Source organism: Halomonas sp. BC1, from assembly GCF_002078135.1.
In the GTDB taxonomy this organism is placed as follows: domain Bacteria; phylum Pseudomonadota; class Gammaproteobacteria; order Pseudomonadales; family Halomonadaceae; genus Vreelandella; species Vreelandella stevensii.
In genome coordinates this window covers 168,202-219,712 of sequence record NZ_LFGS01000006.1, presented here as the reverse complement: position 1 = coordinate 219,712, position 51,511 = coordinate 168,202, and the positions used below count along the sequence as shown (strand labels likewise).

The window sequence follows — 51,511 nt, the reverse complement described above, 5'->3', positions numbered from 1 at the left end:
GACCGTAAGAATGACTACTTCCTGGTGCTGCGCGATAAAGACCTGGGCACCGAGCGGGAGCGCTACCGGGTGGTGATCGATCTCGCGTTTACGGATGATTTTTTCTAAGCCCGTCATCAGCGGGGAAGCTTTTGTGTTTGTGCATTGTGCTTTTTTCGTCGTTCAGGAGTGACCGCCCACATGGATTTTGACTCATCTTCCGCCACGCACGTGACCGATGCCCTTCAGGACGCCGATCTGGATACGCTGCTCAACACGCACTTTGCGGGCCGCGTGGTGCGTAAGGATCTCACCCAGCGCGTGAAAGAGGGCGCTAACGTGCCCGTGTACGTGCTGGAGTACCTGTTGGGTATGTACTGCGCCTCAGACGATGCGGAGGTGATCGCTACGGGATTGGAAAACGTCAAAGCGATTCTGACGGATAACTACGTTCGTCCGGATGAAGCGGAGAAAGTAAAATCCATCGTGCGTGAGCGCGGCAGCTTCAAGGTGATTGATCGTGTCGCGGTGCGCCTGAATGAGAAAAAGACCGCTATGAAGCCGCGTTCAGTAACCTGGGCATTAAGGATGCCGAAATCTCTGCAGGTATTGTTAAAGAGCACGAGAAGCTGCTGGTAGGCGGTATTTGGGTGATTGCCACGCTCAGCTACTTCCATGAAGAGGGGCAAACAAGCTCGCCGTTTGGCGTTAGCCTGCTCAAGCCGATTCAGATGCCCCACATGAATATGGACGAGCTGTTTGAAGGGCGGCGTGGGTTTACCAATACTCAATGGCGTGAAGTGCTGATTCGCTCGATTGGTATGGAACCTGCCGAGCTAGACGAAAGCGTACAGTGGCACCTGCTGGCCAGGATGATTCCGTTTGTCGAGAACAACTACAACGTTTGCGAGCTAGGGCCACGGGGCACTGGCAAAAGCCATATCTACAAAGAGTGTTCACCCAACAGCATTTTGGTCTCTGGCGGGCAAACCACGGTGGCTAACCTGTTCTATAACATGAGCTCACGGCGCATTGGCTTGGTGGGCATGTGGGATTTGGTAGCGTTCGATGAAGTGGCCGGTATCTCGTTCAAGGATAAGGATGGGGTGCAGATCATGAAGGATTACATGGCCTCTGGCTCTTTTGCCCGTGGGCGCGAACAGATGGAAGCCTCAGCCTCGATGGTGTTCGTCGGCAACATCAACCAAAGCGTGGAGTCGCTGGTAAAAACCAGCCACCTGCTGACGCCATTCCCCGATGCCATGATTGATGCCGCGTTCTTTGATCGCTTCCATGCCTATATTCCCGGCTGGGAAATCCCCAAGATGCGGCCCTCATTCTTCACTCAGCGCTATGGGTTTATCGTTGACTACCTGGCCGAATTCTTCCGTGAGATGCGCAAACGCAGCTTCGCTGATGCCATTGATCGCTACTTCTCTCTGGGCGACAACCTCAACCAGCGTGACGTGATCGCGGTACGTAAAACGGTGTCGGGCTTGCTGAAGCTGATGTTTCCCCATGGCGGCGGTTCACAAGGGCTGATGAAAGACGATGTACGGGATTGCCTGGAATACGCCATGCAGGTACGCCGCCGCGTGAAGGAGCAGCTGAAAAAGATTGGTGGCATGGAGTTCTACGATGTTCATTTCAGCTACATCGACAAAGAGACCTTGGAAGAGCACTTTGTGTCGGTGAAAGAGCAGGGCGGTGGCGGACTGATTCCAGAAGGCCAGGGCAAGCCAGGCGTGGTGCATACCATTGGTCTCAGCGATAAAGGCATGCCGGGGGTTTATCGCATCGAAATGCAGGTAACTGCAGGCAGCGGCAAGCTGGCCATGTCAGGGCTCTGGAACTCCACCGCCGCCAAAGAGCAGGTCAAAATGGCGTTTGATTACTTCAAGGCCAACGCCAGCCGTATCAGTGGTGCCCGTAAAGTGTTGGAGCATGATTTCCACCTTCATGTGGTTGACCTGCAAAATAGCGGTGTCCTGCGAGATCTCTCGCTCGCCAGCCTGGTCGCGTTCTCTTCAGGTCTGGTAGGTAAACCTACTCAGAGCCAAATGGTCGTGCTGGGCGATATGAGCCTAGGGGGCAGCCTAAAACCCGTCGAAAGCCTAGCAGAATGCCTGCAGGTTGCCTTTGATGCCGGTGGCAAGCGCGTCACCCTGCCCATGAGCAGCGCCATGGATATTCCTACCATCCCCGGAGAGCTGTTCACCAAGTTCCAGACCAGCTTCTACGCCGAACCGATTGATGCAGTGGTCAAAGCGCTTGGGGTGGATTAAGACAGGCAAATTAAAAATTTATCCATTAAGGATCAGTGTTTTAGAGGCGCTGTGTCTATATTGAAAACTCCACGGAAAGCTCATGAAAACTCTACTGCGTTGGATAGCGGGCGTGGTGGTGCTGTTGGCCGGGCCCGCCTGGATGTTGGCCAGTAACCAGGTGGTTACCGATGGCCACTGGTCGAATCTGGACCGCTCATCGGCGGGGTTGGCCCCAGACCCTGACGCCCATCCCGAGGCGGTGGTGCAAGTGTACGCTGCACGGGCGTATCACTGGCGGGGCGCGTTTGGGGTGCATATCTGGGTGGCTACCAAAGCTGACAATGCCAGCGACTACCGCCTGCACCAGGTGCTCAGTTGGCGTAGGCCCACCGTGGTGTCGAGCACCGATACGCCGGATCGGGCGTGGTTTGGCCATGCGCCCGAACTGCTGGCCGATTACCGCGGCGATGAAGCGGGGCAGTTGATTACCCAGATAGAAGAGGCGATTGGCCGTTACCCTCAGGCCGATTTATACCGGGTGTGGCCCGGCCCCAACAGCAACAGTTTCATCGCATGGCTTACCCGCGAAGTGGAGGGCCTGGCGGTGGCGTTGCCGGTCACCGCCGTGGGCAAGGATTTCCTGTTCGATAGCGTAGTAGCCCCTGTGCCCAGCGGCACCGGGTATCAGTTTTCGCTGGGCGGGGTGTTGGGGTTGATGCTGGCGCTGGAAGAGGGCGTGGAGCTCAACGTGCTGGGCACGAGCCTGGGCGTCGATATTCTCAGGCCGGCCTTGAAGCTGCCTGGCGTGGGCCGGGTGGGCCTGCCTGCTCGGGTGCTGGGGAATGCTGCCGAGCAGGCAGAGCCGCAGGGGTGATCAACCTGCTGGAGCCTCGGCGCTCAACGCTGGAAAAGGAGCGTGCACGTAGCGGATGGCGTCGCTTAGCCCGTCCGTAATATCGACGCCATACCGCTCACTCAGCAGAGCCGCTCGTCCCACGAAGGCGCCGGAGCCCAGCACGATGGCATTGGCACCCTGTTCGAGCGAACTCACGATGGCGTCATGCAAGCGCTGTTCGGCCTGCGGCGTGCGGGCCGCAGTTTCCGATACCCCCATGCCAGTGGCCACGATCCGGCAGCGCACGTCCAGGCCATAGCCACGGCTCAGCGCGCGGATGGTTTCCACGGCGCCCTCGAACGTGGTGATGACGGTGAAGGGGCGGTCATGCTGGCCAGCGGCACGCATGCCTGCCTCGGCTAGGCTCACCACTGGGCGCTGTGTTGCATCGCGCAGTTCTTGAACCGCCAGATCATCGAAGCAGGCCATGATGTAGCCAACGTCGTCGGCGGACTGGCGCTGTTGGATCAGCGCCATGACCTCCCGAGTGGCGGTGGCCTTGTGCGCTGCATTTTCGATGGCGATAGGCCCCGCCAGTGGATTGGTGACCTCCATTTGAACCCCTTCAGGCGAGCACTGCCGTACCAGGCGGCGTATTTCCCGGGTGACCTGGGGATTGGTATTGGGGTTGATGACCAGAATGCGCGGGGTATCGGTTCGCGACGCTTGGCACATGCTGCCGATGGGGGCTGTATGGCTGGGTCCAGTCTTGTTCGTCATTGCCTCAACGCCCCGCCAGAAGGTCGGGTAGCCACATGACGATGTCTGGCCAAATCATGATGGCAAAGGTGAACAACACCATGATGCCCACGAAGGGAATCGACCCCATGATGACGTCGTTGAAGCTGCCGCCATCCTTGCGCACGCCCTGAACCACGAACAGGTTCATGCCCACCGGTGGTGTGATGAGGGCGATCTCGCACATCAGCACGATGAAGATCCCAAACCAGGTGGGGTCGATCCCCACCGCCATGACCATGGGCACGGTAATGGGTACGGTCAGCACCAGCATCGACATGGCGTCCATGAAGGTGCCCAGAATCACGTAAAACACGAACAGCACCAGCAGCAGCGTCACTGCCGTCAGGCCGAAGGAGGCGACCCACTGGGTAAGTGCCTGGGTAACCCCCAGCATCGAGATGGTGACGTTGAGCAGCAGGGCGCACATCAAGACGATGATCACCATGCCCGATGTTTTGGCCGCCTGCAGCGAGCAGTGAATCAACAGGTCCAGCGTCAGCTTGCCACCAACGGCGATGAAGCCAAGGGCGATGACCACGCCAATGGCGGCGGATTCGGTGGGGGTCGCCAGGCCGCCGTAGATGCTGCCCATGACCACGCCAAAGATGACCACGGGAGGAATCAGGTGCTTCGACAGCGACAGCTTGTCCTGAAGCGAGACATTGACCTCGACCAGCGATGCCTTGCCCGCCTTGCCGTGGGCGAGCCACAGGTAGAGCGAGAACAGCAGCGCCAGGGCAATGCCCGGTATCAACCCGGCAGCAAAGAGCTGGCTGACGGAGGTATTGGCCAGTTGGCCATACACCAGCAGGTTGATGCTGGGGGGAATGAGAATCCCCAGCGTGCCGCCCGCTGCCAGCGAGCCCAGCGAAGGACGAATGGGGTAGCGATACTGCTGGAGCGCCGGCAGGGCGATGGTGCCTACGGTGGCCGCGGTGGCCACCGAGGAGCCGGAGGTGGCGGAGAACAGCGTGCAGGTAGCGATATTGGTATGCAGCAAACCACCCGGCAGGCGATTGAACCACACCGCCAGCGCGGCATACATGCGGTCCGCGATGCCGCCGCGTAACAGCAGCTCCCCCAGCAGCATGAAGAGTGGAATGGCGAGCATCGACGGGCTGTTCAGGCTGCTCCAGACGACGCCGCCCATCATGTTCACCAGCGGGGCGCCGTACATCAGATAGCCGCCCGCCACGCCCACCAGCAAAATCGACACCGCCACTGGCAGGCTGAGCAGCATCAGGGCCAGCATAACCATGAACGCCCCTGCAATGACCGGAATACTCATGGCTGTGCTCCTTTTTCACGCTGCTCGAGATCGGCCAGTTCGGCTTCGAGTTCTTCACTGGCTGAAGCAGGGCCGAAGCGCTGGTTCAGTGCGGGCCAGTCTCGCCGGATCAGCAGGCGCAGGGCTTGCAGGGCCAGCAGGGCCGCGCTCGCCGCAAAGATGCCCATGGCCACCAGCCAGACCGACTGAGGGTAGATCAGCGGCGTGGCCCAAGGGGTTTGGGCGATGGAGCGGTAGTTGTGCGTGTCGAGTACGGTCTGCACGGTAAAGTACAGCAGGAAGGCCGCCAGCAGCCCCAACGAGAGGGCTGCCAGGGCATTGAGGATCGCTTTGACGGTGGTGGGCAGGCGCATGTGCAGCAGATTGATGCGAATATGCGACTGCTCGATCATGGCGACGCCGAAGGCCAGAGGCGCCGCCACCGCAATGGCGTAGCCTCCCAACTCATCGACGCCACCAAACGACAGCGAAAAGAATTTGCGAATCAGGGTCTCTATCGTGATCAGCACGGCCAGCAGTAGCATGAACGTGCCGAACAGGATCCCCATCAGGCGAGCACAAAAAGTCATACGGGTCTCCTGGTAACGTTACAGGCCAAGCTGAGCGCCGACCGTTTCGCGCCAGGTGGCTTCGCAGTCGGCGGCCACGTTATTGCACTGGGTGGCCCATAGTGGCAGGGACACTTCCTCTACTGCGGCGGTGACGGCAGCCAGATCGGCGTCGGAAACGGCGACTTCGGTCAGCGCATACTGGTTGCCGAACTCGCAGGGCGACTCACCGGCGTTACAGCGCATGGCATCTTCGTAAAGCGCTTCGGAGTAGCTCCAGATGTCGTCGCTGAGCTCGGCAATGGCCGTTTCCAGCTGAGACTGCTGGGTCTCATCCAGGCGGTTCCAGGTGTCCAGGTTGATGGCGTAGCCATTGATGGCCAGCTGCAGAGCGATGGGCAGCACGGTGGTCGTTGCCTCTGGCCAGCCGCCGGCGTTGGCCGAGGCAGGGCCGGTGATGCCGCAATCCACGACGCCCCGAGAGAGCGCTTGTTGCACGTCGCCGAAGGGCATCGAAATGCCGGTGGCGCCCAATTGGCCAATGAAGTTGGCTGCGCTCTGGTCACCCACCCGTACGCGCAGGCCTCTCAAGTCCTCCAGGCCGGAAATCTCCTTGTTGCAGAAGATGACCTAGGGTCCGGCAGGCCATACGCCCAATAACTTGGCGTTGAAGCGGGACTGCAGGCGTGAATCCACATAATCATAAAAGGCCATGACGTTGTCCCGGCCAGTCTCGAAACTGGTGTTCAGGCCGATCAGGTCCATCCCGAGCACCGAGGGCTCGTCACGGCTGACCTGGGGGCCGCGCAGCGAGACGATGTCGAAAAGACCGGAGTTGAGGATGCGTAGCCCGTCCGTATCGGGAATGCCTGCCACATCTACCGGAATGTACTGAACCGTGGCTTCCAGGCCGCTGTGCTCGGCGAAATTTTCGAAGAAGGGGCGCTCCTTGTTCTGGGCAATCAGCCCCGAACCGGCAGGTTGGCCGAGCACTTTGAGAGACAGCGTATCGGCGTTGGCGGCGCTGCCGATCACAGCGGCGGAAAGGGCGGTCATGAGAAGAGTGCGCTTGAACATGGAGGCTTCCTGTTATCTGTAGTGGGTGCGATGTGGTACGCCAGGCTGGGCGTGTTGCTCACCGCGCATCCTGCGCAGCGTTTGTTAAGTAGATCCATATTTCATGCCGCAAGAGCTATGAAATTTAAATTTCATATATAAAACAGGCGGAAACCACGCGTTGCCCGAAAAATGGGGTAACACGACATGGGGCGTGAGAGACAAAAATGCACCTTGAAAGTGCATGTTGATGGGGTGATGAACTAGAAGAGTGCTTCAGTAAAAGCAGGCGCTCGTCGAAATGGCTCGATTAAAGCTCTTCAAAGCGGTCGTTGAGGGTTTCGATGCGGCTCAAACGCTGCCGCGAGGCGTCTCCGGCCAGCTCGATGGTGCGCATGATCAGCAGATGACAGAGGGTCATGACCGCAGTGTGATTGAACAGCGGCCCGGAAGCGTGCGTATGGCAGCGAAAATGCCAGGTAGCGGAAGGGTGGGGCTCCGTGCCTTCATCGGTGATATACACCAGCGAGGCCCCGCACTCCCTGGCGCTGCTCAGCAGCTGTTCGGTCGTCGCAACTCGGCGCCGCAACCCCAGCACGATGACGCTGTCTTCCGGGCCAATGTCGGCAAGGTGCTCGCCCAGGGTTTCGCCAGGGCCGGGAGTGGCGGCGATGTCTCCGGTCACTTGCAACAGCTGCCAGCGCAGGTAGTCGGCTAGCGGGCGGCTGGCGCGATAGCCAACGACCCAGATTTTACGTGCCGCCAGCCATGCATGGGCGACGGCGTCGATATCGGTCTGGGTGATGGCGGCAAAGGTTCTGTCCAGGTTGTCCTTGCTGAAGGTCAGCCCCTGGGCAAGCCAGGATTCGGATTGGCCGAGACGCTGAGCGGGGAGAAACAGGCGCGACCCCGTCGTCTGCTCTTCGCGGGCATGCCTGCGTGCGGCTTCGTAATTGTCATAACCCAAGCGCCTGACGAAACGCGATACCGTCGCCTTGGAAACTTTTGCAAAGCGTGCCAGCTCCTGGGCATTGTAGCTGGCCAACTCGCCGGGAAAGTCGCAGACGAATTCACCCAGCCGCCGCTCTGCCGGATGCAGGGAGGGCAGTGCATGGCGAACACGGGCAAGAAAGGAGCGTTCTTTCGAAGCGGGCGGCATGACAGTATCCTGAAACCACGATTTCTTGAATGATGCGGGTTATCAGGCGTCAGGACAAGATAGCTGCGCCAGCCGTCACTGCGGCTGCTGCTCGGTGAAGCGCTTCATAATGGCCAGGGTCGTATCACTCACGTGGTGCTCCATGCCTTCGGCATCGATGCGCGCGGTGCTGTCTTCGACGCCCAGAGCGCGCAGAAAATGCAGCACGATGTCGTGCCGAGCGCGGGAGGTTTCGGCCATTTTCTGGCCTTCCTCGGTCAGAAACAGCGAGCGGTAAGGCTGGCTGGTGACGAGCCCCAGCTCGTTGAGTCGCCGAATCATCTTCGACACGGTGGCCTGGCTGACGGCCATGCGGTTGGCGATGTCTGCGGCTCGGGCCTCACCGCGGTGACGCAACAGATCACCGATCAGCTCCACGTAATCTTCGATGAGCTCGGTTTCATGAGCGTTGCGCACGGTTTCATACTGCTGAGCGTGCTGCTCCACTGGCGGTAGGGCGTCACCGCTTTTCTCACATGAGGCAGGAGCGCGCCGCGGGTCGTGATCACTCATTGGCAATATTTATCAAGGTTAGTGGCATCGTTGATTGGTGATGGTAGCGCATTTTGGCGGATAATTGTTAGCCAAGGCTAAACTATTTGCACTTGGCTTTTTCTTTGAGCTACAGTGATATCACAAGTGAGCTTACACGGGAGCAGTTGACGATGGCGAAATCTTACGGATGGATGTTGATGGGGGCTTCTTTGGCCTTTGGTGCGAGCACGTCTTCAGCGTATGCCAACGAGCTGTTGCAACCGCCTATCAACGTGGCCGTCACTTTTTCGGTGCTGGGCGATCTGGTTCAACGGGTGGCGGGTGACGATGCCGAAGTGACCGTGCTGACCCCGATCAATGCGGAAGTGCATGAATGGGAGCTGACACCGGATAATTTTGCGGCCCTCGAGAATGCCGATATGGTCTTCTACAACGGTTACCAGCTGGAGCAGTGGATGCGCCAGGTGGAAGCCACGGTATCGCAGGGCGTGCCCGTGCTAGCGGTGGCCGAGGCATCCGGCTATCCCACTCAATCGATTGCGATTGGTGAAATGGAAGGGGACATTGACCCGCATCTGTGGATGGACCCGCGGGCCGCCAGCGCCTACGTGCAGGCCATCGCCAACGCCCTGGAAGAGCGCTTGCCGCAGCAGGCCGAAGAGATTCACCAGCGTGCCAGCGCGCTGGAAGACGAGCTGCACGCACTGTATGTCGAGCTGCAGGAGACCCTGGAGGTGATTCCCGACGATCGGCGCCTGCTGCTGACTAGCGAGGCAGCGTTTCTTTACTTTGCCGATGCCTTTCACTTCAAGCACGACGGTATCTGGGGCACCAATGCCGAAACCGAAGGCTCTCCACGCCAGCTGATGCGCATTATCGATTTGATCAATGAGCGTCAGCCCGCCGCACTGTTCTGGGAAAGCACCATTTCTGACCGTCATGTGACCAGTATTGCCCGAGATACGGGGCTGCCGGTGGCAGGGCCACTTTACGTGGACTCGCTCAGCGAGCCGGACGGTGTGGCGGGTGACTACTTTGCCATGCAGCGCCACAATGCCGAACTGCTGCGCCGTTATCTGGGTGTCGAGTAGGTCATCATGAACAGTGCTTCGTCACTACCTCCGGCGGCCATTGAGGTATCGGGGGTCTATGCCGCCTATCAGCGCCAGCCGGTGCTCGAAAACATTCAGCTGAGCTTGCCGGCGGGGCGTTGGACGGCTATCGTCGGGCCGAACGGGGCTGGCAAGTCGACGCTGTTTCATGTGCTGACCGGTAGCATGAAGCCGCTGCGTGGCCAGGTGATGGCGTTCGGAGAGCCCATTCAGCGGCGTCGCAAAGCTGGCGGTATCGCCTATATGGCGCAACGTGAAGCGATCGAGTGGGACTTTCCGATCTCGGTATGGGACACCGTAATGACGGCGCGCTACGGCCACATGCGCCATGACCCTCTATGGCGGCGTCTGCTGCCTGGGCGTTGGCAGGCTCTGAGCCACCGTGACGTCGTGGGCAAGGCGCTGCAGGACGTGAATATGCTGGACATGGCCGAGCGTCCCATTGGGGCGCTGTCGGGCGGCCAGAAAAAACGTGTGCTGTTGGCCAGGGCGCTGGCCCAGCAGGCCAGTATCCTGTTGTTGGACGAACCGCTGGCGGGCGTTGATCCGCCCAGCGAGCAGCTGATTCTTGATGTGCTCAAGCGGGAGCGAGAAGCGGGCAGGACCATTGTCATGGTGACCCATGACATGCCGGGAGCGCGCCGCTATGTGGATCACGTGGTGCTGATCAACCGCTTCATCCGCGGGGCGGGGCCCCCGGATGAAATGCTCAGCGACCGCAGGCTGGCCGAACTGGCGGTGAGCGCCCAGCCAGCGCCAGATTCTTTTACCATGCAACAGACCAGTGCTCCTGCTTTGATGCCTCAATAACGGTCAATTTTAACATGTTAGATACACTGGATAGCATGGCCAGCGCGCTGATCGCTGGCCTGCTGGCGGCGCTGATGGTGCCCATCAATCTGTTACCCGACGCCATTTCCGATGCGTTTCAGTACGCCTTCATGCAGCGTGCGCTGCTGACCTCGATGCTGGTGGGCGCCATTTGCGGTCTGCTCTCCTGCTATGTGGTGCTCAAGCGCTGGTCGCTGCTGGGGGATGCGATTTCCCACGCGGTGTTGCCTGGCGTGGCGATTGCCTACCTGCTGGGGCTGCCGTTTTTCATCGGAGCTTTCGTGACGGGGGCGCTGACGTCGTTGGGTATCGGTGCCATCGAGCGCCATACCCGCATCAAGTCGGACGCGGCCATGGGCATCATGTTCACCGGCGCTTTTGCGCTGGGCATCGTGCTGATCAGCAAGATGGCCTCCAGCACGCACCTGATGCATATCCTGTTCGGCAACGTGCTGGGCGTACAGCAATCGGCACTGATGCTCACGCTGGTCGCCAGCGTCGTGGCGCTGCTGGTGATATGGCTCGCCTTCAGGCCGCTGATGCTCTACGCCTTCGACCCCACGCAGGCCCAGGCGCTGGGATTCAATACCAGCGTCATTCATTACGGCCTGATTCTGCTGCTGACCCTGACTATCGTGGCAAGCCTGGAAACCGTAGGCATCATTCTGGTCGTTGCGATGCTGATCACCCCTGGCGCCACCGCCCACCTGCTGACCGACCGTTTCACAACGATGCTGTTGATTTCGACCAGCGTCGGTGTGGGGTCGGCGGTGCTGGGGCTATGGCTCTCTTATGCCTTCGATGTGGCTTCGGGAGGCACCATCGTCCTGGTCGCCACCAGCTGCTTCTTCCTGGCGCTACTGTTTTCTCCTCGGCATGGCGTGCTGATGCGGCGCTGGCGGCATCGCCAACTAGGACGTTAAGAGGATGCCCACCCGGTCACGATACAGGAGTAATCCACTATGCCAAGGACCTGGTGTTGTTGATTAGTGACCGGGGCTAGCGAAAGGCCAAATTGACCAAATAGCCGAGCACAGTTACGTATGCTCATTTCGGGGCGGACGCTGATGACCGGCTTGGTCATGATTTCGTACAGGCTGACGCGTTCTGTCGAGCGATTCGCCGCCAGTACCTTTTTGGCAATGTCCGTTGCGAGCACTATTCCATGCTCATCGGTTGCGTCACGTGGTTGTATGATCAAGACGTTAACGTTGTGTTTGCGCATCACGTCGATGCCTTCTGCAACCGTCAACAGGCCATCGACCAGCCTGTATTGTGAGTGCATGATCGTTTCTGCCGTTGGTATGGCACTTTGATGCTCTAACATGCTCACTCCCTGTCTGCTGGCTGACCAAGCACCTCGGTCAGTGATTTGATTTGATGCTGTACGCCCACGGCATCTTCAACGTCTATCTGAAACGCGATGCCAGTGCCTGGTGTCTCATCGAACTGACCTACCTCCGCGATGGACTCCAGAATGAGTCGGCTAATATGCTCTTCGGTCAGGAACAGGAGCACGTCCCGCTGAGCGGTGATTTCCATGCCAAAGATGCCGCGTGCTTTTTTGAGTCCTTCGCCCCTGGCATTATTGATGACGGTCGCTCCCGTTGCGCCCGCATCACGAGCCGCCTTGAGGACATCATCGGTCAAGTCGTCTTCAACCAGTGCTACGATGAGTTTAAAGCGCATTACGTTTTCCTTCGTTGGTTAACCTTACGCTGAGTCTGCGGTCTCTCCATTGAGCGATTTGGGCATAGCCCATCACCGTGATGATGGGAAACAGGCAGGCCAGCGCAATCATCCCAAAGCCATCCATGAGTGCGCTTCGCCCTGGAATAGAGGAAGCCAGGCCAAGCCCCAGAGCGGCGATAATAGGAACTGTTATCGTAGAAGTCGTCACGCCGCCGGAATCAAACGCGAGCGGAATAATGCTTTTTGGCGAGCGCAACGTTTGCAAGATCACCAACGTGTAGGCACCCAATACAAACCACTGTAGTGGCCAGCCCATGACAATACGCCAGGCCCCTAGCGTGATGCCGAAGGCCATGCCAAGTGCGACGGCGAGGCGCAATGTAAACGGTCGAATGGTGCCGCCGGATATTTCTCCAGCTTTGATAGACACTGCAATCAGCGAGGGTTCAGCGATGGTGGTGCTGGCGCCAATGGTAAAGGCAAAGATGTATACCCAGTAATAGTCGCTCCAGTGGCGCTGGGCGCCATCGGCGAGCCCGGGGAGAAAGTCAGCATTGGTCAGCTGGCCGGCCATGAGCTCTCCCATCGGAAACAGCGCTTGTTCCAGACCCACTAGAAAAAGTGATAATCCTACCCAAACCATGACAAAGCCCACGATGACTTGCGGCAGGCGTTTCACACGTTTGCGGATGACAAGATATTGAAAACCAAAAATAATCGCGGCGATAGGAAAGATATCGAGTAGCGTACTCCAGAGCGTAATAAGCAAATTCATGGATTGATCCCCTTGACCAAATCGAGTCCAAAAATGCCAAAGAGCAACACAAAAATAATCGGCATGACGGAGGCGAAGGCAATCAAGCCAAAACCATCCAGCATGGGGTTGCGGCCCTTGATACTCGAGGCGAGACCGACTCCCAGGGCCGTTACCAGCGGCACAGTAATCGTCGATGTTGTGACGCCCCCAGAGTCGTATGCAATACCGACGAGTTCGCTGGGTGCAAAAAGGGTCAGCAGCATGACCAGCGCGTAGCCGCCAATAATCATCAAATGCAGCGGCCAGCCCTTGAAGATGCGCAATACGCCAAGCATGACGGCGGTGCCTACCGAGCAGGCAACAACCATTCGTAGCGTGAAAGCAAACGAGGCTTGTGACTCACCGGTGTTGGCAATCAGGCCCCCTGCAGCAACCACCTCGCCTGCACGAGCAGCCACTGCAATCAATGCTGGTTCAGCCACGGTGGAGCCAAACCCCAGAGCAAATGCGAACAGCAGTAGCCAGGCGATCGAGCCCTTGGCGACAAAGGCTCGAGCGAGGTTTTCTCCTAAAGGAAAAAGGCCAAGCTCCAGCCCTTTGATGAATAGTGTCAGGCCTACCACTACAAACAACAAGCCTATGATCAAGTCCAGGAAAGCCAGGCTTGCGGGTAGCGGCTGACCGATCACGACCAGCTGAAAAAAGGCCATGACAGCCACGACGGGCAGCAAATCCCGGAGGCTGTCTTTAAATTGATGAAGCAGTGAAGTGACGATATTCATGAAGTCTGGGGAAGTCCGTAAACGTCAGGGCAATGACTTGATATTAATCAAATGATCATGAAGCAGGCCTGATATGGCGCAAGCTTTGGGTCGAAAATACCGTTCAACACAAACGACTGCCCATCAACAGCAGGCCCGCATCCAGCGAGTGCCACCCCCACCAGGCAAGGGCACTTCCCCCGGCGATGGCCAGCGCCCCCAGCAGCGCTAGCGAAAGAGTCTGTGGTGTCATGGTGTCACCTGCTTGGGAGTGGTGCGTGCCAGCGGTTTTTCGCTGATGAACCAGTGCAAGGCGGCGGCCACCACGGAGAGCACGATGGCGATTTGCCAGACGGTATCGTAGTGACCGGTCATGTCATAAAGGTAGCCGCCTAGCCAGACGCCCATGAACGACCCCAACTGGTGGAACAGAAACACGATGCCGCCCAGCATGGAGAGGTGTTTGACGCCAAACACCGACGCCACGATGCCGTTGGTCAGTGGCACGGTCGAGAGCCACAGCAAGCCCATGGCGATACCAAACGCGTAGGCACTGTAGGCGCTGAGGGGTGCGACCAGAAACGCGGTGATGACCACGCCTCGGATCAGGTACAGCCAGCTGAGCAAACGCGGCTTGGACCAGATTCCTCCCATCCAGCCTGCTGTATAGGTGCCCACGATGTTGAACAGCCCCACCAGGGCGAGAACGGTGGTACCCACTTGCACGGCAAGCCCGTTATCGAACAGGTAGCCCGGCAAGTGCACGGCAATGAACACCACCTGAAACCCGCACACGAAAAAGCCCAGGCAGAGCAGCCAGAAGCCTTTTTGCCCGGCGGCTTCGTTGAGCGCGTCGCGCAGGCTCAGGTCGCCTAGCGCATGGGGGCGTGGGCGATCCTTGAGCATGGCGCCCAGCGGAATCATTACGGCGGCAATCATGCCCATGGCCAGCAGGGCCGCCGACCAGCCCAGCCACTCGATCAGCCCCAGCGTGCCCGGCAGCATGGCGAACTGGCCAAACGAGCCCGCCGCACTGACGATCCCCATGGCCATGCTGCGCTTTTCGGCAGGCACCGCCCGCCCAACAGCGCCCAGGATCACCGAGAAGGTCGTGCCAGAGAGGCCGATCCCGATCAGCAGGCCAGCGCTCAGGGTCATGCCCAACGCGCTGGTGGAAAGACTCATGAAACACAGCCCCAGTACGTAGAGCACGCCCCCGGCCACGATGATTCTGGCCGCGCCGAAGCGGTCTGCCAGCGCGCCGGTGAAAGGCTGTGCCAGGCCCCACATCAAATTCTGAATGGCCAGTGCCAGGGCAAAGACCCCGCGCCCCCAGCCAAGCTCACTGCTCATGGGTTCGAGGAACAACCCGAAACCGTGGCGCAGCCCCATCGCCGTAGAGATGATGAGGCTGGCCAGCAGGATCAGCAGCAGGGAGGAGTGTCGTGTAAGGGCCATGACGGGTCTCGTTGTTGTTCGGTGGTTAACACGTTAACCAACTATCGCATGGCTTACGCGGCTTTAGAAGCTCCCAAACAGCGTCCCCAGGGTAATGACGGTGATCAGGGCCGCCACGGGTAGCACGATGGTCACCATGGCCACATTGGCATAGGACTGGCGGTGCGTCAGCCCGCAAATGGCCAGCAGCGTGATCACCGCCCCGGAGTGGGGTAGCGTGTCCATGCCGCCCGCCGCCAGGGTGGCGACACGGTGCATCAGTTCGGGATTGATCCCCGCCTGCTGTGCCATGGCCAGGTACTCATCACCCAGGGTTTGCAAGGCAATCGACAGGCCGCCCGATGAGGAGCCGGTAATGCCTGCCAGCACGCTCATGGCTACGGCTTCGGAAATCAGCGGGTTGCCGGAAACGTTGAGCACGGCATCACGGATGATCATGAAGCCTGCCAGGCTGGCAATCACTGCTCCATAGCCCACTTCGGAGGCGGTATTGAAAATTGGCAGCAGCGAGCCAAAGCAGCCCTGGTTGATGGTGTTTTTCAGATCCTTCCAATGATTCCAGCGGGTAATGATCAGCCATGCCGAGGCGCTCAGCAGCGAGATCAGGATCGCCCACAGGCCAGTCTGGCGGCTGGGGGTGATGTTCTCGAAAGCATCGCTGATATAGCTCAGATCCATGGCGGGGAAAACGCCATAGGTAAACAGCGCGTTCAGGCCGATGACCATGATCAGGGGAATCAAGGCCACTGCCAGGGGGAGCGTGGGGGCGGGCGAGTCGTCCTGCTGGGGGTCGACTTCACGCTCGGTATGCGTGCCATAGCCTTCGCCGTTGGCCGCCGCCTTGCGAACCCTGGACTGCAGATAGTAGGTGCCCAGGCCCAGCATGATAAGCCCGGCAATGATGCCCAATCCGGGAGCCGCAAAGCTGTTGGTGCCAAAGTAAGGAATGGGAATGGCATTCTGAATGGCTGGGGTGCCTGGCAGGGCCGTCATGGTAAAGGTAAAGGAACCCAGCGCGATGGACGCAGGTATGAGCCGCTTAGGCACATTGGCCTGACGGAAGAGCTCACGGCTGATGGGATAGATGGCAAAGGCCACCACGAACAGTGACACGCCACCGTAGGTCAGTACGGCACAGGCCATGACCACGGTCAGCACCACGTGATGCGTGCCCAGCCGCTTGACGATACCGTTGGAAATGGACTGCGCGGCACCGGAGTCGGCCATCAGTTGGCCGAACAGGGCGCCCAGCAGGAACAGCGGAAAGAACTGAGTGACGTAGTTACCCAGCGCCCGCATGAAGGTGTCGGTGTAAATGGGCAGCAGCAGGCCGCCATCACCGGAAAGCAGGACTGCCAGCGACGCCATGAGCGGTGCCAACAGCAGCACTGAGATGCCTCTGTAAGCCAGTAACATCAGCAGTATCAGGGAAATGAGAATGGCGAAAATGCCCATGCAGGCTCCTAAGGCATTGTTAAATTAGCAGTGCCGGTCATCAATGAAGGTCCCGATACTAGGAGAATTGTTGCATAGCAGCAAGAGCGCTGTGACTAAAGTCTTAGCCGCTGTGCCAGCGTACTCGGGGATCAGATAAGCCTGATGAAGGGCGCGCTATCTGCTAAAATCCGCCGCCTGGTTTTAAAGGCATGGTTTAAAAACCTGGTTTTAAGGGCCTGGTTTCAAGAACTTGGTTTTAAGAACCTGGTGAAGACTTCGTATTAAAGACGTTCCATTAGCTCTGGATATCTCCATGAATGCAGTCATTCTTGCAGTGCTCGTGATGGTGACGCTGTCACTTCTTCGTGTGTCGGTGGTGTTTGCCCTGGTGGTAGGGGCCCTGGTAGGAGGGCTGGCGGGTGGACTGTCGCTGGATGACACGCTCAGCGCTTTCAATGATGGTGTGGGAGGCGGTGCCCAGGTGGCGTTGGCCTACGCCACGCTGGGGGCCTTTGCGGTCGCTATTTCTCGCTCCGGCCTGCCGGATTTGCTGGCCACGCGGTTGATCAAGCTGTTGGGTAAGGAGGCCACGGCAGCGCATCAGGCGCGGGTGAAAATGCTGCTGCTGGGCGCCGTGTTGCTGGTGGCGATTTCTTCTCAAAACGCCATCCCGGTGCATATTGCGTTCATTCCCGTCCTGATTCCGCCGCTGCTGGTGGTCATGAACCGCTTGCAGCTGGACCGCCGCGCGGTTGCCTGTGCGCTCACTTTTGGTCTGACGGCACCCTATATGCTTCTGCCAGTGGGCTTTGGGGCCATCTTCCTGAACGACATACTGCTGGCCAACCTGAATAGCGCAGGGGCGGCGGCGGGGCTCGACATCACTCGGGGCATGGTGCCCATGGCCATGGCCATCCCCGTGGGCGGAATGGCCATCGGGCTGGTCGTCGCCCTGCTGTTCAGCTATCGCGGTCAGCGCCACTATGCCGCCAGGCCGCTGGCCGCGCCTGCGGGTGAGCAGGCGCATACGCCTGCCGAGCCTCATCGGCTGGGGTTGGTCATGTCGGGGGTCGCCATCGTGGCTGCGCTGGGCCTGCAGCTGTATACCGGTTCCATGATCGTGGGAGGCCTGGTGGGCATTGGCCTGCTGTCATTGGGGGGGATTTTCAAATGGCGTGAGGCCGATGATCTGTTCACCAGTGGCATGCGTATGATGGCACTCATCGGCTTCATCATGATTTCAGCGTCAGGCTTTGCCGAAGTGATGAAAGCCACGGGGGATATCGAGGCTCTGGTGGCGGGCGCCTTCGAGCTGTTTGGTGACAATCGCGGCCTGGCTGCGCTGGTCATGCTGCTGGTGGGACTGTTCATCACGCTGGGCATTGGTTCATCGTTTTCTACTATTCCGATCATTGCCGCCATTTTCGTCCCATTGGCGATTCAGTTCGGGTTTTCGCCCATGGCCACCGTGGCCTTGGTGGGCACCGCGGCGGCATTGGGCGATGCGGGCTCACCGGCATCGGACTCCACTTTGGGGCCCACTGCCGGTCTGAACGTGGACGGCCAGCATGACCATATGTGGGATAGCGTCGTGCCGACCTTCCTTCACTATAACCTTCCGCTGATTGCGTTTGGTTGGCTGGCGGCCATGTCGCTTTGATCTGCGCATCATCCGAAAAAGGCCGCCAAATGGCGGGCGGCCTTTTTTGTCAGGCGGTTGGCGTGCGCTGCTTACTGTTTGGGCAGGTGTGCCTCGAAGGCGCTCAGTAGCCCGCGGAGTAGCGATAATTCCTTGCGGCTTGGCTGGGCACGTGAGAACAGTGCCTGCAACTGCTCTTCGGTGCGTGCGTGGGGCTGGGTCAAAAAGCCGCTCTCGTGCATGAGCCGACCCAAGTGTTCCTGAAAGTAGCCAAACTGTTCACGACTGGGCGGCGCCGCTTCCAGGGGCCGTTGATAGACGAAATCACTGTCGTCGCGCCGTCGCCAGGCGCGATGCACTTCATAGGCAAGAATCTGCACGGCTTGCGAGAGATTCAAAATGCCGTAATCCGGATTGGCCGGTATGCTGACCTGGTGGGTGCAGCAGCGGATCTCGTCATTGGTCAGGCCGGAACGCTCGCGGCCAAACACCAGCGCCACGGGGGCTTGATGGGCATTGACGATGACCTGATGTGCCATGTCGTCCGGTTCGTCGAAGTGGGGGAGCGGCATGCTGCGTAATCGGGCACTGGCCCCGACCACTTGAACGCAGTCCTGCAGGGCGTCTTCCAGGGTGCTGACGCAGCGTGCGTTGTCCAGCACATCGGTAGCGCCCGCCGCCAGTCGAGTGGCCTCTTCGTCAGGAAAAGCGCGTGGGTTGACCAGCACCAGCTGGGTCAGGCCCATGGTTTTCATGGCGCGGGCGGTGGCGCCAATATTGCCGGGATGAAAGGTGTGTACCAGCACGATACGAATATTGGAAAGCACGGGACGTCGAACCTGAAAGCTGCCAAGAAGAAAGGGGATGGTAACACGCAAAGAACCCCGCCGAAGCGGGGTTCTGAAGGACGTATTACGTCAGAGCGAGGTGGGGCTTACATCATGCCGCCCATGCCACCCATTCCGCCCATGCCACCCATGTCCGGGGCAGCTTCTTTCTCTTCCGGGTCGTCGGCGATCATGCACTCGGTGGTGATCATCAGGCCCGCAACGGAACCGGCAGACTGCAGCGCAGTACGGGTCACTTTCGCAGGGTCGAGTACACCCATTTCGAACAGGTCGCCGTATTCGCCGGTCTGTGCGTTGTAGCCGAAGTTGCCTTCGCCATCTTTCACACGGTTGATGACCACCGCAGACTCTTCACCGGCGTTGGTGACGATCTGACGCAGCGGCGCCTGCATGGCACGCAGGGCCATGTTGATGCCGTGGTTCTGGTCTTCGTTGTCACCGGTCAGGCCTTGTACCTTGGCCATGACGCGTACCAGCGCCGTGCCGCCACCAGGTACCACGCCTTCTTCGACGGCTGCGCGAGTAGAGTGCAGCGCGTCTTCGACACGTGCTTTCTTCTCTTTCATTTCGACTTCGGTAGCTGCGCCTACGCGGATAACGGCAACGCCGCCTGCCAGCTTGGCAACGCGCTCTTGCAGCTTCTCTTTGTCGTAGTCGGAGGAGGTGTCTTCGATTTGCGCGCGGATCTGATTGACGCGTGCTTCGATATCACCTTCTGCACCAGCACCGTCGATGATGGTGGTGTTCTCTTTGGTCATGGTAATGCGCTTGGCAGTACCCAGGTGATCCAGGTTTGCCTGCTCAAGGGTCAGACCGACCTCCTCGGAGATGACCGTGCCGTTGGTCAGGATGGCGATATCCTGCAGCATGGCCTTGCGACGATCACCAAAGCCGGGTGCCTTGGCAGCCGCTACCTTGACGATGCCGCGCATGTTGTTGACCACCAGCGTGGCAAGCGCTTCGCCTTCGATGTCTTCGGCGATGATGGCCAGCGGCTTACCTTGCTTGGCAACACCTTCCAACACCGGCAGCAGCTCGCGGATGTTGGAGATTTTCTTGTCGACCAGCAGGATGTAGGGGTCTTCCAGCTCGACCGCCATGGTGTCCTGATTGGTGACGAAGTAGGGAGAGAGATAGCCACGGTCGAACTGCATACCTTCGACGACTTCCAGCTCGTCTTCGAAGCCGCGACCTTCGTCAACGGTAATGACGCCTTCTTTACCTACTTTATCCATCGCTTCGGCAATGATCTCGCCAATGCGCTTGTCGCCGTTGGCAGAGATGGTGCCTACCTGAGCGATGGATTTGGTGTCGGTGCAGGGCACGGACATGGCCTGAATTTCCTTGACGGCAGCGGTGACCGCTTGGTCGATGCCGCGCTTCAGGTCCATCGGGTTCATGCCAGCCGTCACGCCTTTCAAGCCTTCTGCAACGATGGCTTGAGCCAGCACGGTAGCGGTAGTGGTACCGTCACCTGCGGCATCAGACGTCTTGGAAGCCACTTCCTTGACCATCTGAGCACCCATGTTCTCGAACTTGTCTTTCAGTTCGATCTCTTTGGCGACGGAAACACCGTCTTTGGTGACGGTCGGGGCGCCGAAGGACTTGTCCAGTACCACGTTGCGGCCTTTTGGGCCCAGCGTGACCTTGACGGCGTTTGCCAGGATATCTACACCACGCGCCATGCGTTTACGAGCGTCATCAGAGAACTTAACTTGCTTAGCAGCCATGTTCGTTACTTCCTAAATTGAAATTGAACGATGAACGTAAATGGGTAGCCGAGGCGTCTTAGCCTTCAACGACCGCCAGGATATCGGCTTCACTCATGATCAGAACTTCTTCGCCGTCGATCTTCTGCTTCTCGACGCCGTAGCCGTCCTTGAAAATCACCGTGTCACCCACTTTGACATCCAGCGGGCGAACGTCGCCGCTTTCAAGAATGCGACCATTACCAACTGCCAGGATTTCGCCACGCGTGGGCTTTTCCTGTGCATTGCCCGGAAGCACGATGCCGCCAGCGGTTTTCTGCTCTTCTTCCACGCGACGGATCACAACGCGATCGTGCAAAGGACGGATATTCATGCTCACGTTCTCCTGAGTAGTGTCAAAGCCCCTTGGGGCCATTAGCTTGAAGGAATTTCCGTGGGCAGCACCCGCGGAAAGCGAAGGCCTGTTGCCTTCATGTCAATGGTAAGCCATCAGGCATTACCGAAGTTGTGTGCTGACTCAAAAGTGGGGGCTGGTCACTGCCTTTCAAGGGGGCGCTATAAAAAAAATTGCGGATTATCTGTGCGCCTGATCCGTTGCTGCTCAATGCCTGCGAGAAGACTCATCCTTGCTGATGAAGTCTCCTTCCAGCGGCCCCTCTGAGGAGGACGAACCAGGCTCGTGCTGATGGGGTGGCTCACGCTCAGGGGCTGGCCCTTGACGGGTGGCCAGCGAGGCCTTGACGCCTAGCCAGGCCATCAGCTTCAACAGTAGCTGCCGCGCGCTGGGCAGCAGGCACGCAATGCCCAGTGCATCCGAGAGAAAGCCGGGCGCCAACAGCAGGGCGCCACCGAAAATCAGGGCCGCACCTGTGAGCACTTCCTGGGAGGGGATTTCTCCCATCTGCATACGCTGGCGAGCACGCGCCAGGGTGGAGACTCCTTCCTTGCGAATCAAGTGCAGCCCGATAAACCCTGTGCCTAGCACCAGTGCCAGCGTCGCCAGAAGCCCGATCCGGCTTCCCACGGTAAAAAGAAGCACAAAGTCCAGTAGCGTGAACAGGGAAATAAAGAGAAGAATGGGCATGAGCGACTCCAGAACAGACGTAATGAGTCAATATGGTGTCAGAATTATAAAAAACAATCTGCATTGTCTGCAGTGAGCGCAAGCGTTGGCCGAGTCGATTTTTTGCTGACGGCTATCTATGCTGCAATGCACAACCCCTGGTTTCGAAAAGGAGAGATGCATGCAGTTGAATGAGCAAGTGGTGGCGATTACCGGAGGCGCCCGCGGGTTGGGGTTTGCCATGGCAAAACATCTGGGCGCACAAGGGGCGCGTCTTGCCCTTCTCGACATGAGCGGCGAAGCGTTGGACGAGGCCGTCTCGAGCTTGTCGGCGGCCGGTATCGAAGCGCAGGCGTTCGTGACCAATGTGGCAGATGAAGCCTCGGTGCAGCAGTCTTTCGCCGACATTGCCAAGCGTATGGGCGCGGTGAGTGGTTGTGTCAACAACGCCGGTATTACCGATGACAGCCTGCTGGTGAAAGCCAAAGAGGGGGTAGTGGAAAAGCGCATGTCGCTGTCTTCCTGGCAGCGAGTGCTGGATGTCAACCTGACAGGCGTTTTCTTGTGTGGCCGAGAAGCGGTCACCCAGATGATCGAGGCCGGTCAGCCGGGTGTTATCGTCAATATTTCGAGCATTTCACGTGCGGGCAACATGGGGCAGAGCAACTATGCGGCTGCCAAGGCAGGCGTACACGCGCTGACGGTGACCTGGGGCAAGGAGCTGGCCCGCTATGGTATTCGTACCGGTACCGTGGCGCCGGGGTTTATCGAAACCGATATGACGGCCTCCATGCGTCCCGATATGCTGGAACGCATTGCCAGCAGCGTGCCGTTGAAGCAGCTGGGGCAGCCCGAACATATCGCGCGCAGCGTCGCGTTCATTTTCGAGAATGACTACTTCACGGCCCGGATCATCGAGTGCGATGGGGGGTTGAGGCTGTAAAAATCGCGACTTTGGGGCTTTGACTGGCGTGGTCAGCGCCCCAAGGGCTTCAGGAACATCTAGAAGTGAAAATAGTTGCGATGTATTTCACGCTGAAAATACATCTCGAGGCGCAGCGTCATGGCCCAGCGAGGGTCGTAACTGTCTTCTCGCTGGAAATGCAGCTCCGGTATGACATCGCCAAACAGGATGCCCTTGTGAATGTCTCGACGGTAACGCGTCTGCAGATAGTAGTTGGTCATGCGCGGATTGGAGGCGCTTTCGCCTATCGCCAGGGCCGAGTAGCGAAGTGCGCTGCGCCGGTTGAGACGCTGATTCAGTTCAGCAACTTCACTGAATTCCAGCGTATCTTCCTCTTCCCGCCACTGCAGCGTGCTGATGAAACGCAGGTGGAGATCGTCTGCCAGGGGGCGGCCAATGTCCCAGGAGGTACGTGCTGAGTAGCCTTCATTATTGAACCAGGAAACGCGGTTGTAGGACTCAAGCTGCCAAGGCCCGTCGCCTATATCCCACAGCCGTTCACTGGTGAATCGGACGTAGGGGGCCAGTGGCATGCGCAGCCTTATACCTGCACCCACCCGGTTGCTCCAGTTTTCGCGTTTGTCACGCCGTTCCAGCCAATCAAACCCAAAGGTGGAGGTGCTGCGATCACGCTGGTCGTTATACAGACGGCCTGACCCCTGGTCTGCCAGAGTGCCTTGAGACTCTTCAGGATCACTCTCGATGATCAGTCGCAAGCGATCTTCCGTGGTCGGCAGGTCAATCCGGTAGCGCAGGCTGATGTCGCCACTGGTGCCGTCACCCTCCATCCAGTCCAGCTCTTGCCCCAGTCGTAAGTAAGAGTCGTTGTGCGCCGTAGCTGAGTCGTCGCCACCAAAAAAGGCATCGATGTTGCGAGAGGTGTTATCTACCCAGTTCCCAACGCGGGCACGAAAGGGTTCAACCCGCTCTTCGGCCCACTCGGGCAAATCGCTGTTCGTTTCATCAGCAAGCAGACAAGTGGGCGTAAGTATCACGCTCAAGCACATGGTGGTAACGGCGAATCTCATCATCGGCTTCCCTGTTCATTATCGATCGAGTGCCTCATTGCGCTTTGTGCAGCTCAATCTCTTTTGCCCACTCTACAACGCGTTGACGGTCACGGCGACTGTTCGTGTGCTGCGTATCCAGGTGAAGCGGCACCAACTGACGTGTTGGCTCTGCCTGGAGCGAGAGGTGGAAGCGTCGGGCAGCCCCTACCGGCATGTCCTCCGAGCCATAAATGGCGATGACGCGTATCTCCAGCGTCAGCGTCTGCTCGCGCAGTAATGCGTCATCCAATTTCCAGTAGCGCGTCAGTTGCTGGGCGATCGAGCCAAACGTTTGAATATGCAGGTAGTCGCCAGAGGGCAAGGGGCCTTGATGGGTGCGGTAGCAAGCTTCGTTTTCCTCGCCTCTTTGCTGCTGGTACTCGACGATCTCAATTGCCATCATGGGTCAACTGCAAAGATAGCGGAAGATGAACTGCATGCCAGTAGCAATCAATAATAGAGGGCTAGAAATAATAGAGGGCTAGAAACAAAAAAATTCGGTTAGCATGGCGCTACCGAATTCTTGATCTTGCGCTAGTGGTAAAGAGTACCACACGACAAGTTGTAATTGGTGCGGATGGGGAGACTCGAACTCCCACACCTTACGGCACTAGAACCTAAATCTAGCGTGTCTACCAATTCCACCACATCCGCAGAAGACGCTGCGTATACTACCAATAAACGTATGAATGTCAATGCAATCATCCTGTTTTAAACCAGCTGGCAGAGGAGGTGGCTATGCGAATGGCTCAGTACGTGAATCAGTACGTGAACCAGTGGTTGTCGCGCCAATTACCGGGCTACTGTGCGTTTTGCCTGTCGGCGGATTGCGGTGAGCAGGGGTGGTGCGCGCAGTGCTTTCGGGAGCTGCCTTGGAACACGCCGGCATGCCCGCAATGTGCCGAACCCTTGCCCGCTGGTGGGGGTGGACGCTGTGGCCACTGCCTGGTAGCGCCCCCTGCCTTTACGCATACAACGGCGGCGCTACGCTACCTGGAGGGCGTGGCAGAACTGGTGCATGACTTCAAGTTTCATGGTTCCGCGCGAGCGGGAACGCTGTTGGTCGAATTGATGCTCTGCAAGCCTCCGGTGCAACTGGGGGGCGCGTTGTTGCCGGTGCCCATGCACCCTTCCAGGGCGCGCGAGCGAGGCTTCAACCAGGCCCAGTGGTTGGCCAGACAATTGGGAAAGCGGCTACAGCTTCCGGTGCTGGAGGCTGAGTGCCACAAGCGGCTACCCTCGCAACGGTCGTTGAATCGAGCCGAGCGTCAGCGTAACCTCGCAGGAGCCTACCGCGTGGCGGGGCCACTGCCAGAATGGGTCATCATCATCGATGACGTGGTCACGACGGGTGCCACGGGGCATGCGCTGGCGTTGGCGGCTCAGGCGGCGGGTGCCACGCGCGTGGACGTGTGGGCGGCGTCTCGCACGCCGCTGGAGAAGAGTTGATATACTGGCTGGCCCAATGAAAGGAGTGATCCATGGCGCACCCGTTTAGCAGCCTGTCGCCCGACCTGGTGATGTCGGCCATCGAGTCGGTGGGTATCTGGCCCGCAGGCGAGCCCTTTGCCTTGAACAGTTATGAAAATCGCGTGCTGATGTTTCGCGATGAAGAGGGCGAGCGCTGGGTGGTCAAGTTTTATCGTCCCGGACGTTGGGCGGATGCCGCGATTCAGGAGGAGCATGACTTCTTGAAGGAGCTGGCGCTGGCCGGTGTCCCTGTGATCGCGCCATGGTGCTCAGCTGATGGCGTTTCATTGCATCACTTCCAGACTTTCCGCTTTGCGCTTTTCCCCCAATGTGTAGGCCAGGCGCCAGAACTCGATAACCCGGCACACCTGTTTGCGCTGGGAAATGTCTTGGGGCGCTTGCATGATGTTGCCGCTCGCCAGCGGTTTCAGCATCGGGAGAGTTTGTCGCTCACGGATGGCGTTACCGATGCTGCGCAGCGAGTCCTGGCAAGCCCTCATTTGGACAAGTACCAGTCCCGGGCATACCAGGCCGTGGTGGAAAAGTTGATGGGGCACCTGGAGCACGTGCAGCTAAGCCCCGACGCCTATCTGCGGGCTCATGGTGACTGCCATCTGGGTAATATCCTGGGGCGGGATGATGACTTTACGCTGGTGGATTTCGATGACTGCCTGATGGCGCCCGCCATCCAGGATGTCTGGATGCTGCTGCCTGTAGACGACCCTGAGCTGTGGCGTGGGCAGCTGGGTGAGTTGATCGAAGGATATGAAGAGGTAAGGGCATTCCCTGAGCATGAGTTGGCGTTGATCGAGCCATTGCGCGCCTATCGCTTGATTCGTCACGCGGCCTGGCTGGTATCGCGCTGGGATGATCCGGCTTTTCCCTTGGCCTTTCCCTGGCTGGCGGAACGCGGTTACTGGGATCAGCACATCCGTCAGCTCGAACAGCAGAATCTGCAGCTGGAGTCGCCTTTGTGGCTTGCCGGAGGCAACCGATAAGCTGACCTGTCATTGTCAGGCCAGCTTGTTCAGGCAGCGGCTGGCGCCAGGCTTATTGATTGCCTGCGGGTGCCTGGTCTGGGTCGGGGCGTTCGCTGGGAATAGGGTTGGCGACGCCATCTCCATTGGCCTGCCGACGCGTTGCATTGATCTCGGCGGAGGGGTTGTCCTGCGCATCAATGCTTACACTCTCGTCCAGCGTCAGTAAAAAGCGCTGGCCGGGAGTAAGCTCGCAGTTACCTGACGGGCACTCTATCCCGTATTGCCCATCAGAAGCATAGGCGCTGGCGGCAAATTTCCCTGAGTAAATGGCACTTTCACTGCCTTCGGTTTCGATGCACGTGGCATCTTGCGTGGTGATACGTATGCGCTCGCCGCTCAGTTGGGCATTGGCCACCATCAGGCAATACTCTGGCAGCTCGTGTGAGCTACCCTCGGCCTGGGCAGGGTGGAGGAGAATGTCGTTGTGACGAGCGTGCTGGCTATCAAAGCGCAGGGATTCGACCACCTCTACGCCCACGCTGGCACCACTGGGCAGTGTCAGTTTGGGTTCTGCCGCAAGCACGGGGGTGATGATCGCTGTGCCCATCAAGGCCGTTAGCCAATAGGCTGATGATTTAAATGACATAATCGGATCTCAAATAGTGCACCCGCCTATTTGGCAGGAAAATTGTGCCTTTATGATAGCACAGCACCGATAAGCACGAAGGGGGGTGCGTGTCACTCTGCCACAGCCACTTCATGTGCGTTAGAATAGGCAATTGCATTACTGCATTGTACATAATTTATTTTAAGGTATATTTCCTGTATAAGTTTTTGCTCGCGGCGGGCAAGGCAGCCACAGGGCTGACCCATGAAAGGGCTTTGATGTCTGTGCCGCGCCACCCGTGGCGAGACAGTTTCTCCAAGGCGATCCAGTAAAAGCGAACACGCACCGAATGAAGAGGCCTAACATGACCGACGAAATCGCCCAGCATTACCGTCAAATTATTACTGCCCTGGGAGAGAATCCTGATCGCGAGGGGTTGCGTGATACACCCAAGCGCGCTGCCAAGGCCATGCAATTCTTGAATGCAGGTTACCAGCAGTCGTTGGAAGAGCTGGTCAATGGCGCTGTCTTCGCGTCGCAAACCGATGAAATGGTGCTGGTGAAAGATATCGAGCTCTACTCCATGTGTGAGCACCATCTGCTGCCTTTCATTGGCAAATGTCACATCGCCTATCTGCCGAGCGGTAAGGTGCTGGGGCTGTCCAAGTTTGCACGTATCGTGGATATGTATGCACGTCGCATGCAAATCCAGGAAAATCTGACCCGTGAAATTGCCGAAGCGGTGCAGCAGGTCACTCAGGCCAAAGGGGTGGCCGTCGTGGTCGAAGCTCGCCATCTGTGCATGATGATGCGTGGCGTCGAGAAGCAGAATTCGAGCATGACGTCGTCGGTCATGCTGGGGGGCTTCCGCACCAACCAGGCAACACGGCAAGAGTTTTTGACGCTCATCAGCTAGGGTCGATACGCACTCAGTTAAGGTACGATACGTACAAGGATTCCTGACGAGAACTTGGTCAAGAGTGCCATTTCGTCTTAGCATGAAGAGGTCAATGAGCCTGCAAGGCCATCCTCTGGTCAGGAGTTTGTCATGGAAGCGCTGAGAGAAACACAGCTTTACTGCCCATTTGCCTATATCGACGGCAGTTGGGTAGCCGCCGACAGCGGCGAGCAAATCAAGGTGGTGAACCCCGCTACGGGTGAGCTCGTAGGGGATATGCCCAAGCTGGGCAAGGCAGAAACCGAGCGCGCCATCGATGCTGCGTACGCTGCACTGCCTGCCTGGCGAGGAATGACGGCGCAAGAGCGTGCCGACGTGTTGATGAAGTGGCACGATCTGATGATGGAGCATCAGCAGGATCTCGCCATGCTGATGACCCATGAGCAGGGTAAACCGCTCAAGGAAGCCGTCGGCGAGATTGCCTATGCGGCCAGTTTTTTACGCTGGTTCGCCGAAGAAGCGCGTCGCATCTACGGCGAAACCATTCCTGCAGCCAAAGCCAATCAGCGTATCGTGGTGACCAAGCAGCCTGTAGGGGTTGTGGGGGCCATTACGCCATGGAACTTCCCGGCGGCGATGATCACCCGTAAAGCCGGTGCTGCCTTGGCAGCGGGCTGTACCATCGTTGTAAAGCCTGCCAGCCAGACGCCGTTCTCGGCGACGGCCTTGGCACTGTTGGCCGAGCGGGCGGGCGTGCCGCGTGGTGTGTTCAACGTCGTGCCCGGGCGTGCGGCAGATATTGCCGAAGCGCTCACTCACTCCTCTAAAGTGCGCAAGATCACCTTTACAGGCTCGACCGAGGTAGGCAGCCAGTTGATGGCCCAAGCCGCTGAGCACGTTCAGAAGATTTCGCTGGAATTAGGCGGCAACGCGCCCTTTATCGTGTTCGAAGACGCCGATCTGGACGCTGCCGTCGAAGGCGCCATGGCCGCCAAGTTCCGTAATGCGGGGCAGACGTGTGTCTGTACCAACCGCTTCCTGGTGCAGTCCAGCGTCATCAATGCGTTCTGTGAAAAACTCGCTGTGGCCATGAACAGCGAGCTGAAAGTCGGTGACGGAACGCGAGAAGGGGTCAACATTGGCCCGCTGATCGATGAAAATGGCGTCAAAAAAGTCAGTGAGCACGTTCAGGACGCCATCGACAAGGGCGCCGAGCTGTTGCTAGGGGGCCACCCGCATCCATTGGGGGGGAATTTCTTCACGCCCACGTTGGTCAGCTTTGCCAGCGACAGCATGAAAGTGGCCCAGGAAGAGACGTTCGGCCCCTTGGCAGCGGTGTTCCCCTTCGATGAAGAGGAGACGGCGGTCGAGATGGCCAACGATACCCAGTATGGTCTGGCCGCATATTTTTATTCGCGTGATCTGGCCAGGGTGTGGCGCGTGGCCGAAGCGCTCGAGTATGGCATGGTGGGGATCAACACCGGACTGATTTCAAACGCGGCCGCACCCTTTGGCGGTGTCAAGGCATCCGGCTTGGGGCGTGAAGGGGGGCATCAGGGGCTGGAGGAGTACCTGGAAACCAAGTACCTGTGCATCGATCTGGGGTGACCCTCAAAAAAACCCCCTGCGAAGTGCTTCGCAGGGGGTTTTTAAAGGCTTAGTGGCGGAAGTGGCGCATGCCGGTGAAGACCATGGCAATGCCCGCTTCGTTGGCCGCATCGATAACCTCTTGGTCACGCATTGACCCACCAGGCTGAATCACCGCAGTGATGCCAGCCGCCGCGGCGGCATCGATGCCATCGCGGAACGGGAAAAAGGCATCCGACGCCATGACGGAGCCAGGAACCGTGAGCCCTTCATCGGCAGCCTTGATACCCGCAATTTTGGCGGAGTAGACGCGGCTCATCTGACCCGCCCCCACGCCAATCGTCTGCCCAGCCTTGGCATACACGATCGCGTTGGACTTGACGAACTTGGCCACGCGCCAGGCAAACGCCAGATCACGCAATTCTTGCTCGGTGGGCGCACGCTCGCTGACCACCGTCAGCTCCGCTTCACTGACCATACCCTCGTCGCGCTCCTGGACCAACAGCCCGCCATTGACGCGCTTGAAGTCGTAGGCAGCCTGCGGTTGGCCTGGCCAATGTGCGCTGACATCCAGCAGGCGCACGTTCTGTTTTTCAGCCACGATAGCGGCCGCTTCATCGCTTACCCCGGGGGCAATGATGACTTCCACGAACTGGCGATCAACGATGGCGCGGGCGGTGGCGGCATCCAGGGCGACGTTGAAGGCGATAATACCGCCAAAGGCGCTGGTAGGATCGGTGGCAAACGCTTTGTCGTACGCTTCCAGGGCGTTGGCGCCCACCGCTACTCCGCAGGGGTTGGCGTGCTTGACGATGACGCAGGCGGTGTCATCGAAAGCCTTGACGCACTCGAAGGCAGCATCGGTATCGGCCACGTTGTTGAAAGAGAGCGGCTTGCCTTGAAGCATGCGAGCGGTAGACACGCTGGGCTCGCTGGCCTCGGGGTCGACGTAGAAAGCTGCCTGCTGGTGCGGGTTTTCACCGTAGCGCATGTCCTGCTTCTTGTGCAGTTGCAGGTTGAACGTGCGCGAGAAGGTAGTTTCTTCGCTGGCCACTTTGCGGCCCAGGTAGTCGGCAATGGCGCCGTCATAACCCGCCGTGTGTTCGAATGCCTTGACGGCCAGGTCGAAACGCGTCGGCTGAGTCACCTGGCCGCCATGCTCGGCCAGCTCGTTCAACACGCGGGAGTAGTCGTCCGCGTTGACGACGATAGTGGTGTAGGCATGGTTCTTGGCGCAGGCGCGCACCATGGTAGGGCCACCAATATCGATGTTCTCGATGGCGTCTTCCAGCGTGCAATCCGGTTTGGCGATGGTGGCCGCGAACGGGTAGAGGTTCACCACGACCATGTCGATGGGGCTGATATCGTTATCGGCCATCACGGCGTCGTCCTGACCGCGACGGGCCAGAATGCCACCATGGATTTTGGGATGCAGGGTCTTGACCCGGCCGTCCATGATTTCTGGAAAACCGGTATGTTCGGAGACTTCGGTCACGGGGACGTCGTTCTCTTGCAACAGTCGGTAGGTGCCGCCGGTCGAGAGCAGTTCGACGCCATGTTTCACGAGGCCCTGTGCGAACTCGATAATGCCGGTTTTATCGGAGACGCTCAGCAGGGCGCGGCGGACGGGGGTAGCGGTGCTATCAGCCATGGGAGTGCTCATGTATCAGGTTCAGGGTTGGAACAGCCAGGTTTAAAAACGGCAACGCCCCTTAAGGGGCGTCACGATCGATCAGTCCATACAGCTTGAGCTTTTTGCGCAGCGTGCCGCGGTTCAGGCCCAGCACGTCGGCGGCACGGGTCTGGTTGCCGTCGGTGTGCTCCAGCACGCAGGCCAGTAACGGCGCCTCCACTTCGGCCATCACCATGGCATACAGGTCCGATGCCTGACCTCCATCAAGGTGCTCGAAGTAGCGACGCATGGCCGTTTCGACAGCTTCCCGCAGCGGTTGAGGCTGGGCCGTGGTCGCCGGGTCCGCCAGGGTGCCCGCCAGTGGCGATGAACTTTCGCTTGAGAGCAGGTCGCGTTCAGTCATGCGGCATGGGTTCCTTTGGCTAGCAAATGCTGGGAGGCGCTATGGGTCATGGCGTCATCAATCCATTGAAACTGCGCATCGGGTGATGCGAGCGCATTGAACTGCTGCTTCAAGCTGCGCTGCTCGGTATGGGTGAAGCGCGTGTCTTCATCGAGATACCAGCCCACATGTTTGCGTGCAATGCGTACGCCCATGGTGTCGCCGTAGAACGCGTGCAGGGCGTGCAGGTGCTCGGTCAACACTTGGCGGCGCTCTGCCAGCTCAGGGGCGGGCAAGTGCTCGCCATGGGACAGGTAGTGAGTGATCTGCTGGAAGATCCACGGGTTGCCCTGGGCACCACGACCAATCATGACCGCATCGGCACCGGTATGGCGCAGCACGCGGGCCGCCTTCTCTGGCGAAGTGATGTCGCCATTGGCAATGACGGGAATGGTGAGTCGTGACTTGATCTCGGCGATGGTGTCGTATTCGGCTTCGCCCGTGTAGCGCTGCTGGCGGTGGCGTCCATGGACGGCCAGTGCCTGTATGCCTGCCGACTCAGCCAGTTGGGCAATCCGCAGGCCATTGTTGGAGTCGGCGCACCAGCCCGTGCGAATCTTGAGCGTCACGGGAATATCGACGGCACTGACCACCGCATCGAGAATCTCGGCCACCAGGGCTTCATCGCGCAGCAGCGCTGAGCCAGCGGCCTTGTTGCACACTTTTTTGGCGGGGCAGCCCATGTTGATGTCGATGATCTGCGCGCCCAGTTCGGCATTCAGGCGGGCTGCTTCGGCCAGCATCTGCGCATCGCCACCGGCAATTTGTACTACCCGGGGCGCGGGTTCGCCTTGATGATCCATACGCAGCTGCGATTTGCGCGTGTGCCAGAGCGAAGGATCAGACGTGACCATTTCACCCACCACCCAGCCCGCCCCCAGGCGCCGACACAGCTGCCGGAAAGGGCGATCGGTGACACCTGCCATGGGCGCAAGTATCACGGGGTTGGGCAGTTGATAAGGCCCAATCGCAGGGGGCTGGATAGTCATCATGGTCATGGCGGTGCACTTTGATAGGCATGAAAACGACGAATAGCGCGTTTCAAGGGAGCGTATGATACGCCTACTCGCCGCAGTAATGAAGGAAAGCGCAGCAAATTATGCGGGTCTCCAGCCGGTCAAGCGTACCCAGCCTTCACGCAGGGTTGGCTCTTCCATGATAAGTCCTTGGGCTTCATATGCTTCCAGCACGTCGTTGGCCTGCTTGGCAAGAATGCCCGAAAGCGCAATGTGGCCTCCGGGTGCCACGTGGCTGGCAATCATGCCCGACAGTTCGACCAGCGGGCCGGCCAGAATGTTGGCCGTCACGATAGGGTAGGTCTGGTCATCGGCCAGTTGCTCGGGGTAGTAAAGTGACAAGGCCTGTTCGGCAATACCGTTGCGCTGCGCATTGTCGCGACTGGCTTGCAGCGCCTGTGGGTCGATGTCGGTTCCGTCGGCGCTGGACGCCCCCAGTTTCAGCGCAGCAATGGCCAGGATGCCGGAGCCGCAGCCCACGTCCAGCACGCGCTGGTGGGTCAGAACGCCTTTTACTGCTAGCTCATCGAGCCATTCCAGGCAGAGAGCCGTCGTGGGATGGGTGCCGGTGCCAAAGGCCAGGCCGGGGTCCAGGATCAGGTTCACCGCCTCTGCTTCTGGGGGCTCCAGCCAGCTGGGCACGATCCACAGCCGCTGGCCCATGCGTAGGGGGGTGAAGTCATCCATCCATTCCCGTTCCCAGTCCCGGTCGGCCAGCAGCTCATACTCGATGGTAGGGCAGGGTTCGCCCGGCATGTGTTCTGCCCAGGCGGCCTCGATACGCTCTAGCATCTCGCTGATGCCATCGAGGTCGTCATACAGTCCCGTCAGGACGGTGTCTTGCCAGAGCGGCGTGGTGCCGCGCTCTGGTTCGAAGACGGGGTCGTCGTGGGCATCCTGAAGGCCGATGGCCGTAGCACCCTCGTCCAGCAGCAGCTCTTCAAGAAGCTCGGCCTGCTCAGGAGCAACGTGCGCTTTTAATTGCAGCCAGGGCATGAGAAGTCTCCACGGGGTCAGTGAATAGTCATGAAACGCTCACGGGGTGGCAATCGCCACCCCGCGTAGACAACCTGGCGTTACTCCGATGAGGAGGCGTCAGGTTTGCAAGCATCAGGTCAATACCTAGCTGCTCAGCTTCTTTTCCAGATAATGGATGTTGACGCCACCCTGGCGGAAATAGCTGTCTCGAACCAGGTCTTTCTGCAGGTCGATGTTGGTTTTGATGCCTTCCACCAGCAGTTCGTCCAGCGCATTGCGCATGCGGGTCAGCGCAATGTCGCGATCGGCGCCCCAAGTGATCAGCTTGCCGATCAGCGAATCGTAATGCGGTGGAACGGTGTAGCCCGTGTAGAGGTGCGAGTCCATGCGAACGCCCAGGCCACCTGGGGCGTGGAACAGCGTCACTTTGCCAGGAGACGGCATGAACGTACGGGCGTCTTCGGCATTGATACGGCATTCGAAGGCATGACCATTGAGCTGCACGTCTTCCTGGCGAATCGACAGCGGCATGCCAGCGGCGATGCGCAGCTGCTCCTTGACGATATCCACGCCGGTGACCATCTCCGTCACGGGGTGCTCTACCTGGACCCGGGTGTTCATCTCGATGAAGAAGAACTCACCCTCTTCGTAAAGGAACTCGAAGGTGCCGGCGCCGCGATAGTTGATCTCGATACAGGCCTGACGGCAGGCTTCCAGAACCCTGGCGCGTGCCTCGGGGTCGAGGCCGGGCGCTGGGGCCTCTTCCAGCACCTTTTGGTGGCGGCGCTGCAGGGAGCAGTCCCTGTCGAACAGGTGAATCGCGTTACCTTGGCCATCGGCAAGTACTTGCACCTCGACATGGCGCGGCTTCTCGAGAAACTTCTCCATATAGACCGTGCCGTCACCAAAAGCAGCATGCGCTTCGGTGCGGGTGACGGTAATGGCAGACAGCAGGTGCCCTTCGGTATGCACCACGCGCATGCCACGCCCGCCGCCACCGGCCGCGGCCTTGATGATCACCGGGTAGCCAATGCGGCGCGCAGTGGCCAGATTGGTGGCATCGTCATCGCCCAGAGGGCCATCCGAACCGGGAACGGTTGGTACGCCTGCTGCCTTCATGGCCTCGATGGCGCTGACCTTGTCGCCCATCAAGCGAATGGTCTCTGCGCGGGGGCCGATAAAGGTAAAGCCAGAGCGTTCTACCTGCTCGGCGAAGTTGGCGTTCTCGGAAAGGAAGCCATAGCCCGGGTGAATCGCGCTCGAGTCCGTCACCTCAGCGGCGCTGATCAAGGCTGGGATGTTCAAGTAGGATTGCGCGGAAGAAGCAGGGCCGATGCAGACGGCTTCGTCTGCCAGGCGAACGTGCATCAGCTCGCGGTCGGCTTTGGAGTGAACCGCTACGGTCTTGATGCCTAGCTCTTTACACGCTCGCAAGATGCGTAGGGCTATCTCGCCGCGGTTCGCGATAAGTACCTTGTCCAGCATGGGAGAGTCCACCCGTATCGTAATGAAAGATTAAGCGAGGACGATCATGGGCTGATCGAATTCCACCGGCTCGCCATCTTCCACCAGAATGGCTTCGACCACGCCATCACGGTCGGCTTCGATCTGGTTCATCATTTTCATGGCTTCGACGATGCACACGGTGTCGCCTTGCTTTACGGTGTCGCCAACTTCCACGAAGGCCTTGGCGCCAGGGGCCGGGCTGCGGTAGAAAGTGCCGACCATGGGAGAGTTGACGGCTTCACCGCGATAGCTGGCACCTTGAGGTTCCGCTTCGGCGCTGGGGGCGCTTGGCGCAGGAGCCTGCGGCGCGTATGCGGGCTGGGCGTATTGCGGCATTGGCTGTGGCTGCCAGCTGACTCCATTCGGATGGCGGCTGATACGAACCGATTCTTCGCCTTCCTGAATTTCGATTTCGCTGATGTTGGACTCTTCCAGCAGCTCGATCAGCTTTTTGACCTTACGAATATCCATCTATATAGCCCCAAACGTTAATCAATAAAACACAACGCAGCAGGTTGAACCTGCCTGCTTGCGTGCGGCGCAGTAAACCTGATTTTAAAACGAGGAGAACGCTGCACGATGGTGAACGTTACCCCTGTGTCAACGCTAAAAGATGAGCTTTTTAGCAAATATGGCTGCGGAGTTTGCCGAAAAAGTAGCGCACTGTCCAGTGGTTGCCTCAGACGTGGCTGATTTCGCAACTTAAACGACCGTTTGACGACGTTGGCGACAAAGCGTTAAAAAAATGGCCAGCGCACCGTACTGCGCTGACCATGTCATTCAGCCTAGTGCAAGGCTAACCTTGCTGCCACCGCTTGAGTGAATCGAGATGCTGCGCCAGTGCTTGTGCCGTGACTTCGCCCTGTATACGTGCGTCGCGCACTTCTTCGCCTTGATGAAAGAACAGCAGGCTGGGCGGGCCAAACAGGTCGAAATGATTCAATAGCTCTCTGCTGTTTGCGTTGGTATTGGTAACATCGACTGCGACACGCTGAAAATCGTTCAATTGCGCGGCCACCTGCGGGTTGGGATAGACGTCTCGTTCCATCAACTTGCAGGATATGCACCAGTCGGCAGTGAAGTGTACGAAGACTGGCTGATTGGATTGAGCAGCTTGTGCCAGTTGGGATTGTAGCTCGCTCAGCGTACTGACCGTTTCAAAGGCCAGTGGCGTTTCGGCTGACGAGGTCGAGCTGCTGCCTAGCATCAATGGGCGTAGCGGATTGGTGCCGCCCTGAGCCGCTCCCAGCACCAGGGCTATCCCCCAGGCCAGCAGCAACAGGCCCAGGGTTTGGCGTACCCTGGCCCAGCCCGACGCGTGCTGGAGCGTCAAGGCTCCCAGCGTCAGGGCAGTCCCGATCGCCAGCGCTGCCCAGAGCAGCAGGCCGATGGAAGGCGCCACAAGACGTTCGATCATCCAGATGGCGACCCCCAGCATCAGCAAGCCAAACGCGACCTTGACGCCGTTCATCCAGGCGCCCGAACGCGGTAGCAGCGTCGTGCCAAAGGTGCCGACCAGCAGTAACGGCACGCCCATGCCCAGGCCCAGTGCAAAGAGGGCTGCGCCGCCCACCATGGCATCGCCCGTGGATGATATGAACACCAGGGCGCCCGCCAGTGGCGCCGTAACGCACGGTGAAACCACCAGTACCGAGAGCGCTCCCGCCAGGGCCAGGCCTGCCGGGCCGCTGCGCTGGGCTCGCGCCTGCCAGGCGTCGACGGTGTTGGCCACTCGGGGAGAAACGCGTAGATCGAAGGCGCCGAACATGGCCAGCGCAAAGAGGGTGAACAGCAGTGCAAAGGTGATGAGCACCGGCGCTGACTGAAGATGTGCCTGCAGGTTCAAGCCTGCGCCAAACAGCCCCATCAGCACGCCCACCAGCGCATAGGTGCTGGCCATGCCCAGCACGTAGCTGGCTGACAGCACGAAAGCACGGGGTCTGGTCGGGTTTTGCCCTACCACGATGGAGGAGAGAATGGGAATCATGGGCAGCACGCAGGGCGTAAAGGTCAAGCCGATACCCGCCACAAAGAATAGCCCTAGCATCAAGGGCAGGCTGGCCTCGCTCATCAGGTGGCGAAAACGGCTGTCCTCGCTTTGCGGGGCAGTAAAGGCTGAGGGTTGGGCGATAGAGGACTGCGCGTCGCTTGTTGATGCAGTATTGGCTGGAGCATCCGTCCCCTGGTGTTCACTCCATTGGGCGAACTGGCTGGGGGGTGACGCTTGCGGAGCTTCCAGCGTTACCCGCTCTGGCGGGTAGCAAAGTCCGGCATCGGCACACCCTTGAAACGTCAGCTCGATATGGGCCGGGCCAGAATGGGGCGCGGAAAAGGGTACTTCGAACACCAGACTGTCGCGAAAGATATAGACGTCGCCCATGAACTCATCGTTGGTGAACGTGCCCTCGGCGATAATGGGGGCTTCCAGGCGGAGATCGTCCTGCAGGCTGGCAACCGCGAGCTGGTGCCGATAAAGATAGTACTCATCGGCAATGTCGATGCCGATATACAGCGTTTCTGCGTCATGCCAGGCGCTGGGTTGGAACGCCTCCATGACAGGCAGAAAATCGCTTTGATTACTGGACGAAAACCATTGGCCTTGCGCCAGCAATGGCAAGCAGGCCAGTAGGCAAAAAAGAGAGAAGCGTTTGAGCAGTAACACGAGGTTTCCTTACGCAGCGGTGTCGAGGCAACAATAGCACGCAGAATAGCGTAACCGTTCGCCCAGGCGTAGCGGCTGCGGTGACGTGACGCGCTACTTCATGTTCGCTTAACCCAGTATGCAAAAGGCCGCCCGAAGGCGGCCTTGGACGAATCATGGCAGAACGTTTGCCACTTGAACGTCGACTCAGGACTTCTTGTAAGCCGCCACCGATTTTTCGATGGCCTTGCGAGCGGCTTCAACGCCTTCCCATGACTCTACCTTGACCCATTTGCCTTTTTCCAGATCCTTGTAATTCTCGAAGAAGTGGGCAATCTGCTGGCGCAGCAGTTCCGGCAGGTCGGTGACTTCCTGGACGTCATCATAGAGGGCAGAAAGCTTGGCATGAGGTACGCATACCAGCTTGGCGTCTTCGCCTGCTTCGTCAGTCATGTTCAGGATGCCTACCGGGCGGGCGCGAATGACGCTGCCGGGAGCGACCGGGTAGGGGGTCACCACGAGTGCGTCGAGGGGGTCGCCGTCATCTGCCAGGGTGTGAGGGATGAAGCCGTAGTTGGCCGGGTAAAACATGGGGGTGGCCATGAAACGGTCAACCAACAGCGCACCCATATCCTTGTCGATTTCGTATTTGATCGGCGCGTGGTTGGCAGGAATTTCGATCGCCACATAGATATCGTTGGGCAGATCCTTTCCAGCGGGGATGTTATCGAAGTTCATCTTGAGTTCCTTGGCTTGGCTTATCTATTGCGATTGAGGCAGATGTCAAACAATTGATGCATTGCATTAATAGGGCAGAATTATACGAACATGACTGCCAGATTACCAATGCGACATAGGTGTTTGACGTTGATGAAGACAGGGGGCGGAGTGCTCTTTGATGGCCGACACGACGTTTGGTGGGCATCGTTTCGGCGTCGCAGCGTGTATCATGTCGCCGTGTGATCGTGGCAAGGACCTTTATGTCCAGGAGGATGAGTTGGCGCACGCCCAGTTGCTAATCAGTTATGGTCAGGCTTTCGTTGCCCCGCAGCGCCGCCAGCATCGCAGCTCCATGTCGGTGCGCCTGCCGGATGCGCCCATATTGAAATCGAAAGGTGGCTGTGCCGTCATCAGCGACTCGCTGTCGCGCAATACCATGGCCAAGCAGGCAGGTGATCTAAGCGTGCGTGGCTTTTTGTCCGACTATTACTCCACCCCCGAGCACTGGGATACCAAGACCTCTGCCACCCGTGTCTTGAGGGCGCTCAACAGCTGGTGTTATAGCCAGAGTCAGCACGTCAAGGAAGGCGGTTTTGTGTCATCCATGTCTGCCCTGGTATTGCTTGGCCGCGAAGGGCACCTGTTTCATATGGGGGACACGCTGGTCTTTCGTCTGCGTGGGGCCGAGTTCGAACAGTTGACTCGTGACCATGTAACCGACGTGGGGGGGGTACCGCTATCCTTCTCGGGCATTGGGCATGGATGGCAGCCTGGACATCGATTACACCCATCTGCCGCTCAAGCAGGGGGATTTTTTCGTCTTCACCACCCAGGCCGTGCGCGGCACGCTCATGCCGTCTGACTATGTGCGCTTGATTCGTGAAGATGCCAGCGATCTCGATGCGGCCTGTGAGCGCCTGGCCAGCGAGGCCAAGCAGCGCGCCCATGAGCGCGGCTATGGAGGTGAGCAGTTCTGCTTTCAGATTCTGCGTGTCGATGAGCTGCCGGAAGAACCCAGTGATACGCCCAGTATGCTGTATGGGGACTTGCCCATCCCCCCGGAACTGGCGGTAGGCGAGCGGCTGGATGGCCTCGAAATACAGGCGGTGCTGTCGCGAAACGCGCAGTCCAGGGTCTACCGCGTACGCGATGTGCACAGCGACCGTATCATGGTCATGAAGGCGCCAAGCCCGGAGCTTTCGCTGCGCAATGCCTATCTGGAACACTTCCTGCTGCAGCAGTGGGTAGTGGAGCGGGTCAACTCCCCCTTCGTGGTCAAGGTCATGGAGCTGTCGCGTCCTCGCCGCTATCTCTACTATCTCATGCAGAACGTGGAAGGCGAGACGCTGCGTGAGTGGGCGCAGCGCCACCCTCAAGCCAGCTTGAACCAGCGTCTGGACATTGCCAACCAGCTGGGCAAGGCGGTACAGGCGCTGCACCACCGAGATATCATTCATCAGCAAATCAACCCGGATAACGTACTGATCGACCAGCACGGTAAAGTCGTGCTGACCGACTTCAGCGCCTGCCACATGCGCGAGGTGGATGGCCATCGCCAATCCGGCGACCTGCTGCGACAGGTGGGGCTTTGCGAGCATACGGCGCCTGAGTATGCGCTGGGCGACACCATTGGCCGCCGCAGCGACCAGTATTCGCTGGCTTCGACCGTTTACTGGTTACTGACCGGTGAGCTGCCGTACCTGTTGACACCTAACCGCCTGCGCAGCCATACCGATCTTGAAGAGCTGGCCTATCGCAGCGCGCGTACCACCAATCCTGAGATTACCCCGGAGCTGGATGAGGCGCTGCGTCGAGCCCTGGACCCCCAGCGAGCGCTGCGTTTTCGTCGCATGTCGGAGTTTCTCTACGCACTGCGTATGCCCTTGGGGCGTTTGCCGGTACGCGAAGAGTCGCGCCCAGAAGCTCGGCGGTTCTGGCAGGGGGTAGCGGGCATTCTTCTGCTGCTGTTGGTGCTCTCCTGGCTGTTGCGCTAGATCAAAACGCAGAAGGGATGGCCTGGGCCATCCCTTCTAGCGCGACTGCGGGCCGTTCAGGTCGTATTACAGCGTGAACGTGGGCAGTTTCTGCGCCACTTTCGCCAGCTTCAGCTTGGCGACTTTGGGCAGGCCATTTTCGAAGGGCGGGAAGTCTTCGCCTTGAATCAGCGGGGACAGGTAATCGCGGCACTGCTGAGTGATGTCGAAGCCACTTTCGCTGATGAAGTCACGTGGCATGAACTTTTCCTGGTTAGCGATTTGTGCCAAGGGAGCAGAGATCACGTCCCATTGGTACGGGGTCTGAGAGATGCGACGAATCGCCGGCATCATGGAGTTCTTGCCTGCCAGCGCCAGCGTCACGGCTTCGCGGCCCACGGCATAGGCCTGCTCCACATCGGTTTTGGAAGCCAGGTGGCGCGCCGCCCGCTGCAGATAGTCAGCCACGGCCCAATGGTACTTGTAACCCAGGTCCTGCTTGATCATGCCCGCCAGAGTGGGCGCTACACCGCCCAGCTGGCGGTGGCCAAAGGCGTCGGTGTTGCCTGCATCGGCCAGGAAGGTGCCGTCTTCGTAGCGTGCCCCTTCAGATACCACGATGACGCAGTAGCCGTACTTCTTGACGCTCTCATCGACCCTGGCCATGACCGCTTTGCGGTTGAATGCCACCTCGGGGAAGATGATCAGGTGAGGCGGTTCACCTTCGCCTTCCCCTGCCAGGCCACCCGCTGCTGCAATCCAGCCTGCATGACGCCCCATGACCTCAAGCACGAATACCTTGGTAGACGTGGCACACATCGAGGCGATGTCCAGAGACGCTTCGCGAGTAGAAGTGGCAATGTACTTGGCCACGCTACCAAATCCGGGGCTGTTGTCGGTGATGGGCAGATCGTTGTCGACGGTTTTCGGTACGTGAATGGCGGTCAGTGGATAGCCCATTTTTTCCGATAGCTGAGACACCTTGAGACACGTGTCGGCGCTATCACCTCCGCCGTTGTAGAAGAAGTAGCGAATATCGTGGGCTTTGAAGACCTCGATCAAGCGCTCGTACTGGGTGCGGTGGGTGTCGATATCCTTGAGCTTGTAGCGACATGAGCCAAAAGCACCGCCCGGGGTGTGGCGCAGGGCAGCAATGGCGTCGTCGCTCTCCTGGCTGACGTCGATCAGGTCTTCAGTCAGGGCGCCGATGATGCCGTTATGGCCGGCATACACCTTGCCGATCTGATCGGGGGCTTGCCGACACGCTTCGATCACGCCGCAGGCGCTGGCATTGATGACGGCGGTAACGCCACCGGACTGGGCATAAAAGGCATTGTGCAGGGCCATGGAACGTTTCGTCTCCTGAGCGAGTGTCGTGTTGCTAGCTAAATGAGTTTTCGGGGTATCAGTAAATGCTGCGGAGTTTAGCCTAAAGCCGTTGCCACTGCATTACACGCAGGGCAAGGCTGCTGGAGCTACTCCTCGCCTGCGTCCATGGCTTGCTCTTTCAACGCCAGCTGCCAGCCGCCCAGATCCTTGTAGCGATTGACCATGGCGCAGAATAGTTCGGCGGTGCGCTCGGTATCATAACGGGCGGAGTGAGCCGATTTGTTGTCGAATTCGATGCCCGCCGCACGACAGGCGCGTGCCAGCACGGTCTGGCCGTAAACGAAACCCGCCAGGGTCGCTGTATCGAAACTCGAGAACGGATGAAACGGGTTGCGCTTGACGCCACACCGATTGGCGGCTGCGTTCAGAAACCCTTGATCGAACGCCGCGTTGTGGCCTACCAGAATGGCGCGAGAGCAGCCATGCGCCTTGATGGACTTGCGAATGGGGCGAAAGATTTCCCCCAACGCCTCGGACTCGCTCAAGGCGACCTGGCGGCGCAGCGGGTCATCCAGGTTGATACCCGTGAAATCGAGAGCCGATTGCTCCACATTGGCCCCCTCGAAGGGGTGAATATGGTAAGCATAGGTGGCGTCGGGCAGTAGATTGCCTTCCGGGTCCATGGTGAGCGTCACAGCGGCAATTTCCAGTACGGCATCCGTCTGGGCATTGAACCCGCCCGTTTCCAGGTCAATGACTACCGGCAGGTAACTGCGAAAACGCTGGGCCATCAGATCGCGGGCAATTGCCTCGCTCATGCAGCTCTCCTTAGTAAAGCGAGTAATCGAACACAGTGGCGGTCATGGGGAGTCGCCACGAATGAGCTGATTCTAGCAGCTTTGGGCCCAAGGCGTCGTTGACGGTATTCGCTGGGCAATGAGAGCGCTATACTGGGTGCCAGGTGTAATGGGTAGTGCCCGAGCGTGCTACCGATTCTGGTGAACTGTGTTCTTATTCAAGAGGAGCAAAGAATGTCCGATGTCAAAAAGGTTGTGCTGGCATATTCAGGCGGCCTGGACACATCCGTTATCGTCAAGTGGTTGCAAGAGACCTACAACTGCGAGGTAGTGACCTTCACTGCCGACATCGGTCAAGGTGAGGAAGTCGAGCCCGCGCGTGCCAAGGCCCAGGCGCTGGGTGTCAAGGAAATCTATATCGAAGACCTGCGTGAAGAGTTCGTGCGCGATTACGTCTTCCCCATGTTCCGTGCCAACACCATTTACGAAGGCGAGTACCTGCTGGGTACTTCCATCGCTCGCCCGCTGATTGCCAAGCGTTTGATCGAAATCGCCAACGAAACCGGCGCCGACGCCATTTCCCACGGTGCGACCGGCAAAGGCAACGACCAGGTGCGTTTCGAGCTGGGCGGCTATGCGCTCAAGCCGGGCGTCAAGGTCATCGCACCTTGGCGCGAGTGGGACCTCACTTCACGCGAGAAGCTGATGGCCTACTGCGCAGAGCACAATATCCCGGTGGACTTCTCCAACAAGAAGAAGAAATCCCCGTACTCCATGGATGCCAACCTGCTGCACATCTCCTACGAAGGCGGCATTCTGGAAGATCCGTGGGCCGAAGCCGAAGAAGACATGTGGCGCTGGAGCGTTTCACCGGAAGCCGCCCCTGAGCAGCCCACCTACGTCGAGCTGACCTTCGAGCAAGGCGATATCGTGGCCATCGATGGCGAGCCGTTGAAGCCCCATGAAATCCTCGAAAAGCTCAACAAGCTGGGCGGCGACAACGGTATCGGTCGTCTGGATATCGTCGAAAACCGCTATGTGGGCATGAAGTCTCGCGGCTGCTACGAAACTCCCGGAGGCACGATCATGCTGCGTGCCCACCGCGCCATCGAGTCGCTGACGCTGGACCGTGAAGAAGCACACCTGAAAGATCAGCTGATGCCCAAGTACGCCGAAGTGATCTACAACGGCTACTGGTGGAGCCCCGAGCGTCGCATGCTGCAGGCGGCCATTGACGAAACGCAGAAAAACGTTTCAGGCGTCGTGCGCATGAAACTCTACAAGGGCAATGCCACGGTGGTGGGCCGCAAATCCGAGCAGTCGCTGTTCGACGAGTCCATTGCCACCTTCGAAGACGATGCCGGTGCCTACAATCAGAAAGATGCCGAAGGCTTCATCAAGCTGAACGCACTGCGCCTGCGCATTGCGGCAGGTAAAGGTCGCCAGCAAAGCTAGTCTCTTCCCTTGTGGCCAGCCCCGGTGGGTTGGTCACTCTTTCCTGGAGTGGTCATGTTTAAAAAACTACTTGCGGGCCTGTTTGGGTCAAGCGATGAGCGTGGAGGCGCTTCGGGCACCAAGGCGGCAGAGCCTGTTGCCTACAAAGAGTACCTGATCATTTCCCAGCCGGATGACCAGAGTGGCCAGTACCGTGTCAGCGGTGTGATTCGTAAAGCCATTGCGGGTGATAGCGTTCAAGAGCACCGTTTCGAGCGTTCTGACATGCTGCCAGGGCGTGATGCCTGCGATGCGCTGATGGTCAGCAAGGCGCAGCGCTTCATCGATGAGGTGGGGGACGCGATGTTCGAACCGGACCCCCGTCGTGAAAGCGGTACCCCTAACTAAGCTGTGAATCCATCAAGGCACGCGCTTCAGCGGCCGCTTTCAGCATGAACTCTGCGGGCACGCTCGTCAGGACGGCGCCCTGCTCACAGGCCGCTATATCCACCAGCAGTTGCCTCAGTGCGCCGGCATAGCTTGCCAGCGCCTTGTGTATGCTCTGGCTCAGGGGCAGCTCCTGCAGCATGTCAGCCATTTCAATCCCCAGTATGACCGGCATGCGCGAAAACAGCCCGACGATAAAGGCCTCTTCTGCGTCCAGTCCGCGCTGCTCCGCCAAGGCCTCACAGCCAAAAGCGCGCGTCAGCCCATTGATCAGGTTGACCTTGCTGGCCGGATTGTTGCCTGCCAGCATGACGATCGATACCAGGGTGCGTAGCTCCTTCAACCCAATAATGTGAATACAATCCAGCAGCTTGTAGGCGGGACGCTGTGCGGCTTTTTCGGCGGAATTGGCTCGCTTCAACACCGCATTGAGCAAGTACGGGTCGCGGGCAATCAGCGTGCTCAGTGCAGGCAAACGAACCCGGTCGCTGTAAAGCTGCGCCAGTAGCTGCATCTGATTGGCGCGCGAGGTGCTATGTCGCCGGGTTCTGGTGGTTTGAATTTTTGGACGCTGATAGAAATAGCCCTGGAAAAGACTAAAACCGAGCGCTTTGCACTGCTCGAATTCGTCATGGGTTTCGACCCGCTCTGCCAGCAATGTGTAGCCCTGCCGGTGGAGAGACGAAATCATATCAACGGGCAAGCCCACCGAAATATCGAATTTGACGATATCGGCAAAGGCCATCAGCCCTTGATTGGCTGAGTGGGGCTCTACGTCATCCAGCGCCAGTCGATAGCCCTGCTTTTTCAGCCGCCTGAGAGCGTCGGTCAAGGGTTCGCTGGGCTGCGTGTCTTCCAGAATTTCGATGACGATTTGATCCGCAGGAAGGCCAGCTAAATCGGGGTTCAACAGCCAGTCATGGGAAGCGTTTATAAACAGCTGACGTTGGCCGCAGAGCTTATCGAGACCGATTTCATAAATGGCGACGGCACAGGCGCGAGCCGTCGCTTGAACGTCGTCCATAATGACGGCACTCCCCGCGCTGGCGCTTCCCCGGTAGAGTAACTCATCCGCGACATGCTGCAGCTGCACGTTGACGATGGGCTGGATAGCGATCGTGTAATGGTCGCTCTCGATATCGATAAGTTCTGACCCGCTCAACATGATACAGCTCCAGCATAGAGACATAACGGCGTACAAGGATCCAAAGAATACCGTATAATTGCGGGAACATACTAGTTACATCACAACACATTGCGTTGACAAAAAGAGAGGCGTTACTTGAAGGTTAGGGCGGGTAACTCGATCGACATCCGAGTGCCACCCAAGGGCGAGGCCTCTGCCCACATTTTTCCCCCGAGATGCAGAACGATGGCACGGCTGATGGGTAATCCCAGCCCACTGCCTTTGGGTCGCTGTGGCTTGGAGTGTCCGTTGCGCTGCAACTGATAGAACTTTTCGAAAACATGCTCCCTTTCTTCTTCGGGAATGCCTGGCCCATTATCGTCCACGCTCAGGCGAAAATGATCTTCATAGGCTTCTACGCTTAGCATTATCTCGGGATGGGTGTGGTGCGCGAACTTGCGCGCGTTTTCCAGCAGATTGATGATCACCTGTTCCAGCCTGTCGGGGTCGGCTTCTACCATGGCAGTCTCGGGCTGCACCACCAATTCAAAGGTCAGGGCTTCTTCTTGATGCAAGCGGGCCAGTGCGTCACTGCTTTGTCGGGCCAATACCACCAGATCGACGGGTTGGGGTGACATGGTGAAACGTCCACTTTCCAGACGCGCCAGATCGAGTATTTCCTCGATCAGCCGGGAGAGTCGCTCACTTTCCTGCACCATGATGGTCAGGAACTGATGGCGCTTGTCATCGCTGATGTCCGGAGTGTCGCGCAATATTTCGGCAAACGAGCGAATCGACGTCAGGGGGGTTCGTAACTCATGGCTGACCATGGCCACGAACTCATCTTTCATCCGGTCCAGCTCGCGCAGCCGCTCATTGGCACTGCGCAGTTCCTTGCCCACCCGGGCCAGCTCCTGGGATTTCTGCTCAAGGCGCCGGTTGTACTCCAGCGTCTGTGACGTGGTATCCAGAATGCTCAGCACCGAGGCGACGTCCAGCGCTTCACCGCGCAGCACCGAATTGATCAACACGCTGGCGGAGGCACTGCCCAGCGAGCCTGCCAGCGCCTGCTCGGCCCGCGTGATCAGCGCGCTGGAAGCAGGCTGTGTTTTATTCAGCGGCCCATGTTGGGTAAACACGCGCTCAGTGGCCGTACTGCCCAGGTAACGGATGAGCAGGGCGTGTAGGGCGCCTTCGGTGGTTTCCCCCCGCCACAGAGAGGTCGTGTGCAGGTCCGGATGCATGGCGCCGGTGAAGAGCGCTGCCTGGGTCTGCTCCAGCGGCGTGGGCCGGGTAAACAGCGACACACCCACCAGCAGTCCCACATTGCACAGCATGCTCCAGAACAGTGAGTGGGTATAAATATCCCAGCCGGTCAGGCCCAGCAGGGCATAGGGCGACAGCCACGCTAGCCCCCAGGGGCCCTGGGTGATCAGCGCGCTATCCAGCCATCCCGATTGAGCAAAGCCCGGCAGCAGCAGGGTGTAGAACCAGACAATAAAACCTGCTATCAGAGCTGCGGCTGCCCCTTGGTGGGTGGCGCCGCGCCAGTAAAGGCCAATCAGCAGCGCGGGGGCAAATTGAGCGACGCCCGCAAACGAGACCAGTCCAATGGTGACCAGGCTGTAAGTGTCGCCAATCAGCGCGTGGTAGAGATACCCCATCAGCAGAATCACGACGATGGCGATTCGGCGTATCCCCAGCAGCCAATCGGCCAGCTTGCCGTGGCTGCCGATATAGAGCCCTTTGACCTTGAGCAACAGCGGCATGACCAGTTGGTTGCTTACCATGGTAGAGAGCGCGATGGTTTCCACGATCACCATCCCCGTAGCCGCGGACAGCCCACCGATGAACACCAGCAAGGGCAGGCCCTCGAGACCCGCGGAGAGAGGCAGCGTCAGCACGAAGCTGTCCGGGTCTCCGGCATCCAGCAGCAGCCCCGCCAGGGCAATGGGAATCACGAACAGGTTGATCAGCAGCATGTAGAGCGGAAACAGCCAGCTGGCGCGAATCAGGTGCTGCTCATCGACGTTCTCGACGACCAGTACCTGGAACTGACGTGGCAGGGTCAAAAAAGCCAGAAACGCGAGCAGCAGCATGCCCACCCAGCCGGTGGCCCCGCCGGGTACGCTCTCCAGGCGCATGGCGTTGGCCAGCTCCGGCATGGCCGCGGCCTGCGCGAACAGGGCAGCAGGCCCCTCGAACAGCACGAAGGTGACGAAGATGCCTACCGCTAGAAATGCCACCAGCTTGACCAGCGACTCGACCGCAATGGCCGCGACCATGCCCTCATGGCGCTCGCTGGCATCCAGATGTCGAGTGCCGAACAGAATGATGAACACGGCCAGTACCATGGCGATCCAGAACGAACGATCACTCCAGAACCGCTCGGTGGCCAGGGTCGCGTCGGCACTCAACGGGTAATTCATCAGCACTGCATGGCTGACCGTGATCGCCTTGAGCTGCAGCGCGATATAAGGCGTGATGGTAATCAAAGCCATAAGGGCCACCAGAGCACCCAGCAGAGAACTCTTGCCATAACGAGCACTGATGAAGTCGGCAATCGAGGTGATCCGCTGCTGAGCCGCAATGCGCACCATCTTGCGTAGCGTGAAAGGCGCCAACAGCATGGCCAGCGTTGGCCCCAGATAGATGAGCAGGAAGCTAGGGCCAAACTGCGCGGCCCGGCCCACGCTGCCGTAAAAGGTCCAGGCGGTACAGTAGACCGCAATGGAGAGCGCATAAACCGTGGGCGAGCCAATCAGCGAGCGCCCCTGTTCGGCGCGGCGGTCTCCCCAGGCGGCCACCATGAACAGCAGTGCCAAGTAGCTGAAGGCAGCGCCAATCACCACCAGGTCGGTACGCATGGTCATCGCCGCCTGGGCGCTTCCACCAGCCAAGCGGTCATGCCGACCAGCGCGCCCCAGACCACGAACAGGTAGAGCGGCAGCCAACCCAATGGGGAGGGCAAACGGTCCATAATCAGCAGGGCAGGCGGACAAAACAGCAGCAGCGCCAATAGGATCAAGGCGATCAATCTTTCCTGACGTCGGGAGAGCGGGCGGGTGTTTTTCATGAAGCGCTGGCATCCTCACGGTCGAAGGCATTGGCCTGCAGGGCTAGCAGCTCCTCCAGGGTATCGATGCCTCTGGCTTCCAGCCGAGGCAGCAGCGCCAACCATAGCTCCGCCGTGACGCGGGCATCGCCCAGCGCCGTATGCCGCGTGCCGGGGGGAAAGTGCAGATCGTAGCGCTTGGCCAGGGTATCCAGGTCGTGACCATCCAGCGCTTCGTCCAGAGCTCTGGAGATCAACAGCGTATCGAGCACCGGCATGTCAAAGCGCACGCCGTGGCCGCTGATGGCCAGCATGTCGAAGGCGGCGTTGTGGGCCAGCAAGACGGCATTGTCCACATAGGCGCTGAACCAGGTCAGCACGCTGTCCAGCGTGGCAGCCCCCGCCACATCGGCATCGGTAATGCCGTGGATGACCGTGCTGGCTGCCGGAATGGGACGTTGGGGGTCGACGTAATGGTTGAAAACGTCACTGGCCAACAGCCGGCCATTGACGATACGGCACGCCCCCAGGCTGATCACCGTATCGCCTCGACGCAGCTCCAGTCCGGTGGTTTCCGTATCGAAGGAGACAATATCCAGGTTGCGCAAGCGTCGGTTGGCCAATGCATCATCCGGGGCGGGCAGCTGGGCAATGCCGAAGTCGTGGAACTCAGGCCGTGGCGGGGCGGGTTCACGGGGAGCGTCGGTACGCTCTATGGTGGGTAGCGGCATGCGCAAACGCGCGTGGCGCTTGTCGCTGTCGGCAACGCTCCAGATATCAGCGGCGTGCTGGCGCAGGATGTCGGCCACCGATGGGCCCAGCGGCAGCGCCGTCAGCCGCTCTTCACGCCAGCGTACCAGCTCGCTCTCGGGCACGGGAGCGCCTTGCCAGATCAGGTCGACGTAAACGCGTTTCTGATGATGGCTCAGCTCACCCTCGAAGCCGCCGCTGGGCAAGTGACTGTGTAAATAGCGTACCAATGAGTTGAACAGCTCGATCAGAGCGGGAGCATCGCCCTTGAACCAGGCAGGCATGCCAATAGGGGTGATCAGCCGATGGGCAGGGTCCAGGCGTTCATCCAGGGATTGCCAGAAATCATTGGACCACATGGGCCGCAAGCGCTCGCCGTGGTACTGCATGTCTTCGAGGAGCGTGGCCATTCTGGCGACCTGCTGGTTCAGGCCATGGCTCTCTTCATGAATGACCTGCTCCAGGCGTTCTCTTAATGCAGGGTCCTGGGGCAGAGTGCCCAGCTGTCGAATCACATCCGCTGCGCTGCCCAGACTGGCAGAGTGCTGGCGTAGCGATGGCAATAGACTGCCAAGGTCGGCACGCACGCCCATCTCATTGTTCCATGCCGTGGTGGCATCGCTGCACGTGACCAGGGTTTCCTTCTCGCTGCCGGGCACGCGTCGAATCACCACTTTCAGCCAGCGTTGTTCGCAGGGGGCCAGCAGTTCGCGGGGAGAGCCATCGTCCGGTAGCTGGGCCAGGGCATGTTCAAGGCCAACGGTGGGCAGCAGCGTGTCGAGGCGTTTGCCAAGCCCCAGCCCCGTGTGCCCGGCAAAAAAATCCTCGGCGGCCTGGTTGAACAGCATGACCCGGCGATGACGGTCGCAGAGCAGCAGCGGCGTTTCCAACACTTGCAAAAGGGTTTCCAGCTCTTGGCGTATGCGGGTGGCGCTACGCGCACCCTCTGCATGAGCGGTGGCCAACCGCCCTCGGTCGGCGCGCCAGCTCTGGCTGAGGCGACGCAAATCGGGGCCGAGCCCCTTCAGCCAGCCTTCGGGGGTGTTCTCGTCCTGGGCGTCCGGATTGGCTACCCAGCGTGCCAACTGGGCCTGAAGGTGGCGCAGCGGGGTGAACAGCATGCGTTCGAGCAGCAGCCCGACCAGAAAAATCGTCATGCCGCCAGAGAAGCTGCCCAACCACAGCGCGGCGCGGGCAATTCCCGACAGGCCCAGCTGAGCATCGAGCCAGGCGGCAAAAATAGCCCCGCCAAGCAGGCTGATGCCGCTCAACAGCAGCCATACGCCCATGAGGCGCTGGCGTTTGGGTAACCCTTTGCCGGTCATGGCGTTCGCTCACCCAACAGGGATTTGACCTTTTCCACCAGTTGCTGAGTGGAAAAGGGTTTGGTCACGTAGTCGTCTGCTCCCAGCGCCAGGCCTTTCTCACGCTCTACTTCGCGGCCGTGGGCGGTCAGCATGATGACTGGCAGCCGCTGGGTCGTTGCTTGCTGTTCACGCTGGCGCAGCTGCTCGAGCACTTCGAAGCCGCTGATGCCGGGCAGGCTGATATCCAACAACAGCAGGTCGGGGGAGGCATCTTCCAGACGTAAAAGTGCGCTTTCTCCATCCTCGGCAGTCACGACTTCGAGTCCGGCATGGGACATCAAGAACTCCAGAGACAGGACAATATTGGGTTCATCGTCGACCACTAAGACTTTGGCCATGGAGGGCTCCTGATAACGCAACGTTATTATTGGTTCTTGAAGAAGTTTAGGTAGCCAAGCCGAGCCCGCCAAGACGACCTTCGATGAGTATTGCCATGACGTCTACAACTTTCGCAGTGGTTTAAAGCCATAAAAGGGCTTTTTCATGGACTTGCCAGACGTCTCATACCACTATGAAAACGCTCGGAGTGAGCAAGCGAGTAAGCCCAACAATAAAGCATCATCATTAAAGGAGCTGCGCTTATGAGTGCTATTTTCTTGGGGTATCCGGAATCTAGTGTGTAATTCCACTTCAGCCTACAGCGTGTCACATAATCCGTAAACCGGAATTGCGTGTGTGATACCTCTGTCGTATCATCGGGCTTCTAAACCGGAACTAAGTGTGTATTCTGTCGTCAGAATTCGCACGTAGTCGAAGGCTCGACGAACGACTGGCCAGGAGTGGAAAACATGGCGATTAGTCAGGCACGCATTATCGAATCCATGGAGCAGGCCTGCTCCAACCTCAATCCGGATGAGTTCATTGATACCGGAATTGAGGGAGAGAGAAAATCATCTATTCCCACACTCAATTCCGGATACCCTTTTCTTGCTGGTGGTGGGTCTTGGGGCAATGGCGATGGGGTACTT

At 58.9% G+C, this 51,511-nt stretch carries 49 protein-coding genes, 1 tRNA gene and 2 pseudogenes; 15 read left to right on the top strand and 37 right to left on the bottom strand.

The window, feature by feature from the left end:
- Positions 1 to 180: 180 nt before the first annotated feature.
- Together brxL and B7L72_RS06665 are read left to right on the top strand one after the other, a co-directional pair.
- Positions 181 to 2,264, top strand: a pseudogene (brxL, locus tag B7L72_RS06670) (protease Lon-related BREX system protein BrxL).
- An 82-nt stretch (positions 2,265 to 2,346) separates the two neighbouring features.
- Complete coding sequence (locus B7L72_RS06665) at positions 2,347 to 3,120, top strand: DUF3750 domain-containing protein (protein ID WP_081193345.1); 774 nt, start codon at positions 2,347 to 2,349, stop codon at positions 3,118 to 3,120.
- Here B7L72_RS06665 and B7L72_RS06660 read toward each other — a convergent pair whose 3' ends face one another.
- From B7L72_RS06660 to mntR, 7 genes are all read right to left on the bottom strand, one after another.
- Complete coding sequence (locus B7L72_RS06660) at positions 3,121 to 3,861, bottom strand: aspartate/glutamate racemase family protein (protein ID WP_230478440.1); 741 nt, start codon at positions 3,859 to 3,861, stop codon at positions 3,121 to 3,123. It abuts the gene before it with no gap.
- A 4-nt stretch (positions 3,862 to 3,865) separates the two neighbouring features.
- Positions 3,866 to 5,170, bottom strand: coding sequence for a TRAP transporter large permease (locus tag B7L72_RS06655; RefSeq protein ID WP_016913684.1), 1,305 nt, complete (start codon positions 5,168 to 5,170; stop codon positions 3,866 to 3,868).
- Positions 5,167 to 5,739, bottom strand: a complete 573-nt coding sequence (locus tag B7L72_RS06650; protein ID WP_016913685.1) for a TRAP transporter small permease subunit — start codon at positions 5,737 to 5,739, stop codon at positions 5,167 to 5,169. The genes B7L72_RS06655 and B7L72_RS06650 overlap by 4 nt, the downstream gene beginning before the upstream one ends.
- Before the next feature lie 18 nt (positions 5,740 to 5,757).
- The gene (gene dctP / locus B7L72_RS18890; RefSeq protein WP_254893770.1) at positions 5,758 to 6,345 is read right to left on the bottom strand and encodes a TRAP transporter substrate-binding protein DctP; all 588 of its coding nucleotides are present in this window, start codon (positions 6,343 to 6,345) and stop codon (positions 5,758 to 5,760) included.
- A 3-nt stretch (positions 6,346 to 6,348) separates the two neighbouring features.
- Positions 6,349 to 6,795, bottom strand: a complete 447-nt coding sequence (locus B7L72_RS18885; protein WP_016913687.1) for a hypothetical protein — start codon at positions 6,793 to 6,795, stop codon at positions 6,349 to 6,351.
- Positions 6,796 to 7,084: 289 nt separating this feature from the next.
- Positions 7,085 to 7,933: a MurR/RpiR family transcriptional regulator gene (locus B7L72_RS06640; protein WP_081193343.1), complete on the bottom strand. Its 849-nt coding sequence runs from the start codon at positions 7,931 to 7,933 to the stop codon at positions 7,085 to 7,087.
- 75 nt (positions 7,934 to 8,008) lie between these two features.
- On the bottom strand, positions 8,009 to 8,485 hold the full coding sequence (gene mntR / locus B7L72_RS06635; protein ID WP_081137246.1) for a manganese-binding transcriptional regulator MntR: 477 nt from the start codon (positions 8,483 to 8,485) through the stop codon (positions 8,009 to 8,011).
- 152 nt (positions 8,486 to 8,637) lie between these two features.
- Here mntR and B7L72_RS06630 point away from each other — a divergent pair, with 152 nt between their 5' ends.
- Genes B7L72_RS06630 through B7L72_RS06620 form a run of 3 tightly spaced genes read left to right on the top strand, consistent with a single transcriptional unit; the run spans position 8,638 to position 11,333 of the window.
- Positions 8,638 to 9,558, top strand: a complete 921-nt coding sequence (locus B7L72_RS06630; RefSeq protein WP_026001670.1) for a metal ABC transporter substrate-binding protein — start codon at positions 8,638 to 8,640, stop codon at positions 9,556 to 9,558.
- A 6-nt stretch (positions 9,559 to 9,564) separates the two neighbouring features.
- The gene (locus B7L72_RS06625) at positions 9,565 to 10,389 is read left to right on the top strand and encodes a metal ABC transporter ATP-binding protein (RefSeq protein WP_081193341.1); all 825 of its coding nucleotides are present in this window, start codon (positions 9,565 to 9,567) and stop codon (positions 10,387 to 10,389) included.
- A 14-nt stretch (positions 10,390 to 10,403) separates the two neighbouring features.
- On the top strand, positions 10,404 to 11,333 hold the full coding sequence (locus tag B7L72_RS06620; RefSeq protein ID WP_303245520.1) for a metal ABC transporter permease: 930 nt from the start codon (positions 10,404 to 10,406) through the stop codon (positions 11,331 to 11,333).
- On the opposite strand, the gene B7L72_RS06615 is transcribed toward B7L72_RS06620, so the two are convergent.
- The 7 genes from B7L72_RS06615 to B7L72_RS06590 all read right to left on the bottom strand — a co-directional run bounded on the left by B7L72_RS06615 (position 11,330) and on the right by B7L72_RS06590 (position 16,533).
- A complete protein-coding gene (locus B7L72_RS06615) occupies positions 11,330 to 11,737 on the bottom strand; it encodes a CBS domain-containing protein (RefSeq protein ID WP_016913693.1) in 408 nt (135 codons plus the stop codon). The two genes, B7L72_RS06620 and B7L72_RS06615, sit on opposite strands and share 4 nt — an antisense overlap.
- 2 nt (positions 11,738 to 11,739) lie before the next feature.
- Positions 11,740 to 12,099, bottom strand: coding sequence for a P-II family nitrogen regulator (locus tag B7L72_RS06610; RefSeq protein ID WP_016913694.1), 360 nt, complete (start codon positions 12,097 to 12,099; stop codon positions 11,740 to 11,742).
- Positions 12,089 to 12,877 (bottom strand): Na,Li,K/H(+) antiporter subunit UmpB, encoded by a 789-nt coding sequence (gene umpB / locus B7L72_RS06605; RefSeq protein WP_081193337.1) that lies wholly within the window; start codon positions 12,875 to 12,877, stop codon positions 12,089 to 12,091. Before umpB ends, B7L72_RS06610 begins: the two co-directional genes overlap by 11 nt.
- A complete protein-coding gene (locus B7L72_RS06600; protein ID WP_016913696.1) occupies positions 12,874 to 13,641 on the bottom strand; it encodes a DUF1538 domain-containing protein in 768 nt (255 codons plus the stop codon). The genes umpB and B7L72_RS06600 overlap by 4 nt, the downstream gene beginning before the upstream one ends.
- 103 nt (positions 13,642 to 13,744) lie before the next feature.
- Positions 13,745 to 13,873: a hypothetical protein gene (locus B7L72_RS18880; protein WP_254893766.1), complete on the bottom strand. Its 129-nt coding sequence runs from the start codon at positions 13,871 to 13,873 to the stop codon at positions 13,745 to 13,747.
- Positions 13,870 to 15,078 carry an MFS transporter gene (locus B7L72_RS06595; RefSeq protein WP_081193335.1) on the bottom strand — a complete coding sequence of 403 codons (1,209 nt, stop codon included), beginning with the start codon at positions 15,076 to 15,078 and terminating at the stop codon, positions 13,870 to 13,872. The genes B7L72_RS18880 and B7L72_RS06595 overlap by 4 nt, the downstream gene beginning before the upstream one ends.
- 63 nt (positions 15,079 to 15,141) lie before the next feature.
- On the bottom strand, positions 15,142 to 16,533 hold the full coding sequence (locus B7L72_RS06590) for a GntP family permease (RefSeq protein WP_081193333.1): 1,392 nt from the start codon (positions 16,531 to 16,533) through the stop codon (positions 15,142 to 15,144).
- Between the two features lie 295 nt (positions 16,534 to 16,828).
- On the opposite strand from B7L72_RS06590, the gene B7L72_RS06585 reads away from it, so the two are divergent.
- Complete coding sequence (locus B7L72_RS06585; RefSeq protein ID WP_081193331.1) at positions 16,829 to 18,175, top strand: Na+/H+ antiporter family protein; 1,347 nt, start codon at positions 16,829 to 16,831, stop codon at positions 18,173 to 18,175.
- A gap of 71 nt (positions 18,176 to 18,246) precedes the next feature.
- Here the strand turns inward: B7L72_RS06585 and B7L72_RS06580 are convergent, their stop codons facing one another.
- The 4 genes from B7L72_RS06580 to B7L72_RS06565 all read right to left on the bottom strand — a co-directional run bounded on the left by B7L72_RS06580 (position 18,247) and on the right by B7L72_RS06565 (position 21,795).
- Positions 18,247 to 18,981, bottom strand: a complete 735-nt coding sequence (locus tag B7L72_RS06580; protein ID WP_062360679.1) for an RNA methyltransferase — start codon at positions 18,979 to 18,981, stop codon at positions 18,247 to 18,249.
- A gap of 107 nt (positions 18,982 to 19,088) precedes the next feature.
- Entirely contained in the window at positions 19,089 to 20,732 is a 1,644-nt protein-coding gene (gene groL, locus B7L72_RS06575; RefSeq protein ID WP_081137258.1) for a chaperonin GroEL, read from the bottom strand.
- Between the two features lie 58 nt (positions 20,733 to 20,790).
- On the bottom strand, positions 20,791 to 21,084 hold the full coding sequence (locus B7L72_RS06570; RefSeq protein ID WP_016913703.1) for a co-chaperone GroES: 294 nt from the start codon (positions 21,082 to 21,084) through the stop codon (positions 20,791 to 20,793).
- A gap of 228 nt (positions 21,085 to 21,312) precedes the next feature.
- Positions 21,313 to 21,795: an FxsA family protein gene (locus tag B7L72_RS06565; protein ID WP_081193329.1), complete on the bottom strand. Its 483-nt coding sequence runs from the start codon at positions 21,793 to 21,795 to the stop codon at positions 21,313 to 21,315.
- Positions 21,796 to 21,955: 160 nt separating this feature from the next.
- Here B7L72_RS06565 and B7L72_RS06560 point away from each other — a divergent pair, with 160 nt between their 5' ends.
- Positions 21,956 to 22,717, top strand: a complete 762-nt coding sequence (locus B7L72_RS06560) for an SDR family oxidoreductase (RefSeq protein WP_081193327.1) — start codon at positions 21,956 to 21,958, stop codon at positions 22,715 to 22,717.
- Between the two features lie 59 nt (positions 22,718 to 22,776).
- Here B7L72_RS06560 and B7L72_RS06555 read toward each other — a convergent pair whose 3' ends face one another.
- The 3 genes from B7L72_RS06555 to B7L72_RS06545 all read right to left on the bottom strand — a co-directional run bounded on the left by B7L72_RS06555 (position 22,777) and on the right by B7L72_RS06545 (position 24,441).
- Positions 22,777 to 23,745, bottom strand: coding sequence for a hypothetical protein (locus B7L72_RS06555; protein WP_446718557.1), 969 nt, complete (start codon positions 23,743 to 23,745; stop codon positions 22,777 to 22,779).
- 55 nt (positions 23,746 to 23,800) lie between these two features.
- The gene (locus B7L72_RS06550) at positions 23,801 to 24,190 is read right to left on the bottom strand and encodes a hypothetical protein (RefSeq protein WP_176212846.1); all 390 of its coding nucleotides are present in this window, start codon (positions 24,188 to 24,190) and stop codon (positions 23,801 to 23,803) included.
- 166 nt (positions 24,191 to 24,356) lie between these two features.
- Positions 24,357 to 24,441: transfer RNA gene (locus B7L72_RS06545), tRNA-Leu, on the bottom strand.
- Between the two features lie 84 nt (positions 24,442 to 24,525).
- Between B7L72_RS06545 and B7L72_RS06540 the strand changes: the two genes are divergently transcribed.
- Together B7L72_RS06540 and B7L72_RS06535 are read left to right on the top strand one after the other, a co-directional pair.
- Positions 24,526 to 25,236 (top strand): ComF family protein, encoded by a 711-nt coding sequence (locus B7L72_RS06540; RefSeq protein ID WP_176212845.1) that lies wholly within the window; start codon positions 24,526 to 24,528, stop codon positions 25,234 to 25,236.
- A 32-nt stretch (positions 25,237 to 25,268) separates the two neighbouring features.
- On the top strand, positions 25,269 to 26,255 hold the full coding sequence (locus B7L72_RS06535; protein ID WP_081193325.1) for a serine/threonine protein kinase: 987 nt from the start codon (positions 25,269 to 25,271) through the stop codon (positions 26,253 to 26,255).
- Between the two features lie 52 nt (positions 26,256 to 26,307).
- Here B7L72_RS06535 and B7L72_RS06530 read toward each other — a convergent pair whose 3' ends face one another.
- The gene (locus tag B7L72_RS06530; protein WP_176212844.1) at positions 26,308 to 26,883 is read right to left on the bottom strand and encodes a hypothetical protein; all 576 of its coding nucleotides are present in this window, start codon (positions 26,881 to 26,883) and stop codon (positions 26,308 to 26,310) included.
- Positions 26,884 to 27,208: 325 nt separating this feature from the next.
- On the opposite strand from B7L72_RS06530, the gene folE reads away from it, so the two are divergent.
- Positions 27,209 to 27,760, top strand: coding sequence for a GTP cyclohydrolase I FolE (gene folE / locus B7L72_RS06525; RefSeq protein ID WP_016913712.1), 552 nt, complete (start codon positions 27,209 to 27,211; stop codon positions 27,758 to 27,760).
- A gap of 132 nt (positions 27,761 to 27,892) precedes the next feature.
- A complete protein-coding gene (locus B7L72_RS06520; protein ID WP_081193319.1) occupies positions 27,893 to 29,350 on the top strand; it encodes an NAD-dependent succinate-semialdehyde dehydrogenase in 1,458 nt (485 codons plus the stop codon).
- A gap of 49 nt (positions 29,351 to 29,399) precedes the next feature.
- On the opposite strand, the gene purH is transcribed toward B7L72_RS06520, so the two are convergent.
- The 8 genes from purH to ppa all read right to left on the bottom strand — a co-directional run bounded on the left by purH (position 29,400) and on the right by ppa (position 38,283).
- Positions 29,400 to 30,980 carry a bifunctional phosphoribosylaminoimidazolecarboxamide formyltransferase/IMP cyclohydrolase gene (gene purH, locus B7L72_RS06515; RefSeq protein ID WP_081193317.1) on the bottom strand — a complete coding sequence of 527 codons (1,581 nt, stop codon included), beginning with the start codon at positions 30,978 to 30,980 and terminating at the stop codon, positions 29,400 to 29,402.
- A 61-nt stretch (positions 30,981 to 31,041) separates the two neighbouring features.
- On the bottom strand, positions 31,042 to 31,365 hold the full coding sequence (gene fis, locus B7L72_RS06510) for a DNA-binding transcriptional regulator Fis (protein ID WP_016913715.1): 324 nt from the start codon (positions 31,363 to 31,365) through the stop codon (positions 31,042 to 31,044).
- Positions 31,362 to 32,402 carry a tRNA dihydrouridine synthase DusB gene (dusB, locus tag B7L72_RS06505; RefSeq protein ID WP_081193315.1) on the bottom strand — a complete coding sequence of 347 codons (1,041 nt, stop codon included), beginning with the start codon at positions 32,400 to 32,402 and terminating at the stop codon, positions 31,362 to 31,364. The genes fis and dusB overlap by 4 nt, the downstream gene beginning before the upstream one ends.
- A gap of 99 nt (positions 32,403 to 32,501) precedes the next feature.
- Complete coding sequence (prmA, locus tag B7L72_RS06500) at positions 32,502 to 33,416, bottom strand: 50S ribosomal protein L11 methyltransferase (RefSeq protein ID WP_081193313.1); 915 nt, start codon at positions 33,414 to 33,416, stop codon at positions 32,502 to 32,504.
- Between the two features lie 126 nt (positions 33,417 to 33,542).
- On the bottom strand, positions 33,543 to 34,883 hold the full coding sequence (gene accC, locus B7L72_RS06495; RefSeq protein WP_081193311.1) for an acetyl-CoA carboxylase biotin carboxylase subunit: 1,341 nt from the start codon (positions 34,881 to 34,883) through the stop codon (positions 33,543 to 33,545).
- Between the two features lie 30 nt (positions 34,884 to 34,913).
- Positions 34,914 to 35,375, bottom strand: a complete 462-nt coding sequence (gene accB / locus B7L72_RS06490) for an acetyl-CoA carboxylase biotin carboxyl carrier protein (RefSeq protein WP_016913719.1) — start codon at positions 35,373 to 35,375, stop codon at positions 34,914 to 34,916.
- Positions 35,376 to 35,700: 325 nt separating this feature from the next.
- Entirely contained in the window at positions 35,701 to 37,566 is a 1,866-nt protein-coding gene (gene dsbD / locus B7L72_RS06485; RefSeq protein WP_081193309.1) for a protein-disulfide reductase DsbD, read from the bottom strand.
- 186 nt (positions 37,567 to 37,752) lie between these two features.
- A complete protein-coding gene (gene ppa, locus B7L72_RS06480; protein ID WP_081193307.1) occupies positions 37,753 to 38,283 on the bottom strand; it encodes an inorganic diphosphatase in 531 nt (176 codons plus the stop codon).
- Positions 38,284 to 38,542: 259 nt separating this feature from the next.
- Between ppa and B7L72_RS06475 the strand changes: the two are divergent.
- Positions 38,543 to 40,259: pseudogene (locus B7L72_RS06475) on the top strand (protein kinase domain-containing protein).
- 66 nt (positions 40,260 to 40,325) lie between these two features.
- Here the strand turns inward: B7L72_RS06475 and B7L72_RS06470 are convergent.
- On the bottom strand, positions 40,326 to 41,585 hold the full coding sequence (locus tag B7L72_RS06470; RefSeq protein ID WP_081137282.1) for a 6-phosphofructokinase: 1,260 nt from the start codon (positions 41,583 to 41,585) through the stop codon (positions 40,326 to 40,328).
- Between the two features lie 128 nt (positions 41,586 to 41,713).
- Positions 41,714 to 42,385 carry a ribonuclease T gene (gene rnt, locus B7L72_RS06465; RefSeq protein WP_081137284.1) on the bottom strand — a complete coding sequence of 224 codons (672 nt, stop codon included), beginning with the start codon at positions 42,383 to 42,385 and terminating at the stop codon, positions 41,714 to 41,716.
- A gap of 213 nt (positions 42,386 to 42,598) precedes the next feature.
- On the opposite strand from rnt, the gene B7L72_RS06460 reads away from it, so the two are divergent.
- Positions 42,599 to 43,819 carry an argininosuccinate synthase gene (locus tag B7L72_RS06460; RefSeq protein ID WP_081193305.1) on the top strand — a complete coding sequence of 407 codons (1,221 nt, stop codon included), beginning with the start codon at positions 42,599 to 42,601 and terminating at the stop codon, positions 43,817 to 43,819.
- Between the two features lie 54 nt (positions 43,820 to 43,873).
- Positions 43,874 to 44,206 carry an HlyU family transcriptional regulator gene (locus B7L72_RS06455; RefSeq protein ID WP_016913726.1) on the top strand — a complete coding sequence of 111 codons (333 nt, stop codon included), beginning with the start codon at positions 43,874 to 43,876 and terminating at the stop codon, positions 44,204 to 44,206.
- On the opposite strand, the gene B7L72_RS06450 is transcribed toward B7L72_RS06455, so the two are convergent.
- The 5 genes from B7L72_RS06450 to B7L72_RS06430 form a co-directional block, all read right to left on the bottom strand.
- On the bottom strand, positions 44,199 to 45,410 hold the full coding sequence (locus tag B7L72_RS06450; protein ID WP_081137286.1) for an EAL and HDOD domain-containing protein: 1,212 nt from the start codon (positions 45,408 to 45,410) through the stop codon (positions 44,199 to 44,201). The two genes, B7L72_RS06455 and B7L72_RS06450, sit on opposite strands and share 8 nt — an antisense overlap.
- A gap of 113 nt (positions 45,411 to 45,523) precedes the next feature.
- Complete coding sequence (locus B7L72_RS06445; RefSeq protein ID WP_081193303.1) at positions 45,524 to 48,238, bottom strand: sensor histidine kinase; 2,715 nt, start codon at positions 48,236 to 48,238, stop codon at positions 45,524 to 45,526.
- A gap of 2 nt (positions 48,239 to 48,240) precedes the next feature.
- The gene (locus B7L72_RS06440) at positions 48,241 to 48,447 is read right to left on the bottom strand and encodes a hypothetical protein (RefSeq protein ID WP_081193301.1); all 207 of its coding nucleotides are present in this window, start codon (positions 48,445 to 48,447) and stop codon (positions 48,241 to 48,243) included.
- Positions 48,444 to 50,501 carry a 3'-5' exonuclease gene (locus B7L72_RS06435; RefSeq protein ID WP_081193299.1) on the bottom strand — a complete coding sequence of 686 codons (2,058 nt, stop codon included), beginning with the start codon at positions 50,499 to 50,501 and terminating at the stop codon, positions 48,444 to 48,446. Before B7L72_RS06435 ends, B7L72_RS06440 begins: the two co-directional genes overlap by 4 nt.
- Positions 50,498 to 50,881 carry a response regulator transcription factor gene (locus tag B7L72_RS06430; protein WP_039178151.1) on the bottom strand — a complete coding sequence of 128 codons (384 nt, stop codon included), beginning with the start codon at positions 50,879 to 50,881 and terminating at the stop codon, positions 50,498 to 50,500. Before B7L72_RS06430 ends, B7L72_RS06435 begins: the two co-directional genes overlap by 4 nt.
- A gap of 450 nt (positions 50,882 to 51,331) precedes the next feature.
- Here B7L72_RS06430 and B7L72_RS18505 point away from each other — a divergent pair.
- On the top strand, positions 51,332 to 51,511 hold a 180-nt coding region (locus B7L72_RS18505), incomplete at its 3' end, for a hypothetical protein (protein WP_176212843.1).

Bases quoted from the DNA above. Each gene is read 5' to 3' on its own strand.
- B7L72_RS06665 (WP_081193345.1), top strand. From the start codon at position 2,347: ATGAAAACTCTACTGCGTTGGATAGCGGGCGTGGTGGTGCTGTTGGCC.
- B7L72_RS06660 (WP_230478440.1), bottom strand. From the start codon at position 3,861: ATGACGAACAAGACTGGACCCAGCCATACAGCCCCCATCGGCAGCATG.
- B7L72_RS06655 (WP_016913684.1), bottom strand. From the start codon at position 5,170: ATGAGTATTCCGGTCATTGCAGGGGCGTTCATGGTTATGCTGGCCCTG.
- B7L72_RS06650 (WP_016913685.1), bottom strand. From the start codon at position 5,739: ATGACTTTTTGTGCTCGCCTGATGGGGATCCTGTTCGGCACGTTCATG.
- B7L72_RS18885 (WP_016913687.1), bottom strand. From the start codon at position 6,795: ATGTTCAAGCGCACTCTTCTCATGACCGCCCTTTCCGCCGCTGTGATC.
- B7L72_RS06640 (WP_081193343.1), bottom strand. From the start codon at position 7,933: ATGCCGCCCGCTTCGAAAGAACGCTCCTTTCTTGCCCGTGTTCGCCAT.
- mntR (WP_081137246.1), bottom strand. From the start codon at position 8,485: ATGAGTGATCACGACCCGCGGCGCGCTCCTGCCTCATGTGAGAAAAGC.
- B7L72_RS06630 (WP_026001670.1), top strand. From the start codon at position 8,638: ATGGCGAAATCTTACGGATGGATGTTGATGGGGGCTTCTTTGGCCTTT.
- B7L72_RS06625 (WP_081193341.1), top strand. From the start codon at position 9,565: ATGAACAGTGCTTCGTCACTACCTCCGGCGGCCATTGAGGTATCGGGG.
- B7L72_RS06620 (WP_303245520.1), top strand. From the start codon at position 10,404: ATGTTAGATACACTGGATAGCATGGCCAGCGCGCTGATCGCTGGCCTG.
- B7L72_RS06615 (WP_016913693.1), bottom strand. From the start codon at position 11,737: ATGTTAGAGCATCAAAGTGCCATACCAACGGCAGAAACGATCATGCAC.
- B7L72_RS06610 (WP_016913694.1), bottom strand. From the start codon at position 12,099: ATGCGCTTTAAACTCATCGTAGCACTGGTTGAAGACGACTTGACCGAT.
- umpB (WP_081193337.1), bottom strand. From the start codon at position 12,877: ATGAATTTGCTTATTACGCTCTGGAGTACGCTACTCGATATCTTTCCT.
- B7L72_RS06600 (WP_016913696.1), bottom strand. From the start codon at position 13,641: ATGAATATCGTCACTTCACTGCTTCATCAATTTAAAGACAGCCTCCGG.
- B7L72_RS18880 (WP_254893766.1), bottom strand. From the start codon at position 13,873: ATGACACCACAGACTCTTTCGCTAGCGCTGCTGGGGGCGCTGGCCATC.
- B7L72_RS06595 (WP_081193335.1), bottom strand. From the start codon at position 15,078: ATGGCCCTTACACGACACTCCTCCCTGCTGCTGATCCTGCTGGCCAGC.
- B7L72_RS06590 (WP_081193333.1), bottom strand. From the start codon at position 16,533: ATGGGCATTTTCGCCATTCTCATTTCCCTGATACTGCTGATGTTACTG.
- B7L72_RS06585 (WP_081193331.1), top strand. From the start codon at position 16,829: ATGAATGCAGTCATTCTTGCAGTGCTCGTGATGGTGACGCTGTCACTT.
- groL (WP_081137258.1), bottom strand. From the start codon at position 20,732: ATGGCTGCTAAGCAAGTTAAGTTCTCTGATGACGCTCGTAAACGCATG.
- B7L72_RS06570 (WP_016913703.1), bottom strand. From the start codon at position 21,084: ATGAATATCCGTCCTTTGCACGATCGCGTTGTGATCCGTCGCGTGGAA.
- B7L72_RS06565 (WP_081193329.1), bottom strand. From the start codon at position 21,795: ATGCCCATTCTTCTCTTTATTTCCCTGTTCACGCTACTGGACTTTGTG.
- B7L72_RS06560 (WP_081193327.1), top strand. From the start codon at position 21,956: ATGCAGTTGAATGAGCAAGTGGTGGCGATTACCGGAGGCGCCCGCGGG.
- B7L72_RS06555 (WP_446718557.1), bottom strand. From the start codon at position 23,745: ATGTGCTTGAGCGTGATACTTACGCCCACTTGTCTGCTTGCTGATGAA.
- B7L72_RS06550 (WP_176212846.1), bottom strand. From the start codon at position 24,190: ATGATGGCAATTGAGATCGTCGAGTACCAGCAGCAAAGAGGCGAGGAA.
- B7L72_RS06540 (WP_176212845.1), top strand. From the start codon at position 24,526: ATGCGAATGGCTCAGTACGTGAATCAGTACGTGAACCAGTGGTTGTCG.
- B7L72_RS06535 (WP_081193325.1), top strand. From the start codon at position 25,269: ATGGCGCACCCGTTTAGCAGCCTGTCGCCCGACCTGGTGATGTCGGCC.
- B7L72_RS06530 (WP_176212844.1), bottom strand. From the start codon at position 26,883: ATGTCATTTAAATCATCAGCCTATTGGCTAACGGCCTTGATGGGCACA.
- folE (WP_016913712.1), top strand. From the start codon at position 27,209: ATGACCGACGAAATCGCCCAGCATTACCGTCAAATTATTACTGCCCTG.
- B7L72_RS06520 (WP_081193319.1), top strand. From the start codon at position 27,893: ATGGAAGCGCTGAGAGAAACACAGCTTTACTGCCCATTTGCCTATATC.
- purH (WP_081193317.1), bottom strand. From the start codon at position 30,980: ATGGCTGATAGCACCGCTACCCCCGTCCGCCGCGCCCTGCTGAGCGTC.
- fis (WP_016913715.1), bottom strand. From the start codon at position 31,365: ATGACTGAACGCGACCTGCTCTCAAGCGAAAGTTCATCGCCACTGGCG.
- dusB (WP_081193315.1), bottom strand. From the start codon at position 32,402: ATGACCATGATGACTATCCAGCCCCCTGCGATTGGGCCTTATCAACTG.
- prmA (WP_081193313.1), bottom strand. From the start codon at position 33,416: ATGCCCTGGCTGCAATTAAAAGCGCACGTTGCTCCTGAGCAGGCCGAG.
- accC (WP_081193311.1), bottom strand. From the start codon at position 34,883: ATGCTGGACAAGGTACTTATCGCGAACCGCGGCGAGATAGCCCTACGC.
- accB (WP_016913719.1), bottom strand. From the start codon at position 35,375: ATGGATATTCGTAAGGTCAAAAAGCTGATCGAGCTGCTGGAAGAGTCC.
- ppa (WP_081193307.1), bottom strand. From the start codon at position 38,283: ATGAACTTCGATAACATCCCCGCTGGAAAGGATCTGCCCAACGATATC.
- B7L72_RS06470 (WP_081137282.1), bottom strand. From the start codon at position 41,585: ATGGCCCTGCACAATGCCTTTTATGCCCAGTCCGGTGGCGTTACCGCC.
- rnt (WP_081137284.1), bottom strand. From the start codon at position 42,385: ATGAGCGAGGCAATTGCCCGCGATCTGATGGCCCAGCGTTTTCGCAGT.
- B7L72_RS06460 (WP_081193305.1), top strand. From the start codon at position 42,599: ATGTCCGATGTCAAAAAGGTTGTGCTGGCATATTCAGGCGGCCTGGAC.
- B7L72_RS06455 (WP_016913726.1), top strand. From the start codon at position 43,874: ATGTTTAAAAAACTACTTGCGGGCCTGTTTGGGTCAAGCGATGAGCGT.
- B7L72_RS06450 (WP_081137286.1), bottom strand. From the start codon at position 45,410: ATGTTGAGCGGGTCAGAACTTATCGATATCGAGAGCGACCATTACACG.
- B7L72_RS06445 (WP_081193303.1), bottom strand. From the start codon at position 48,238: ATGCGTACCGACCTGGTGGTGATTGGCGCTGCCTTCAGCTACTTGGCA.
- B7L72_RS06440 (WP_081193301.1), bottom strand. From the start codon at position 48,447: ATGAAAAACACCCGCCCGCTCTCCCGACGTCAGGAAAGATTGATCGCC.
- B7L72_RS06435 (WP_081193299.1), bottom strand. From the start codon at position 50,501: ATGACCGGCAAAGGGTTACCCAAACGCCAGCGCCTCATGGGCGTATGG.
- B7L72_RS06430 (WP_039178151.1), bottom strand. From the start codon at position 50,881: ATGGCCAAAGTCTTAGTGGTCGACGATGAACCCAATATTGTCCTGTCT.